This window comes from Mesorhizobium sp. dw_380 (assembly GCF_018588885.1).
Lineage (GTDB): Bacteria > Pseudomonadota > Alphaproteobacteria > Rhizobiales > Rhizobiaceae > Mesorhizobium.
Map to the genome: position 1 here is coordinate 1 of NZ_JAFFIW010000018.1, position 56190 is coordinate 56190.

The following is a 56190-nucleotide window of genomic DNA, read 5'->3' on the forward strand; positions in this document are numbered from 1 at the left end:
ACACGCTCGCTGAGTTTGATCCTTCGCCGCCCGACCGGCCATCGCTAACCAGCATAGCCGGCAAGCGTGCCTTCGACGAAACGCCTGGCAAAACATGCCGCATCTTCAATACCGAGATTCATGCCCCGGGCGCCCAGCGGAGCATGTGCATGCGCGGCATCGCCTCCCAGGAACATGCGCGTGGTCTGGTAGCGCGTCGCTTGCCGCGCGGGAATGTGGAACCGGTCAGTCCGCAAAAGGCGGACGACCCGGTAAACGCCAGGGATGCGGGCAAGCATTTTGTTCGGCTCGACGTTGACTGGACAGTGAGGGCGCCAGCGCCAAGGCCTGGCCTCCGGCTCAGTCGACCGCCCGGTCGGAGGCTGAGCGCTGCCTGTCGATCCACAGGGCAAGCAAAGTGCAAGCCGCACCCGAGAGCAGATAGGCACCGGCCGCGATGAGGCCGAAATTGCCGGCCAGGAGCAGTGCTGCGAGCGGCGCGAAGCCGGCGCCGAACATCCATGCAAGATCCGAGGTTATTGCCGAGCCGGTATAGCGATACTGCCGGGAAAAACTCGATGCGACGACGCCGGACGATTGCCCGAAGCTCAGCCCCAGCAGGATGAAGCCCAGCACCATGAACAGGATCTCGCCGACGGTGCCGCCATCCAGAAGCTGCGGGGCAAAGCCGCTGAACGTGGCGATGGCGATTGCGGAACCGCCGAGCAGCGCACGGCGTCCGATGCGATCGGCCAGCGGGCCCGATGCGACGATGGCTGCAATGCCGAACAGCGCACTCACCGCCTCGATCAACAGGAACCGCTCCGGTCCCTCATTGGTGAACAGGAACACCCAGGAAAGCGGAAACACCGTCACCATGTGGAACAAGGCGAAACTCGCCAGCGGGGCGAAGGCGCCGACGACGACGTTGCGGCCTTCGGCGCTGATCGTATCCCTTATGCGTGTCGGCTGGAGGTCCCCGCTCTCGTACAGTCTTGCGAATTCGGGCGTGACGACAATGCGCAGTCTGGCGAACAGGGCCACGACATTGATGGCGAAGGCGACGAAGAAGGGATAGCGCCAGCCCCAGGCAAAGAAATCGTCGGCCGAAAGATTGGCGACGAAGAAGGCGAAGAGGGAACTTGCCACGATCAGGCCGATCGGCGCACCCAGCTGCGGGATCATGGCATAGAAGCCGCGCCGGTTTTCAGGCGCGTTCAGCGCCAGCAGCGAGGGCAGTCCGTCCCATGTACCGCCGAGCGCCAGCCCCTGTGCGGTGCGGGCAAGCGCCAGCAGCCAGATCGCGACGGCACCGATCTCGCCATAGGCCGGGAGAAACGCGATGGCGACAGTCGACGTGCCGAGCAGGAACAGCGCGATCGTCAGTTTCGCCCCACGACCATAGGCGCGATCGATCGCCATGAACAAAACGGTGCCGAACGGCCGCGCGACGAAAGCCAGCGCGAAGATGCAAAACGAATAAAGCGTTCCGACGAGCGGATCGTGCATCGGAAAGACGAGCTTGGGAAACACGATGACGGACGCGATCGCATAAACGAAGAAGTCGAAGAATTCCGACGTCCTGCCCACGATCACGCCGACCGCGATGTCGCCCGCGCTGACCTGGCCGTGATCCGAGCCGATCAGCTTGCTGTTCGTTTGGGCAGTCGGAGTCTGAGCCATCTTGTCCGTCGCAACCAAGGGGTCCCGGGATCCAATTGTGACGATCCCATTGTGCGCTGCACACTGCGCCAAAGCCACGCCGGCTGGGCATTGGACAAATTGTCCAATATCACCGCGCCGCCGCCGGCAGTAGCCCTTGCTCGATACCGCACTGCAACATGAACGGTTGCCGCGGTCCATTGAGGGCAGCGTCTGATGAAACGGTTTGGAGCCTTGCTTCTGTTCCCCCTGGCCGGGCTGCTCAGCGGCTGCGATATGGTCGTGCTCGCGCCAGCGGGCGATGTCGCGGCCCAACAGCGCGACCTGCTGGTGGTCTCGACCCTGCTGATGCTCGTCATCATCGTGCCCGTCATGGCGCTGACGGTCTTTTTTGCCTGGCGCTACCGGCAATCCAACGCCTCGGCGACCTATACGCCGGACTGGGATCATTCGACCAAGCTGGAACTGGTGATCTGGGCAGCGCCCCTGCTCATCATCATATGCCTTGGCGCGCTGACCTGGCTCGGCACGCACCTGCTCGACCCGTATCGCCGCATCGACCGCATCGAGCCCGGCCAGCCCGTCACCCAGCTGCACAAGCCGCTGCGGGTCGAGGTCGTGGCGCTCGACTGGAAATGGCTGTTCATCTATCCCGACTACGGCATCGCCGCCGTCAACGAACTGGCGGCGCCGGTCAACCAGCCGATCGACTTCCGCATCACTTCGTCGGCGGTGATGAATTCCTTCTACATTCCAGCCCTTGCCGGGCAGATCTATGCGATGCCGGCCATGGAGACGAAGCTGCACGCCGTCATCAACCGGCCGGGCACCTACAGCGGCTTCTCGGCCAATTACAGCGGTTCCGGCTTTTCCGGGATGCGCTTCGCCTTCCACGGCCTGTCCGACCAGGCTTTCGACCAGTGGGTGGCACAGGCCAGGACCGCGTCGGCGGCGCTCAGCCGCGACAGCTATCTCGAACTTGAAAAGCCGAGCGAGAACGAACCGGTCCGCCATTATGCCTCCGTCGATCCCGACCTCTATGGCGCCATCCTCAATCTGTGCGTCGAGCGCGGCAAGATGTGCATGAACGAGATGATGTCGATCGACGCCAAGGGCGGCCTCGGTCTTGCGGGTATCCGCAACACCTTGCCGCTGCAATACGACAAGCTCGCCCGGCGCGGCGTGTTCGGGAACGATCCGTCCTATGTCGCCAGCATCTGCACGGCGGAGGAAGCGGCTGCCGCCGCGCGCGCGGCCGGCGATGCCACATCGACGGATTGGCGGGCCAAGAATCTTTCCCCGCTTCGTGGGGCGGGGCTGCTCAAGCCCGGGACCGAGAGCCGTCGCGCCGAGGCGGATACGTCGTCGCTCGGCCTGCTGCGGCGTGAATTGTGAGGGATAGCCAATGCCCGACTCGCTGACCAAGTTCATTTTCGGTCGTCTCACCTGGGAGTCGCTGCCCCTGCACGAGCCGATCGTCGTGGCCACCTTCGTCGCGGTGGCGCTCGGCGGCATCGCCCTTCTCGGCGTCATCACCTATTTCAAGCTGTGGGGCTATTTGTGGCGCGAGTGGTTCACCAGCGTCGACCACAAGAAGATCGGCATCATGTATATGGTGCTCGGCCTGGTCATGCTGCTGCGCGGCTTCTCGGACGCCGTCATGATGCGCCTGCAGCAGGCCATCGCCTTCAACGGCTCCGAGGGCTATCTCAATTCGCATCATTACGACCAGATCTTTACTGCCCATGGCGTGATCATGATTTTCTTCGTGGCGATGCCCTTCGTCACCGGTCTGATGAACTTCGTCGTCCCGCTCCAGATCGGCGCGCGCGACGTCTCCTTCCCCTTCCTCAACAATTTCAGCTTCTGGATGACGGTCGGCGGCGCCATCCTGGTCATGGCGTCGCTGTTCGTCGGCGAATTCGCCCGCACCGGCTGGCTCGCCTATCCGCCGCTCTCCGGCATCGGCTACAGTCCCGACGTCGGCGTCGACTACTATATCTGGGCGCTGCAGGTGGCGGGCGTCGGCACCACGCTGTCAGGCATCAACCTGATCTGCACGATCATCAAGATGCGCGCGCCCGGCATGACGATGATGCGCATGCCCGTCTTCACCTGGACGTCGCTCTGCACCAACGTGCTGATCGTTGCGTCATTCCCGGTGCTGACGGCGGTGCTTTCGCTGCTGGCGCTCGACCGCTATGTCGGCACCAATTTCTTTACCAACGACTTCGGCGGCAACCCGATGATGTATGTGAACCTCATCTGGATATGGGGCCACCCGGAAGTCTACATCCTCATCCTGCCGCTGTTCGGCGTCTTTTCCGAGGTCACGTCGACCTTCTCCGGCAAGCGCCTGTTCGGCTACACCTCGATGGTCTACGCAACGGTGGTCATCACCATCCTGTCCTACCTCGTCTGGCTGCATCACTTCTTCACCATGGGCTCCGGCGCCAGCGTCAATTCCTTCTTCGGCATCACCACGATGATCATCTCGATCCCGACCGGGGCGAAGATCTTCAACTGGCTGTTCACAATGTATCGCGGCCGCATCCGCTTCGAGCTGCCGATGATGTGGACGGTGGCCTTCATGCTCACCTTCGTCGTCGGCGGCATGACCGGCGTGCTGCTTGCCGTGCCACCGGCGGATTTCGTGCTGCACAACAGCCTGTTCCTGATCGCGCACTTCCACAACGTCATCATCGGCGGCGTGCTCTTCGGCCTGTTTGCCGGCATTGCCTACTGGTGGCCCAAGGCGTTCGGATTCAAGCTTGATCCGTTCTGGGGCAAGGTCTCGTTCTGGTGCTGGGTGGCCGGCTTCTGGTTCGCCTTCACGCCGCTCTACATCCTCGGCCTGATGGGCGTGACGCGGCGCATGCGCGTCTTCGACGATCCCTCGCTGCAGATCTGGTTCGTGATCGCCGCCTTCGGCGCGGTGCTGATCGCCTGCGGTATCGCCGCCTTCCTGATCCAGATCTTTGTCTCCATCCGCAGGCGAGAGGCTCTGGCGGATCCGACCGGCGATCCCTGGGATGGCCGCACGCTTGAATGGTCGACCTCCTCGCCGCCTCCCGCCTATAACTTCGCCTTCACACCCATCGTGCGCGACAACGACGCCTGGTTTGACATGAAGAAGGCCGGCTACATCAGGCCGCTCTCCGGCTTCAAGCCGATCCACATGCCGAGCAATACGGGCACCGGCGTCATCCTGGCGGCCTTCAGCGTGGCGCTCGGCTTCGGCCTGATCTGGTACATTTGGTGGCTGGCGGCGCTGAGCTTCGTCTGCCTCATCGCCACCGCGATCGGCCACACCTTCAACTATCACCGCGACTTCCACATCCCGGCTGCGGTGGTCGCGGAGACGGAGGAGGCGAGGACGACGCTCCTCGTCGCCCAGGGCTAGGGTTTGAGCATGACATCGATGGCAATCACGGCCGGCACTGAACCGGTGTTTCATCTGGAAGAAGAGCATGCGCACGCCGAAGGCGGCAGCACCATGCTCGGCTTCTGGCTCTATCTGATGAGCGACTGCCTGATCTTCGCGATGTTGTTCGCGGCCTATGGCGTGCTCGGCGGCAATTACGCGGCCGGTCCCGCGCCGAAGGACCTGTTCGACCTCGACCTTGTGGCGGTCAACACCACCATGCTGCTCTTCTCCTCGATTACCTATGGCTTTGCCATGCTGACGATGGACAAGGGCCGCGTGGCGGCGACGCAGGGTTGGCTTGCCGTGACCGGCCTGTTCGGCCTGGCGTTCCTGTCGATCGAACTCTACGAATTCGCCCACATGATCCATGAAGGCGCGACACCCCAGCGCAGCGCCTTCCTTTCGTCATTCTTCACTTTGGTCGGCACGCACGGCCTTCATGTCACCTTCGGCATCGTCTGGCTGGTGACGCTGATGGTGCAGGTCGCGAGATTTGGCCTCATCAAGGCGAACCGCCGCCGGCTGATGTGCCTCAGCATGTTCTGGCACTTCCTCGACGTCGTCTGGATCGGCGTCTTCACTTTCGTCTATCTGATGGGGATGCTGCGATGAGCGCTCATGATCATGCCGCCGACCATGGCCACGCGCATGGCGGAGCCGCGCATGGCTCGCTGAGGGGCTATCTGATCGGCTTCGTCCTGTCGGTGATCCTGACCGCCATCCCCTTCTGGCTGGTCATGACCGGCGCCATCGACGACAAGCAGGCGACGGCCATCGTCGTCATGGCCTTCGCCGTGGTGCAGATCGTCGTTCATATGGTGTTCTTCCTGCATATGAACACCGCCTCGGAGGGCGGATGGTCGATGCTGGCGCTGATCTTCACGCTGATCCTGGTCGTCATCGTGCTGACCGGCTCGCTCTGGGTGATGTACCACCTCAACGCCAACATGATGCCGGGACTTCACGACATGCGGCAGATGCCATGAGCCCCGCGCCGGGCACGGAGGGGACCATCGTCGAGGCACTGGACGGGCACGCTGGCATTGGTTCGCCCGCCGTGCCGCAAATGGACGCCGGCAGATCGCCGGCGTCGCGCCTGTTCCTGGTGCTGCTCGGGCTCCTCGGCGTGCTGGTGTTTGTCGGGCTCGGCACATGGCAGCTCGAAAGGCGGGTCTGGAAGCTCGACCTGATCGCCCGCGTCGACCAACGCATTCATGCTCCGGTTGCCGATGCGCCTGGCCCAGGGAACTGGGCCGGCATGACCGCGTCCGGTGATGAATACAGGCATGTGCGATTGGCCGGACAGTTTCTGGGGGGCGCCAACACGCTGGTGCAGGCGGTAACGGAGCTTGGCGGCGGCTATTGGGTGCTGACGCCGATGCGAACCGACCGCGGCTTTATCGTGCTGGTCAACCGCGGTTTCATCCCCCAGGAGCGCAAGGCAGAGTTCGAACGCGAAAGTGAAGGCTTGGCTTCGCCAGCCGTCATTGACGGCCTTTTGCGCATGAGCGAGCCCGGTGGCGGCTTCCTGCGCAAGAACGATGCGGCGGGCAATCGCTGGTATTCACGAGACGTTCCCGCCATCGCAACCGCGCGCGGCCTGACGAAAGATGTTGCCCCCTATTTCGTCGACGCGGAGGCATCTGGCGTGGACGGCTGGCCGCGCGGCGGACTAACTGTCGTGAATTTCCGCAACAGCCATCTCGTCTATGCTTTGACCTGGTTCACACTCGCTGCGATGCTCGCCATCGCCCTGGCCGCGCCGATGATCGGCGCCCGCCAGCGGCGAGGACCGGCAAGATGAGCGTCACGACGCCAACGCCTCGCAACGACAGGTCTTTTGCGGCAGCGTCCCTTGCGGGCAAGGGCGGCACGGTCCCCAATCCCGACGCGGCAAACAGGAAGAACCTGCTCCTGCTCATCCAGCTGCGTTGGCTGGCGGTGGCCGGCCAGGTGCTCACCATTCTGGCGACGGAATATTGGTTCGATATTCCGCTGCCCCTGCCGGAGATGGCGGGCGTGGTGGTTTTCCTCGTCGGGCTGAACATCTTCAGCCTCCTGGCCCTGCGCGGCCAGCGCCCGATCAGCAACGCGCAGCTGTTCGTCGCGCTCATTTTCGACATGGTGGCGCTGACCACACAGCTTTACCTCAGCGGCGGTGCCTCCAACCCGTTCGTGTCGCTTTATCTGCTGCAGATCACGCTTGGCGCCGCGCTGCTGACACCTTGGTCCACCTGGATCCTGGTGGTCGCGGCTTCCGCCTGCTTCGTCTTCCTCACCTTCCAGTTCCAGCCGATCGCGATCCCGCATCATGGCGGCAGCGACCTGTTGGTCCTGCATATCAGGGGCATGTTCATCTGCTTCGTGCTGGCGGCTGGCCTGATCGTGATCTTCATGACGCGCATCAACCGCAATCTGCGCGAGCGCGATGCCTATCTCGCCGATCTGCGCCAGCGCTCGGCCGAGGAGGATCACATCGTGCGCATGGGCCTGCTGGCCTCCGGAGCGGCGCATGAACTGGGCACGCCGCTTTCGACCATTTCCGTCATCCTGTCCGACTGGCGCCAGATGCGCAGCGTCACCCGCAGCCGCGAGCTGGCCGGGGACGTCGCCGAAATGCAGGCGCAGATCGAGCGCTGCAAAAGCATCGTGTCGGGCATCCTCATGTCTTCGGGGCAGGCGCGGGGCGAGGGCACGATACGCACCAGCATCCGCCATTTCCTCGACGATCTTGTCCAGGAATGGCGTGTCAGCCGTCAGCCGCTCAATCTGGATTACAGAAACGATTTCGAACCCGACGAGCAGATCGTCTCCGACACGGCGCTGAAGCAGGTCATCTTCAACGTGTTCGACAACGCCCAGGAAGCATCGCAGGATTGGGTCGGCGTCACTGCCGAGCGGCGGGATGAGAAACTGGTGATTTCGGTGCGCGACCGCGGGCCTGGTTTCGACGAGGGTATTCTGGCCGCGCTCGGCCAGCCCTATATGTCGAGCAAGGGACGGCCCGGCGGCGGCCTTGGACTTTTCCTCGTGGTGAATGTGGTCCGAAAGCTCGGAGGCGACTTTTCGGCGCATAATGTGGAGCAGGGAGCCTGTGTTACCCTGTCGCTGCCCCTCGCGGCGCTGACCCATGGAGATGATCATGAGGCCTGATCGATCCCTGTTTATCGTCGAGGACGACGCCACCTTCGCCAAAACGCTGAAGCGCTCGTTCGAAAAGCGCGATTATGACGTCATGGTCTGCCACGGCAGGGAAGACTTGGCTCGCGCTCTCGAAACAGCCGTTCCGGCTTACGCCGTCGTTGACCTCAAGCTTGGAGCCGGCGGCTCCGGGCTCGAGTGCGTCAAGCTCCTGAGCGCCCGCGATGCCTCGATGAGGATCGTCGTGCTGACCGGCTTCGCCAGCATCGCCACGGCGGTCGAGGCGATCAAGCTTGGCGCATGTCATTACCTTGCGAAACCCGCCAACACCGATGACATCGAAGCCGCCTTCGGCCGGGCCGAGGGCGATGTTTCCGTGTCGCTGACCAGCCGCCCCACCTCGATCAAGAACCTCGAATGGGAGCGTATCCACGAAACGCTCGTCGAGACCGGCTTCAACATCTCCGAAACGGCGCGCCGGCTCGGTCTGCACCGGCGCACCCTTGCCCGCAAGCTCGAAAAGCGCGTGGTGAGATAGCTGGAAGCGTTACGGCCGACCGGTTCGGCCGGTCGATCAGCCGCCTGCGAACACCCAATGCTTCCTTGTGCGACCTGGGATACTTATCTGTCTGGGGAAACCGGAACAGGCAACAGACGTGGCGCAACGATCGGGCAGTGCGGATCTTCCACTTCATGGCGGACGCGTGCCGAAATGGCTGGGCGACCGCATGACGCGTCTTGGCGCCGTCATGTGCGAGGCGATCATTCATCATTATGGCCGCAACGAGCTGCTGCGGCGCCTGGCGCATCCGTTCTGGTTCCAGTCCTTCGGCGCCGTCATGGGCATGGACTGGCACTCATCCGGTATCACGACCAGCGTCGTCGGCGCCTTGAAACGCGGTCTTACGCCGCTGTCGGGCGAACTCGGCATTCATGTCTGCGGCGGCCGCGGCGCGCATTCGCGCAAAACCCCGCATGAGCTGGCCGCCATTGGCGAGCGCATCGGCTTCGACGGAACGCGCCTGGCAACCGTCAGCCGGCTTGTCGCCAAGGTGGACAGCGCCGCCGTTCAGGACGGCTTCGACCTCTATCTGCACGGGTTCATCGTCACCGATGACGGCGACTGGGTGGTGGTGCAGCAAGGCATGAACGGCGACAGCAAGGTGGCTCGCCGCTACCATTGGCTGTCCGAAGGCCTGAAGAGTTTCGTCGATCAGCCGCATGCCGCCATCGAAGGCGCCAACCAGGGCGAGATCGTCAACCTGACCGACCGCCGCGCCGCGGCCTCGCGCCAGGGACAGCTGGACCTGCTCCAGGACCTTGGGCCGGACCGCATCCTGCGGGAGTTTGCTGGCCTGGAGTCCGGCGCCGCATCGGCTCCAGAGCAGCCGCTTCTGCCGCACCTGATCATGCCGGCTCATCACGATGTTCGCGAAAGCGATGTCGTCATGCGCCGCCTCCATGGCAACATGGCCGCGGCCGCCGAACGTGGCCCGGCGGATTTTTCCGAGCTTCTCCTGGTTCCCGGAGTGGGCGCGCGCACGGTTCGGGCGCTGGCTCTCGTCGCCGAAGTGGTGCATGGCGCGCCGTGCCGCTTTTCGGACCCCGGCCGTTTCTCGCTGGCGCATGGCGGCAAGGACAGGCACCCTTTCCCTGTCCCGCTCAAGGTCTATGACGAGACGATCGGTGTGTTGAAATCGGCCGTGCAGAAGGCCAAGCTTGGCCGCGACGAGGAAATCGGCGCGTTGAAGCGGCTTGACGATCAGTCGCGGCAGGTCGAGCGATACGTCACCGGCCCCAGCCTGAAGGAAATTGTCGCCGGAGAATTCGACCAGTCGCATCTGCTTGGCGGCCGCAGTGTCTTTGGTTGGGAACCGGCGCCGGACCAGGCGCCTGCCGAGCAGAACAAGAAGGCATGACGGGCCAGCCCCCCACGTCATGCCACGCGGCGATAGCTGTAGCGATCCCGGATGAACTCATTGAAGAAGCGGCCTTTCGAGGAAGCCTTCCTGAAGGCGGCATAAGTTGCCGGGGCAACGTCGGCATAGTCATAGCGATCGCCGCTCGGCACAAACCAGACGGACAGGGTCCTGGTCGTGGGATCGTATTGTGTGTTTCGGATCGCGGTCGACGGCATGTTGGCACCTGACTGCTCAGCCACATAAACCCGGCAGACATGGTCCGGTTCCTTGCCTCTACCCAGCGGCACTACTGTCACCGCACGGGAGCGCGGGCCATCATTGCCCTGCGGTCCAACCCTCACCATCTAGGCGGGATGTCGTCGCTCAAGTCGAAAGCCACCGGCCGCACCTTGGCATTCCAGCAAGATCTCTTTGGGGACGCCGTGGATCTGCCGGAGGGTTTCGCCTACCAACCCGGATTGATCACGCCGCAGGAAGAGACGGGGCTCGCCCGGCATCTGGAAGGACTGCCGTTCCAGCCGTTCGATATCCACGGCCATCTGGCAAACCGGCGCGTCGTCGGGTTCGGCCTGCGCTACGATTATGACCGAGGCGAAGTCGTCGAGGCGCTGCCGATCCCTGATTTCCTGCTGCCTTTGCGCGAGAAGGTCGCGGCCTTTGCGCGCCGGCCTGCCGAGGCGTTCGCGCAGGTGCTGATCAATGAATACCGGCCTGGCGCCGGCATCGGCTGGCATCGTGACAAGCCTCATTTCGAAGATGTCGCCGGCGTTTCCCTGCTGGCGCCCTGCAGCTTCCGGCTCCGGCGGAAGAACGGTGACAAATGGGACCGCCGGACCATCGTCGTCGAGCCAAGGTCAGCCTATCTGATGACGGGCCCGTCGCGCACCGAATGGGAGCACAGCATCCCCCCGCTTGCCGAACATCGCTATTCGATTACCTTGCGGACGTTGCGCTCTCAAGACATCTGAGCATCGCCTGCCGTTCAGCCGGTTGCCTTGGCCGCCGACGACGCTGAGCGGCGAGAAGCGCAGCTTGCCGATCTGCGCGATGGTCGCGGCGTCGCGCTCGCGCAGGCTGAGGTTGCTCACGGGATCGCCTCCGTCTCAGCCGGCATCGCCGTCGCCAGCCGGTCAGCCCATTCCTCTATGCCGGACCTTGTCGACAAAAGGTCCTGCCGGATCTCGACGAGGACGGCCGGGATGCCGCGATCATCGCCATGAATGGGTACGGCATAATCGGCGTCGCGGCTGATCACATAAGGCACGTTCGCCGCGACATTGAGTGCCGCGTCAGCGCGCAGGCCCAACAGGATCGCTTCGGCGAGATCCGCCGCATGCTCATGCAGCACGCCCGCATGCCACGGCCTGACGACACCCAGGAAAACCGGCGTGAAGGAGTGGATCGTCACGATCCGCGTCGGCCTGCCCTCGGTCACCCGGCGGTCGAGATGGGCTGCCACCCGGTCATGGAACGGTGAAAACATGATTTTCGCGCGTCGGTTCCGTTCCGCGGTATCGACGCCGACATTGCCGGGAATGTCAGTGTCTTCCGACAGCACCGGAATGCTGCCTGGGGTGCCCAGTGGCCGGTTGAGGTCGATCAGCAGCCGTGAATAGCCGCTGAGGAAGGCCACTGCATCGAGCCGCGCAGACAAGAGCCGGGTCACCTCCGCGGCACCGATATCCCAGGCGATATGGCGTTGCAGATGGCTGGAGTCGAGCCCGAGCTGTTGATACTCCGCCGGTATGTGGTTGGAGGCATGTTCGCACAACAGGACGATATCGGAGCGCCCATGCTCATTGAGAACCTCGACGGCGTCGGGCCACTCTCTTTCAGTCTGCGCAGTCATCAATAAAGCGTCCGGTAGAGATCGCAGATGGCAGCCGGATCGAGGCCGGCCAGACGCTCGGTCTCATGTTGCTTCAGCCCGACAAAGGTTTCGATAAAGACTGGCGCGAACCATCCCGTCACGGTGCTGTCGGCGAGAAGCGCGTCCAGCGCCGCCGGCAAGGTCTCGGGCAGCCGCACCAGACCGAGCTTTGCCCGTTCCGCCTCGCTCATCAGCGTCGGGTCGCCGGTCACCAGCGGCGGTGACGGCAGGTCCGCCTCCAGCCCGTCAAGCCCGGCGCGGATGATCGCCGCCAGCGACAGATAAGGATTGCCGGTGGCGTCGGCCGCCCGGTATTCGATGTTGTACTGCCGCGCCGGATCGCGTCCGCCGATCGTCACCGTCGGGCAGATGCGCAGCGACGCTTCGCGATCGCGGTCGGCGAGCCAGGTGTAGGACGAACTCCAGCTGTGCGGCTTCAGCCGGTAGAAGGACGAGACGCTCGATGCCGTCATGGCGGTCATCCCCGGCAGATGGCGCAGCACGCCGGCGCAGAAGGCGCCGGCCTTGGCGGAAAGGCCGCCGGGCTGTGCGGGATCGTAAGTCGCCGGCTTGCCGGCCTCATCGACGAAACTGAAATGGATATGCACGCCGTTGCCGACGGCATTAGGCGCTATCTTGGGCGCGAAGCTCGCGCGCCAGCCGGCGTTGCGCGCCACTTCGCGTGTGATCTCGCGGATGGCGACGGCGCGGTCCGCTGCCGTCAGCGCATCGGCAGGCTCATGCGTCACTTCGAACTGCTCGTCGCCGAATTCGGCGATGACCACTTCGGGTCCGACGCCCGCTTCCTCCAGTGCCGCCATCAGGTTGGGAGCGAATGGATCGGTGCGGCGCAGCGCGGCGAAGGACATCGAATGCGCCGGCGCGAAACTGCCGCCGGCAATATGGAACTCATGCTCGAAAGCGGCGATGACGGAGAGCCCGGTTGCGGCCTTCAGCTCCGTCAGCGCATCCCTGAGCATGGTCCTTGTGCAGCCAAGCCACGGGCTGCCGTCGAGTTCGACGATGTCGCCGGCCACCATGTCGAAGGCCGTCACCGATCCGGTCCGGTCGGTGCGGAAGCGCGCCTTGAGATCGGGGATCAGCCGCAGGTCGCCCGACGAGCCCCATGGGTTGGGATCGACGATCGAATTGAACGGCGTCATCGACAGATTGGCCTGCAGCCAGCCGACACCGGTCGTGGCGGTGTTCTGCAGCCTGCTTTCGACAACGAAGCGGCCCCGCGTGACGGCGGAGAGATCGGTGGTGACGACGGCAACGAGAGGCTCGACGGTCGATGTCATGCAGTTTTTCCCAAGGCGTTGAAACGGTCGACGACGGTGTCGGTGTCGGTGACCCAGCAATAACCGCCGAACGCCTTCAGCGCGGTATCATGGCGCTCCTGGGTGATCGTGGCACAGGCGTCGGACACGCAGGTGACGAGATAGCCGCGATCGGCGCCGTCGCGCACCGTCATGTCGACGCATTGATCGGTGAGCACGCCGACCACGACGAGATAGCGGATGCCGAGGTTCTTCAGGAGATAGTCGACATTGGTCGAGTTGAAGATGCCGGACGAGGTCTTCGGCAGCATGATCTCGTCGCCGACAGGGGCCAGCGATGCAACCGGCAGGCCTTCGGGAAGGCTCGGCGCGACATGGATCGGCGTCAGCTTGTGGTCGAGCGAGCGGTCGCGGCCGTCTTCGGTCAGGCTCTGGATGATGGTGTGCAGCACCTCGACGCCATTGGCCCGCGCCGCCGCCAGCAGCCGCTCCTGGTTGGGGATCGTTCGCGAGGATGTCTGCCGGTAGAAATAGTGGTCAGGGCCGCGCTCCGGGTGCGAGGGATCGGCGCCCGGCTCCAGCCAGATGCGCTGCATGTCGACAAGCAGCAGCGCCGTCTCGCCGGCACGGAAGGCTTCGTCTCGCTTGGGTAGGGCCTGCTTGGGTAAGGTTTGGGTCATACCTTGTCGTCCTGCTTTGCTGATTTGGGTCCCGGTGTCTTGCGTGGTCCAGATGTCTGGCGTGCACCGTTCCCTTGCGGGTCGCTGTCGAGCGTCACCGCATTGGCGTGCCGCACTTTCTCGATCCTCTCGATGCGAGCCCGGGCATCGTCGCCCAGCGTTGAGACGATGTGGGCGGTGAGGGCTTCCATCTGCGCGATTGCCGGCGCCAGAGTGTCATAGGGCGAGGCGACTTCGAGCGGGCTGACGATCGTGACTTCGGCGAGATCGGCTATCGGTGACAGCCATTGATCGGTGAAAAGCAGGATCCGCACATCGAGCGCCGCCGCCTGGCTTGCATAGGCCATCACGTCGAGCTGGTAGCGGCGATAGTCGAAGACGACGAGCACGTCGCGGCGGCCGAGATCGGCCAGCGTGTCGAATGCCTGAGGAGAAAGCACGCCGAGATCACGGACCCCGGAGCGGAACTGGACGAGATATCCGGCCAGCATGCCGGCGATGTGCCGGCTGAACCGGCCGCCGACCAGCACGATCTCGCCCCTGGCCTCCATCAAAAGGCGTGCGGCCCGCTCGTAAGTCTGGACCGGCGTAGCGGCGGTGGCTTTCTGCAGCGCCGCGGTGACGGAGTCGAGATAGGCAAGCACGGCGCTGTCGCTGGAGCCGCTTTGCCGCTTTGCCTCCATCATCAACAGGGGCGAATGCAGCCTGGCTTCGACCTCGGCCAGAAGTTTTGCCTGGAAATCCGGAAACCCTTCATAGCCGAGCTTGACGACCAGCCTGACCACGGTCGGATCGCTGACGCCGGCCCGCCGGGCGAGCGACGAGGCGGTACCGAGGCCGGAGGTCGGGTAGTCCGTCAAAAGCAGCCGGACGATCTTCTCTTCCGACGGCGTCAGCGCCAGATCCCCGCTCATCAGAACATCGCGTATCGCCATTGGCCTCCCCGAAATCCGTGGTCTCTTGTTTTGTGGAGTTTATTACAGAGATTTAAATCAGGGTCAATAATGAAGAGATATTGACATTGCGCGACCACTGGCCTTAGCTTGTCGGAAAGCAGCCAAGAGACTGTGGGGAACAGCCATGCGAAATGGAAACGACGTCATCGTTGTCGGTGCGGGAATTGTCGGATCGAGCACCGCCTATCATCTGGCCAAAGCCGGTGTGAGCGTCACGCTGGTCGAGCAGACCCATCCCGCCGGTGGACCGTCCGGCAAATCGTCGGCACTGCTGCATGCCTTCTACCTGATGCCGGAACTGTCGCAGCTTTCCATCCGAGGCCGCGAGATATTGGTGTCGCTGCCGGAGATCGCCGGCGAGGGCTCCTTCGTCACCGAGATCGGCATGATGTGGGTCTGCGGCAACGACAATGAGGCAAGCTGGAATGCGGCGGCCGAACGCATCCGGGGCGAGGGCGCGCGCCTCGAGACATTGTCGCCGCGGGCTTTCGCCAGTGCCGCGCCGGGCTTTGCGCTGGACAATGTCGCGCTGGCGCTGTGGGAACCCGAATATGGCTATGCCGATGCTTTCGGCGCCACCAACGCCATCGCCCGCGCCGCCCGTGCGAACGGCGCGACGATCCTGCAGAACACGCTTGTTGCAAGCCTTCGGCGGCAGGATGATCGCATCATCGGAGTGACGCTCACCGATGGCACGGTGCTGGAGGCCGATACGGTCGTGTTGGCCGCTGGCCCATGGACTCGCCGCCTGCTGGCGACGGTGGATCTCGATCTGCCGCTGCATGTCGAGCGCCATCCGATGGCCGTGCTCGATGCCGCCGGACAAGCCCGCAAGGTCATGCCTTTCGCCTGGTGTGACGACATTTCCTGCAATTACGCGCGGCCGGACAATGACGGCGTCATTCTGGCCGGCACCTGGGCCGGCGGCGGCACCGGCTTGCGTCACGAACATGCCGGCCGGCCGCGTTTCGTCGAGAATCCCGACACCTACATGGAAGGTGTCGAAGAATCTGAATCGGTCGAAATCCTGGAGACCTTTGCCTCTCGTGTGCCGGCCATGTCCGACCTCGGCATCCGGCCGGGCTATGCCGGGCTCTACGATATGAGTCCTGACGATCTGCCTGTCATCGGCGCCATGTCCGACGTGGAGGGGCTCGTCGTTTCGGCGGGGTCCTCCGGCCACGGTTTCAAGACCGGGCCAGCCGTGGGCGAGGCGATCGCGAAACTGGTCACGGAAGGCGCGCAACCGATCCTGGCACCGTTTTCGCCCAGCCGCTTCAGGGCCGCGTGATGGTGTCCGTGGCAATGAGCGAGAGCAAGCCGCACGGCTTCATGCCGGCCGCGTTTCGCAACGCCACGGCCGATGCCTTGTGCATGGTGGCGGTACTGCTCTTGGTCGCGCTTGCCGCGTTCATCTTCGGCGGTGCCGCCATGCAGCGTGTCGTTACCTATGCCTCGATCATGCTGACGGCCGTGCTTGGCCTGCAGATTTTCTCCGGCAACAGCGGCATCGTTTCTTTCGGCCAGGCGGCCTTTGTCGGCCTCGGCGCCTACGCCACCGGCATCCTCACAATGCCCACCGCTCTGCAACGAACGGCACTCCGCGATCTGCCGGAATTCCTTGCCGGGTATCAACTTTCCTTTTTCGCGGCGCTGGCCGTGGTGCTGGTCCTGGCTGTCGTCATCGGGCTGCTGACTGGTACGCCGCTGCTCAGGCTGACGGGGTCGAGTGCCTCGATTGCCACGCTCGCCATGCTGATCATCGTCTACACGCTGCTGGTCGCCGGGCGCGAGATCACCCGTGGCAGCCAGCCCTTCTACGGCGTGCCGCGCGAGGTCGGGCTGTGGACGGCGGCGGCGATCGCGTCGGTGGCGCTGGTGGCGGCGCGGCTGTTTCGCGAGACCTCCTTCGGTCTTGCCACCCGCGCCGCCGCCAATGACGAACGCGGTGCGGCCGCAGTCGGCGTCGACCAGCGCACGGCGCGGCTCGCTGCCTGGGTGGCGGGCGTGGTCGCGGCGATGGCGGCCGGCGCCATGATGGCACAGTTCCTCGGCGCCTTCTCGCCGCGCGATTTCTATTTCGACCTCGGCTTCACCATGCTCGCCATGCTGATCGTCGGCGGCATGACGTCCTCGCTCGGCGCTTTCGCCGGCGTCATCGTCACCATCGTGGTGATCGAGGTGGTGCGCCGCTTCGAAGGCGGCGGCGACATGCTGGGGCTTCATCTGCCTGTCCTGTTCGGTCTGACCCAGGGCGTGCTCGCCGTCGCCATGATCCTGGTCATCTGGCGACGGCCGACCGGCCTTTTCGGCGAGCGTGAGCTCAACCTTCTGCGCCGTCCCGGACGCCAGGCGGGCATGGCTTCGGCCGCGGTGCCGCGGCAGGTTGGTGCCGACCGGCTGGTGGCCGACCAGCTGTCGCGCCGTTATGCCGGTGTCGTCGCTGTTGATGATGTCAGCTTGAGCTTCGAGACCGACAGCATCACCGGCATCATCGGGCCCAACGGCGCTGGCAAGACGACACTTCTCAACATGCTGGCCGGCGATGTCCAGCCAAGTGCCGGGAGCGTGTCTGTCGGTGGCGTGGTGCGGCAGGCCTCGGCGTTCCGATTTGCCCGTTCGGGCATTGCTCGCACCTTCCAGAACATCCGTGTCTTTCCGCACATGACAGTATTGGAAAATGTCGTCGTCGCCGCGCGCCAGGTCGAACCTGATCTCGGCCATGCCGAGGCCGCGGCGATGCGCGAGCTCACGCGCATGGGCCTGGACAAATTCGCCGACCAGCCGGCTGCCCGGCTTGCCTATGGCCAGCGCCGGCGGCTGGAAGTGGCCCGAGCGCTGGCGCTGAAGCCGCGCTTCCTGCTGCTTGACGAACCGGCCGCCGGCATGAACGCCGTCGAGACCGCCGAACTGGTCTCCATCCTGTCGGCGGTTCGCGCCGAGCGCCGCATCGGCGTCGTCCTGATCGAACACGACATGCGGCTGGTGATGAATCTCTGCGAGCGCATCGTCGTCATGGACCATGGCCGTGTCATCGCCGACGGCACGCCCGCCGATGTCCAGAACAACCCGGCGGTGATCGCCGCCTATCTCGGCAGCCGCACGGCACGCGCCAAAACGGCAACAGCTGAAAACCGGACCGCATAGACCGCAACGACAACAGCCAACGACAAAAATCCAGAAGGAGAACCGACATGCCAAGCCTCTATCGCCTCCATCGCGCCGCTTTGTGCGCGGCGGTGTTCGGCGTCGCCGCCGTTTCGACGGCCTCCGCCGAGGAGATCATCATCGGTGCGGCGACAGCGCAGACCGGCGTCCTCGCCCCTTACGATCAGCCGGCGCTTGCCGGCTTGCGCATGGCGCTCGATGAACTCAACGCCAAGGGCGGGCTCGGCGGCAAATACACCGTCAAGCTGATGATCAAGGACACGCGCTCCGACACCGCCCAGACCGCCACCGTCGCTCAGGAACTGATCGACGCCGGCGCCAGGATCATGATCACGCCGTGTGACGCCGACCCCTCGATTTCCGCCGGCCAACTGACGCAGCCGCTCGGCATCCCGACCCTGACACTGTGCGGCTCCGCTCCCGTGCTCACCGGCGCTGTCGGCGACGTCATGTTCGGCACCTATCCGGCGGACAATGTGCAGGCGACGGCTGTGGCCGACTTCGCTGTCTCCGAGGGCAAGAAGAAGGTGTTCCTGCTGACCTCGCCGGACACCACCTACACCGCTAACCTGCCGGAATATTTCGGCAAGGTATTCGAGAAGAAGGGCGGCGCCGTTGTCGGCCGCGGCACCTTCACCATGGGGCAGCCGGATTTTTCCGCCGAGATTACCAACATCAAGGGGCTGGCCGACAAGCCGGACCTGATCATGACGGCGGCCTACGAGCCTGATTTCCCGGCCTTCATCCAGCAATTGCGCGGCGCCGGCGTCACCATCCCGGTCTATGGCGCCGATGCCATCGGCACGCCGACCATCAAGGCGCTTGGCAAGCTGGTCGACGGCGTCGTCTACACCGCGGCCGGCTATGCCGAGCCGGGCAGCAAGCTCGAGGCCTTCAACGCCGCCTTCACCAAATATGCCGGCCATGCGCCGGAATCGACCTACGAAGTGAACGGCTACGAGATCGGGCTGATCCTCGACCAGGCGGTCAAGACCGCCGGCTCCGACGATCCCAAGGCAATCCGCAATGCCATCGCCAACCTCAGGGATTTCGAAGGCATCACCGGCAAGATCACCTATGCCGGCACCAACCGCATGCCGCTGCGGCCGGTGGCGCTGATGCGCTATGAGGGCGGCGAGGGCAAGCATGTCGAGACGCTGATCCCCGACGCCGCCGACGTTCCGGCACCGTGACGTCATGCTGAGCGTCGAAGCCCTCAAGATACGCTACGGCGAAGTCGAGGCGGTGCGCCGCGTCGACCTCACCGTCGACAGCGGCGAGATCATCGCGCTGGTCGGTGCCAATGGCGCCGGCAAGAGCTCGACGCTCGGCGCCGTCGCCGGGCTGGTGCCGGCAGCATCCGGCAAGGTGGTGTTCGACGGTGCCGACATCACCGGCCTGGCGCCTGAGGCGATCGCCCGCAAGGGCGTCGCGCTGGTTCCCGAAGGCCGCCGCATCTTCGCCAGCCTGACGGTGGCCGACAATCTGCGTCTCGGCGGCGCGGTACACCAGCCCGCAGCCGAGGCGCGGGTGCGCGAGGAGGAGATGCTGGAGCTGTTCCCGGTCCTGCGCCGCTACCACCGCGTCAAGGGTGGCAACCTGTCGGGCGGCGAACAGCAAATGCTGGCGATTGCCCGCGCGCTGATGGGCAAGCCGCGCATGGTGCTGCTCGACGAGCCGTCGCTCGGCCTTGCTCCGCAACTGATCGATACCGTCTTCGACCTCATCGCCGAACTGCGCCGCAAGGGCCTGACCATTCTTCTGGTCGAGCAGAATGTGGCGCTGGCGCTCGAGATCGCCGACCGTGCCGTCGTGCTCGCCAATGGCGAGGTGGTGCTGGCCGGCACGGCAAAAGAGCTCGCTTCGTCGGATCTCGTCCGCCAAGCCTATCTGGGAGCTTGAGAAGCATGATCGCGCAGCAGATCATCAATGCGGTGAGCCTTGGCGGCGTCTATGCGCTGCTGGCGCTCGGCCTGGCGATCGTCTTTTCCATCGTCGGCCTGATCAACTTCGCCCATGGCGAGCTGATGACACTGTCGGGCTACGCACTTCTGGCCTCGCTGGTGCTCGGTTTCCCCTTTCCGATGGCGGTGCTTGTCGCCGTTTCCTGCGGCGCGCTCGCCGCTGTCGCCATGGAGCGCATCGCCTTCAGGCCCATGCGCAGCGCCAGCGTCACCAGTCTTTTGCTGACCAGTTTCGCCGTGTCCAGCCTGCTCAAGGTCGTCTTCCAGAACGGCATCTCGGCCCGGCCCCAGGCCGTCGCCATGCCCGGCTGGATGACCGGTGCCTTCTCCTTCGGCGACTTCACTATCGGCGTCGGTCCAAGCATTTCCATCGTCGTCTCGGCGCTGGCGCTGATTGCGTTGGAGGTTTTCCTGCGCCGGTCGGTGACCGGCACGGCAATGCGCGCCGCGGCCGAGGATTTCGACGTCGTGCGCCTCATGGGCATCCCGGCCAGCCGCATCATCGCCACCGCCTTCCTGCTCTCCGGACTGCTCGCCGGGCTGGCGGCAATGCTGTGGGTGGCGCAGCGCGCCTCCGTCGATCCGTTGATGGGTTTCACTCCGGTCCTGAAAGCTTTCATCGCCGCTGTCGTTGGTGGCCTTGGCAGCTTGCCAGGTGCCGTCGCCGGTGGCTTCCTGCTCGGCATTATCGAAGTGCTGCTGCAGGCGACGCTGCCGGCAGCCATCGCGCCCTATCGCGACGCCATCGTGCTGTCGGGGGTCATCGCCGTGCTGCTGCTGCGCCCGCAAGGTCTCATCCCGGCGGTGCGCGTCCAGCGAAGCTGATTTCATGCGGCGCGATGAGGGCGCACAATGCGCATCGCCAGGACTGATCGGCGCTGGCAAGGAAACAAAATGATCCCCAATCTCAACATCGTGCCGTTCGTCAGCGTCGACCATATGATGAAGCTGGTGCTGAAGACCGGTGTCGAACGCTTCCTGGTCGAGCTTGCCGGCTATATCGAGGATGACTTCCGCCGCTGGGAGCTGTTCGACAAGACGCCGCGCGTCGCCTCGCACAGCGCCGAGGGCGTCATCGAACTGATGCCGACCAGCGACGGCGAGGTCTATGGCTTCAAATATGTCAATGGCCATCCCAAGAACATGCGTGAGGGCCGCCAGACGGTAACCGCCTTCGGCATGCTGGCCGATGTCCACAATGGCTACCCGGTATTGCTGTCCGAAATGACCATCCTGACGGCGCTGCGCACGGCGGCAATGTCGGCTCTTGCCGCAAGGCACCTGGCGCCGGCTGGTTCGCGTTGCATGGCGCTGATCGGCAATGGCGCCCAGGCCGAATTCCAGGCGCTGGCCTTCAAAGCAATGCTGGGCGTCGACAAGCTCCGCCTTTACGACATCGATCGTTCAGCCACGCAAAAATGCATCCGCAATCTCGCTGGCCTCGGCTTCGACATGGTCGCCTGCAGCACCGCGCAGGAAGCGGTCGAGGACGCCGACATCATCACCACCGTCACCGCCGACAAGCAGTACGCCACCATCCTCACCGACAACATGGTTGGCTCCGGCGTCCACATCAATGCTGTCGGCGGCGACTGCCCGGGCAAAACCGAATTGCACCGCGATATCCTGCTGCGCTCCGACATCTTCGTCGAATACTCGCCGCAGACCCGCATCGAGGGCGAGATACAGCAACTTGCGCCGGATCACCAGGTGACCGAGCTGTGGCAGGTGATATCAGGTGCCGGGCAGGGCCGGCGCGATGCCGGCCAGATCACGCTGTTCGATTCCGTCGGTTTCGCCATCGAGGATTTTTCGGCGCTGCGCTATGTCAGGGATCAGCTGAAGTCGACCGGCCTCTATCAGGAACTCGACATGCTGGCCGATCCCGACGAGCCGCGCGACCTCTTCGGCATGCTCTTGAGGGCGGCCAAACAGGGTTGAGGGGCGATGGGCGCCCAGCGCCTGTCTGGTTGCGATCATCATCAGCTTTCCCGCGTGAATGGAAAAATTGTTCGTCGCGGCCGCGACGAAGGGCCGATCGTTCCTTTCCCGGCAATCCGAAGTCGATGAGACTTGCGCGCATTGATGGCGGCTTCGGCCGCGAAAAAGTGCCTGTATGTTCAATCGGCTGGGTTCTCCGGTGGAGGTTTCAAGCAACCATCCGGAAAGCACCGGGAAAGGAACCTGATATGCCCAGAATAGTGCCTGTGCTCGATCTGAGCCGTCTTGAACAAGGCGCGTCGGAGCGCCGGACATTTCTGGCGGACTTGCGTTCCGCTTCGCGCGACATCGGCTTTTTCTATCTGGCCGGACATGGCATCTCCTGGGCGGAGATCAGTGAGGTGCTCACCTCATCGCGTCACTTCTTTGCCCTGCCGGAGGCCGACAAGCTCGCAATCGAGATGGTCAAGTCCTCACAGTTCCGTGGCTATACGCGCGCCGGCGGCGAACTGACCAAGGGCAGGGAGGACTGGCGTGAACAGCTCGACATCGGCGTTGAGCGCCAGCCCATTGCGCAAGGGCCGGGAATTCCTGCCTGGACGCGGCTGCAGGGCCCGAATCAGTGGCCGGCGTCGCTGCCGGATCTCAAGCCGGCGTTGCTTGCCTGGCAGAGCAAGGTGACGGCCGTGGCGATCCGGCTGCTGAAAGCCTTCGCGCTGTCGCTCGACCAGCCCGAGGATGCCTTCGATCCGATCTACAGCGACGAGCCCAACCATCGCATGAAGATCGTGCGCTACCCCGGCCGCGATGCGACCGGTGGCGACCAGGGTGTCGGGGCTCACAAGGATGGCGGTTTCCTGACGCTGTTGCTCCAGGACGACAATAAGGGGCTCCAGGTCGACTATGACGGAAGCTGGGTGGATGTGGACCCCATTCCCGGAACACTCGTCGTCAACATCGGCGAATTGCTCGAACTGGCCTCCAACGGCTATTTGCGGGCGACGGTGCATCGCGTCGTGACGCCACCCGCCGGCGTCGAGCGCATCTCGGTACCTTTCTTCTTCAGCGCCAGGCTCGATGCGACGATCCCCTTGCTTGGCCTTTCCGAGGAGTTGGCGGCGCAGGCGCGCGGGCCGGCCAGTGATCCGGACAATCCGCTGTTTCGCGATGTCGGAAACAATGTGCTGAAAAGCCGGCTGCGCTCGCATCCCGACGTCGCGCGGCGCCATTATGCCGATCTGCTGGAGCCGGAAAGCCGGGCCAGCTGAGCTTGCTGGCCAAGCCTTTCGAGAAATTCGCCGCGGCATTCGTCTGACCGCGTGAAAAACGCCAGGCTGGGCGGCGAACTTCGGCGCATGCTGATGGACCACACGCTCGACCGTCTGAAACAGGCAAGGGCGGCGCCGTGGCACGATGATGAGACGCAAGGCTGTGGCAGCACCACCATGTTCGTCAGTTGAGCGCTCATTGAATTCGAAAATAAGGACAACACGTTACGGTTATTGGTTCGGTATGTGAACTGGTATCGCCAAGTCATAATTGCCCCTGGAGTCCGGTTCTTGCGTCAGGTCGCTCTTGCAGCGAGGGGTTGACTTCCAAAATTCCCCGTGGATATTCCACATCGTAGTATTGGGGGTTAAAAAACCAGACGAGTTGGTGGCTTTGTTCGAAGCGGAGGTGAAATACTTCTGGTTCGACCGTCTGGTGGCGCGTTGGGGGAACCAATGAAATGCCTGCTGATCAATCTGGACCGATCACCAGCCCGTCTTGCCCACATGACGGCTGAATTCTCCCGTGTCGGCATAGCGTTCGACCGGGTTGCCGCAATTGACGGGCTCAGATGTCCAGATATCGCCGGCATGTCTCCGCACCTGTCGCTATCGGAAATCGGTTGTTTCCTGAGCCATCAGGCGTGCTGGCAGATCATCGCACAAGGCGATGACGCCTGTGGTGCGATCTTTGAGGATGACGTCATTTTTACCGAGACAGCCGGCTTGTTGCTTGCCAACCAAAGCTGGGTTCCGGCCGATGCGGACATCGTCAAAATGGAAACGGTTTTCCGAAAAGCAGTGGTTGCCATGAAGCAGATCCCCGCTGGACCAGGCTATGCCTTGCATAGATTGTATGGGTTTCATTGGGGCTCGGCAGGCTACGTCATCTCGAAGCGAGCGGCGCGCGATCTGTTGGACGCTACGCGCAACAACGATATCCCGATCGATCACGTCATCTTCAATCAGGGCTCGGCCACGTGCTCGAGCAAGGTGATCTATCAACTATCGCCCGCACTGTGCACGCAGGCATCGTATCTTCGTGAAAAGGCGGCGGAATTTCCAAGCGAGATAGAGCAGACCAGACACGCTCTGCTGCAAGAACGCGGTCTGGTTAAGCAGTGCGGACGACCGCCTTTCACCAAATTCGCCATCGAGGCCAGGCGGATATGGCGACAGCTTGTCGACATCTGCCGGTTGAGAAGGGAAAAGACGATTCCGTTCGACTACCGCGGACAACGCGTTCGCCGCTCAATGGCCTAGTCTTTTGGCATTCAAGCGACGCCAGCTGCTTCAGAGCGGTGTTGAGCAGGTTGGCAAAGTACGGGCTGCATGCTCGCTTGTGATTTCGCCAACGTCCTCTCATCGTCGGCATAGCTCAGCGGCGGCACGCGCTGGAGGAAGAACGCACAGGATTTTCGCAACCCTGACCGATTTTTAGAAAATCATTCGTCGCATCCGTCCGGGAATCGGCCCAAAAAGTAAAAATCCGTTCGGTGTTTTCCTCCCATTTCGCTGAACGGTGTTCCCCTCTGAAGGTTATGACCTTCTTTTGGCCGGGCCGGTTTCGCGCCCGGCCATTTTTCTTACCGCCGCGCGTTGCAGGCGTCGCGCTGATCCGGCAAGTTCAAGACAGGCCGTTCGCCAGCCATCGACCGCAATCCGTGGAAAGAAGGAGAGGTCTCATGACATCCAATGTCGCCGTCATCGCCGGTGCGGGCTCCGGCTTGAGCGCCTCGCTGGCTCGCCTTCTCGCCAGTCAGGGCTTTCGCGTGGTGCTGGCCGCCCGCGACGTCGAAAAGCTTGACGCCTTGCAGGCGCAGACTGGCGCGCAAGCCGTGGCGACGGATGTTTCCGATGCCGCGTCGGTGGAGCGTCTGTTCGATGCCGCCGACAAAGCCGGACCGCTCTCGCTCGTGGTTTTCAATGCCAGCGGACGCGGCCGCGGACCGATAGCCGAACTCGATCCCGAGGCGGTCCGGCAGGCATTGCTGGTCGGGGCCTATGGCGGTTTCCTGGTCGGCCAGCAAGCGGCCCGCCGGCTCCTCGTCCAAGGGGCGGGCTCGATCTTCTTTACCGGAGCGACGGCAAGCGTGAAGGGGTTCGCCGGCTCTGCCGGTTTTGCGATGCCCAAATTCGGCCTGCGCGGGCTGGCCCAGTCCATGGCTCGTGAACTGGCGCCGAAGAACATCCATGTCGCTCATTTCATCATCGATGGTGCCATCGCCTCGGCCGCGTCCGGACAGGAGTCCGAGCCGCAGGATCGCCGGCTGTCTCCGGACGCGATCGCCGAGGCCTATCTCTCCATCCATCGCCAGCACCGCAGCGCCTGGACCTGGGAAATGGAGCTCAGGCCCTGGGTCGAGACCTTCTGATGGACTCATACGGGATGCGAGTTTCGCGCGGCCCGTGGGCACGGGTTGAGAGGAGTCGACATCGCGTGAGGATATCACTATATAGCGGCGGCTTCGCTGGCTCGCGGGTGAAGCGCAACGTCACAAGTCGGCTGTAGCGACAGCCATTGAGATACGAAACGGACTGAAAGCCGTAACAGCCAGAAGCAATTGCTCGGAGCGGGCCAGATCCCGCCAACGGTACAGTCCTTCAGAATCAGAAAATGTTCTTCACCCCTCGATTTCCTTCGCCTCTGTGGACCCTGAACGGCTTCGGCTTGCCGGATGGCCGCGACTCGGCTGGAATGGGAACATGCATCCTTTGCGGGATGCCGACGTTTATGATTACCAACCGGCTTTGCCGCCAGGGAACAGCAGTATGAGTGAACACGCGATCGAGTTCTTGCGGGGATGGATCGGCGAAAAGGTCCATTGCCAGTCCCAGGCCATGATCGATAAGCAGGCCGAGACGCTGGCCAGGGAATGCGCCGCCAAAGCGGCCGAGGTCGGCATACCGCTGGAGGACATCCAGGAAGAAGTCGGCGATATCAAGGAACTCATCGCGTCCCGGCTTGAGGAAGCAGCCGAGGCTGACGAGCACCAGCAGGCCTCCAGCAAAGCCGCCGAATAGATTTTTAGGGGCGACCCTGTCTGAATGCGCGGGCTGTTCGGCCCGCGTTTTCGTCTCAGCCAGACTTTTCTTTCAGCCCAAACTTTTCTCTTAGCCAAGCCTTCGGCAGCGCCGGCACGAAATTGCCGTCGCGCCCGGTCATGTCGTCATTGGCGACCAATGCATTGAGGATCGATTCTTCGACGGCTTGAATCACCGCGTCGAAAAACGGGTCGATGTCGCTGTCCGGGATGAAATCGGCATTGGCGATGCGGCCCGACGGGGCCTGCGCCGCGGCAGGATTGGCTGTCGAGAAGGCGAGAAAGATGTCGCCCGAGCTGTGATAGCCGAAGCCGCCGGTCATGGCGACGCCGAGCGGCACGCGGCGGGCCAGCCGCTTCATCTGGTGCGGCAGGAACGGCGCGTCGGTGGCGATGACAGCGATGATCGAGCCCTTTTCGGCGCGCGGGCTGCCTTCGCGGATCGCCGGCTCCACGAGTTCCGGTCCGGCGCGCAGGCCACGAAGGGCAAAATTGCACCGCTTGCCGAAATTCGACTGCACGAAGGCGCCGACCGTGTAGGAATTTCCCTGCCACCCAACGATGCGCGACGCTGTGCCCGAGCCGGCCTTGAACCCGAAGCTGATCATGCCGGTACCGCCACCGACGCTGCCTTCTTCGATTGGTCCGCCGGCGGCGGCATCTAGCGCTTCGGCAACATGCTCTGAAGTCAGGTGGTGGCCGTTGATGTCGTTGAGAAACCCGTCATAGGTCTCCGCCGCCACCGGCAGGCCCCAGCCGCAGTCGAGCGCGGCCGGCATCACTTGGTGCATCCAGCGCAGCGTGCCGTCACGCGAAACACCGCAGGAATGCGTGTTGGTGATGGTGATCGGGAAGTTGAAGGCGCCGGTTTCCTCGACGATGTGCGAGCCGGTCAATTCGCCGTTGCCGTTCTGGCTGAAAATACCGGCGAAGACCGGCGTGGCCAACTCGGCGCGCGGTCTGGGCAGGATCGCGGTGACACCGGTACGCACCGGTCCCTTGCCGACGACGAGCGCGCCATCGCCTGATATCAGCGTCGCGTAGCCGACCGCAATTCCGGGCACGTCGGTGATCGCATTGAACGGGCCGGGCGTTCCGTCGAAACCGATGCCGAAGCTTCGCGCGCGCGGCTTGCCGCCGGGCGTGGCCAAATGGTGTGGATTCTCGGTCATGGTCTCAGAACAGCGATCCCTGATTGCCGGGTTCTCTGGTCTTGGCCGTTGGCCTGGCCGCGGGCTTTGGCCGCGCGGCACCACTGGTTGCCACCGCATCCGCCGTGCCGTCGGCGAACTCCAGCGAAAGCGCCATCCCCGATGCTACATCAGCGGCCTGTTTGATGACGGTGCCATCGGCATCCTTCACCAGCGCAAAGCCGCGCGCCAAAACGGCCTTGTGCGAAAGCGTCGACAACAGCCGGTCGGCCTGGACGACGCGCCCGCGCAACCGCTCCAGCCTGAGCAGCATCGCCTGGCCGCCGCGCCGCGTCAGGGCCGTCAGAAGATCCCTCTGTACGCGTTGCCGCCGCGCTGTCGGCTCGATCGTGATGCGGCCTTGCAGCATGGCCAATTGCTGCCTGTGCCGCTGCAGCGATGCCCTCGCACATTTTGGCAATTGATCCGCCGCCCGGTTAAGCTCGGCGCGCCGGGCCCGCGCCAACGTGCGCAGCGCGCCTTGCGCCCGCAAAAGATTGCGGTCGTTTGTGCGTCGGGCCTCGGCAATCCGCTGCGACAGCATTGCCGGCGTCAATTTTACGGCGAAGAACCGCGCGCGCTTGCGTTCGGTGGACACCAGCAGGCCGCGGCCGAGCCGGCTTGTCGCCTCGTCGAGGCGCCGTCGCGGCAGCGCCAGCAATTGATCGGGCGAGGGCAGTGCGCGGGCCGCCGCGCGGGCAGCCTGCCGCTTGCGTTCGAAATTGCGCAGCACCGCCGCCTTGAGTCGCGCGCCCAAATTGGCAAGCGTGGCTTCGAGGTCGGCCTTCACCGGCACGGCGATTTCGGCCGCACCCGTCGGTGTCGGCGCCCGCACATCGGCGACAAGGTCAATCAGCGTCCAGTCCGTTTCGTGGCCGACGGCCGAGATCACCGGAATGCCCGAGGCGGCAACGGCGCGGGCCAGCGCCTCGTCGTTGAAGCCCCACAGATCCTCGAGGCTGCCGCCACCGCGCGCGACGATCAAGAGATCGGGGCGCCGGATCGGACCATCCCATGCCAGCGCGTTGAAGCCGGTGACCGCATTGGTCACTTCCGCACTCGCCGTCTCGCCCTGCACGCGCACCGGCCAGACCAGAACGTGCAGCGGAAAGCGGTCCTTGATGCGGTGGATGATGTCGCGGATGACCGACCCGGTCGGCGAGGTGACGACGCCGATGACGCAAGGCATGAAGGGCAGCCGGCGTTTGCGGTCGGCGTCGAAAAGGCCTTCCGCCTGCAGCCGGCGCTTGCGCTCTTCCAGCAGCGCCATCAGCGCCCCGGCACCCGCCGGTTCCAGATTGTCGATGACGATCTGGTAGTTGGATTTGCCGGGATAGGTGGTGAGCTTGCCGGTGGCGATCACCTCCATCCCTTCCTCGGGGCGGAATTTCAGCCGGCTCATCGTGCCTTTCCACACCACCGCGTCGAGCCGTGCGCGGTCGTCCTTCAGCGCGAAATAGGCGTGGCCGGAGGAATGTGGCCCGCGATAGCCGGAGATTTCGCCGCGCACCCGCACATTGCCGAACACGTCCTCGACCGTGCGCTTCAGCGCGCCCGAAATTTCGCTCACCGTGTATTCGGTGGCGTTGGTGCGTGATTCGGATGCTGCTTCGCTCATCGGTCGATTGGGGGCTGGTTGGCGTCCCACGTCAAGGCGCTCGTAATACGCCAGCTTAGTCGCTGCCTTATGCTTCCTACCAGCCCGGCAGGATCTGGTTCGGCCTTGTCCGCTTCATCTTGGCGAAGGCGAGTGCGGCGAAGTCGAATGTTCCCGTCTCCTCACCGAGCGGCACCGAAATGTTGTCCAGGCTTTCCGAAATATGGCGGGCAAGCGCGTCGACGATCTCAGGCCGCGATGTCTGGCCGCGCATAATGCCGATACGGCAATCGGGCAGGGCGCCGAACCCATCGGCTTCGCCCAGCACCCGCATGCCGGGCCTGAGCGCGCATTCCGGCAGCACCGAGATCGCCAGGCCCGAAAGCACGGCGGCGGTGATCACGGTTGCCGAGAAGCTGGTGAACAGGATGCGATAGTCGCGGTTCTGCTGATCCAGCACATCGACGGCGGCGCGCCGCCAGATGCAGTTGGGCCGGCCAAAGGCCATCGGCAGCGTTGCCTGCTCATGCGTCGCATGGTTGGCCGAGGTCACCCACAGCAGCGGCTCGCGCCGCACCACTTCCGACTGCCCGCGTACATCGTTGTGCGTCACCAGCGCCAGGTCGAGATTGCCGCGCTTGATATGCTCGACCAGCCCTGGCGTCGGCTCGCAGATGACGGTCAGTTCGACGCGCGGGTTGGAGCGCGTGAAGCGGGCCATGATCTCCGGCAGGAAACGGTCGGCATAATCGTCCGGCGTACCGATACGGATCGTGCCTTCGAGCCGCTGGTCGTCGAAGGCGGCAAGCGTTTCGCGGTTGAGGTAGAGCAGCCGCCGCGCATAGGAGAGCAGCTTGTCGCCTTCCTCCGTCAGCCTGTTGCTGCGCCCCTCTTTCTCGAACAGCGGCTTGCCGATCCGCTCCTCCAACCGGCGCATCTGCATCGATACTGCCGACTGGGTCCGGTGAACCTCTTCCGCCGCACGGGTGAAGCTGCCGGTATCGGCAATCGAGATGAAGGTTTGCAACTGATCGAGATCGAGCGGCGCTTTCATCGGTCCAATCCATCATTGATGTTGATGCTTAAGATTAGAAACATTCGTTGGATTAATCAATCGCGCAGTGGCAAATTGGCATTGTCCACATGAAGGCATGTGAATCGAAGCCGGAACGGCCGCTGTCGCCAGCGCCGATCGTCTTGTTTCGCCCGTTCGAGTCTGAAGGAGACCGATATGACCACGTTTGATTTCGCCACCGAGACCTCGCGCATCACCTCGCGTCCGGCCGTTGCGACGCGCGTGGCCAATACTGTCTCCAACGCTTATCGCGCCTGGAAAAACCGCCGCGCCTTCTATCGGCTTGGCGAGATGTCGGATGCCGAACTCGCTGATATCGGCCTGACACGCGCCGACCTCCACGTCGCCATCGACGTGCCGTTCGGCCGCGATCCGACGGCGATGTTGCGCGAAATCGCCAGCGATCGCGTGGAAACAATCGAGCACATCGCCCGCAAGGTGGCCTGATTGGCTGAGTTCCGGTTCCGTTGAACCTTTTTACGGTTCAGCGCGACCAAGGTTCTGCAGGCCCCCCACTCCCTGCCGGTTCCCCGCCGGCCTGCCTGCACGTTGCCCGGTCCTCCCAAGGACCGGGCTTTCTTTTTTGGCGGTCAGAAGCGGCCGTTGGCCTGGCGCCTATCGCCGGTCCATGTCCCGCTTGAACTGGTCGAAGATCGTTTCCACGCCCTTCTGATAGTCGTCGCGCTGCTGGGCGCCGGTCTCGAACATCTTGCCGAACAAATCGTCGAAAGGGTTCCTCGGCCTGCCGCTCGGATTGGCCTGCGGCTGCGGGGCCTGGCGCTGCTGCGGTGCCTGAGGTTGCGGCGCCGGCTGTCCGCCGGGCATCCCGAAGCCGCCGCCACCACCTTGCCGCAGCATCTCCTCGAAGATCTTCCCGAGCGGATTGTCGCCATAGGGGCTTTGTGTCGGCTGCGGCTGAGCCCGGCCTTGCGGCTGCGGCGTGCCGCCACCGAACATGTCCTGCAGCACCTTGCCGAGCGGATTGTCGCCATAGGGATTGGGAGCCGGCTGCGGCTGGCTTTGCGGTTGCGGTATGCCGCCGCCGAACATATCCTGCAAGACCTTGCCAAGCGGGTTATCCATCGGGTTCTGAGGCGGGGGTGCCTGACGCTGTTGCGGCGCCGGCGCCTGCATGCCTCCTTGGCGCATCATTTGCTCGATGATCTCACCCAGCGGATTGCTGCCGCCACCGCCGAAACCTCCAGCGGCCTGCATCTGACTTGTCGTCTGCTTGAAGAGCCCGCCCATGACCATGGAGGCGATCGCCGGGAGCATCTGCTGTAGGACCTGCTGGCTGACGCCGCTCGCTTGCGCCGCCTGGCTGGCCACGGCGCGCGACAGGTCCTTCGAGCCGAACAGATGCCCCAGAATGCCGTTGCCCTCATCGACGCCTTGCGGCGAGAAGGCTCGGGTCGCGTCCTCGAAATACTTCGCGTGCTGGCCACTTGCCATTGCCGTCATGAAGGCGCCCAGCCCGTATGGGTCGGCAGTGTTGCGCTGCAACCCCTGCGAAAAGGCCGGCAGCAGTGCGGCAACCGCTGCCTGCGTCTGCTGCATCGAAAGCCCGTACTGTTGGGCAAGCGCCTGCATGCCGTTGCCGTTCTGCGCCTGGGTCAGCATGTCGAACAAGGTAGGCATCGGCTTCTCCTCCGGGAAATCGTCGTCGGAGAAGCCTAGTTCGTTTCCACCGCCGATTGAAGCGCTTTTGGCAATCAATCGGCAACGCCAACCCGCAGGGTCAATAGGCGTATTCCATGAACACCGGCTCGATCGAGCCACCCCAGCGCGTGTGGTAGGCGGAAAGCATCTCCTCGGCGCTGGTCGTGCCGCGCGCCACGACCTCGTCGAGCGTGTTGAGGAACGAGGTCTCGTCATAGCCGTCGCGGTTCTTGCGGGCACGGTTCTTCAGCCCCATGCGCGAAATGACCAGCACGTCGCGTCCGATCTCGCGCAGCGTGGTGTTGCGGAAGGGTGCGGAAATGCCAAGTTCCGGCACGGCGTTGCGCATGGCCAGCACTTCCTCGTAGGTCCAGCTCGAGGTCAACGCCTCCGCCGCATCGAGTGCAGCCTCGTCGTAGAGCAGCCCGACCCAGAAGGCCGGCAGCGCGCAGATGCGCCGCCACGGGCCGCCGTCGGCGCCGCGCATTTCGAGAAAACGCTTCAGCCGCACGTCGGGGAACAGGGTCGATAGATGGTTCGCCCAGTCGCCCATCGTCGGCAGCCCGTCAGGCACTTCGTTGCGCGCGGCACCCGCCATGAACTGGCGGAAGGTGATGTGCGTCATGTCGTGATATTGGTCGTCGCGGATGACGAAATACATCGGCACGTCGAGCGCCCATTCGACGTAGTCGGCGAAACCGAAGTCGGGCGAGAAGCAGAAGTCGAGCAGGCCGGAGCGCTGGTTGTCGGTGTCGCGCCAGATGTCGCCACGCCAGCTCTGCAAGCCGTTCGGCCGGCTCTCGGTGAACGGCGAGTTGGCGAACAGCGCCGTCGACAGCGGCTGCAGCTTCAGCGACACCTGCATCTTGCGCCGCATGTCTGTCTCGCTCTCGAAGTCGAGGTTAACCTGGATAGTGCAGGTGCGGTACATCATGTCGAGGCCCTTGGTCCCTACCTTGGGCATGTAGCGCGTCATGATCTCGTAGCGCGACTTTGGCATTTTCGGCGTTTCGGCCAGCGACCATTTCGGGCTGCCGCCAAGGCCAAGGAAGCGGATGCCCATCGGCTCGGCGATCTCGCGCACTTGGGCCAGGTGGGCATTGCCCTCGCGGCAGGTCTGATGGATTGTCTCCAGCGGCGCGCCGGAAAGCTCGAACTGGCCGCCGGGCTCGAGCGAGATCGCCCCCTGTCCTGTCGGCTCGACCAGGCCAATGATGCGGCCGTCATCGATGATCGGATCCCAGCCGAGCTTTGACTGCATGCCTTCGAGGATGGCGCGGATGCCGCGCTCGCCGCCATAGGGCACAGGCGCGTTACCGTCGACATAGAAGGGGAATTTTTCGTGCTCGGTGCCGATGCGCCATTTGTCGCGCGGTTTGTTGCCCTCGGCCAGGTGGTCGACGAGTTCGTCGACGCCTTCGATCGGCCGGAAATCGGTAGTGTCGCGCGCCATGGTTCAGCCCTCAGCACATGACCCCGAAAATCGACTTTCGGAAAGGATCATGTGCCCCAATCGAATGCTACAGCGTCCCTTGCGCGTCCGAAAGGACGCGCGGCGCTGTAGAGCGGCCGGACGACCGCCGGCGCTAGATGGACGAAATGTCAGTAGCCGATCAAGCGAAAAATCCTGAGCCACAGGTCAACAGGAATTGAAGGCCACTGCGCCAGGCCATCCCTTGCGAGAAATCAAGTCCTACCAGTCTCCGACAGTCGCCTGCATCACCGCAAGTGCGGCCACCGCCGCCGTGTCGGCGCGCAGGATGCGCGGCCCGAGCGGAATGGCGGTCACGAATGGCAGGGCGCGCAGCATCTTGCGCTCGTCATCGGAGAACCCGCCTTCCGGCCCGACCAGCAGCCCCAGCTTCTTTTCCCTTACCGACTGCAAGGCCGGCAGCGGATTGTTGGTCGAGGCGTCCTCGTCGCAGAAGATCAGCCGCCGTTCCTTGTCCCAGCCGGTCAGCAGGCGCTCGAACTTTTCCGCTTCGCGCATTTCCGGCACCGCCAGTATGCCGCATTGCTCGGCGGCCTCGACGACGTTGGCGCGCAGGCGATCGATGGACGGCTTGGCCACTTGTGTATGCTGGGTGATGACCGGCTGCAGGATGCCCGCACCCATCTCGACCGCCTTCTGCACGAGATAGTCGAGCCGGCCCTGCTTCAGCGGCGCGAAACAATAGGTGAGATCGGGCAGAGGAGGCTGCGGCCGCTGCAGCGTCCGCACCCTGAGTTTGACCGCTTTCTTTGACCTCGCCGCAATGACCGCCGACCATTCGCCGTCGCGGCCGTTGAACAGCAGGATCTCGGCACCTTCGCCAAGCCGCAGGACATGCATGAGATAATGGCTCTGCTGCTGGTCGGCATCGAAGTCAACCTCCGGCCCGAGATCGTCTGGCACGAACAGGCGTTGCATCTTGTAATTGGCGCGCATCGCCGAGGAATGGGCGAGCCGGCCGTCGGCGTCAAGCCTGCGCGGACGGATGCCACACCGGTCGAAAGCCATGTTGCAGGACGGCAAGCGTCGTCTGCGGGGTCAGCAGCACAAGCGCCTTGCCTTCGAAACCGCCGAAGTCGATCGCCGGGCCATATCCGGCAAAGGACCACGGCAATGCTCTGCCGCGACGCAAGGCATAGGCGTTGCCGTCGGCCGCGATCATCGTGCCGTCGGGCAGGCCGGCAAGCTCGTCCGTCGCCACAGCGGGGCGTTTGCCACCCGAAGCCAGCCGCTCCTTGTGCAACCGCTTGTCAACCTGCGGCGCGCGCGGCTCGGCAATGCCGAAGGCTTCGCCGAAGCGGCCGACGAAATCCTTGGCCCGTTCGCGCTGGCAAAAGAAACAGGGGCGATGCCCGGCTGCCAGCGCCGTCACCTCGTCGAGGAAGAACAGCTCGGTCCAGCCAGCCTTTCCTTGCGGTCGGTTGCGGCCCATCGGCTCGCGCCGCACATTGCGGAATTGGCACACGCAGATGATCCAGGCCTGCAGCGCCCAGCGTTTCTTCAACAGCATTTTCGTCGCTGGGTCGTGGATGATGCCGCGATTGCCGGTGAACAGGCCGCGCTCGGGCACGGCGTGGATGGCGCCGAACGGATCGACCCGGTTCTGCAGTGGCATAGTTCTCTCCTGGGATACGCATCTTGGCTGCAATGCTGGCGGCATGATATCGCTCCTCGCATCCATTTGATGTCAGCAAGGTTTTTGCGATGCGGGTGCTGGTGGTCCAGAACTACGACAATGCCGGCCTCGGCCAGGTTGGTGCCGCACTTGCGGAAGCCGGAGCCGATCTTGATGTGCGCCTTCCCTACAAGGGCGACCCTCTGCCGGAGGATGCCACGGAGCACGATGCCATGGTGGTGCTAGGTGGCGGCCAGAATGCGCTGGCTGATGATGACTATCCCTATTTCCCGGCGCTGCTCGAACTGACCCGCGATTTCGCCGGCAGGGACCGCGCCGTGCTCGGCATCTGTCTCGGCAGCCAGCTCGTCGCCCGCGCCTTCGGCGGCGAGAACCGCATCGGCGGGGCCAACGAATTCGGCTGGCGCGGCGTGTCGCTGACGCCAGATGCCAAGGCCGATCCGGTGCTGGCTGAACTGCCTGAAAAATTTCCGATCTTCCAGTGGCACGACGACACGTTCGTGCTGCCGCAAAACGCCGTCCGGCTCGCCGGCAACGATGTCGCCGAGAACCAGGCGTTTCGTGTCGGCCGCGCCGTCTACGGCTTCCAGTTCCATTTCGAGGCTGACCGGCCGATGGTGAAGGACTGGAGTTCCTCCTTCGCACCGATCATCGCCGCGCGCCATCCCGACTGGGCCGGCAAGCTCGACGGCGAGATGGCCCGCAATGGCCCCGACGCCGATGCCGCCGGCCTCGCCATCGCCCGCGCCTGGGTAGCGATCATCTGAACATCCGCCCCTTCGAACCCTGCCCGCGTGACATAATTGGCACGCAGCCATGAATCCGTCTGGGAAAAGACCTTTCGTCCTTGGCTTGTGTCCGCCCGCCATCCTAGAAGGCGCGCGCTCCTGATCGGCTGTGCAACCGCGATGAACCTTTTGTGTGACCCGTGCGACACACCGCCGATACAGAACACGCCTAGAAGCGCGAAATCGTCGAAATTTTGAAACGATTTTTCCGCTTCAACGCATTGGTAACCGTCCCATGCACAGATGCAGAAAGCTCAACAAGAGATGACTTCCGTGAAAGCAGCGCTTCTGTCCTTTGCCATGCTGTCCGCCATCGTGCTTTGCGGTCTCGGCATCTATGCCGCCGATGCCGCCAACAACCACAACGCCGTCGACGGCTACGGCGTCACCGCCTCACTTCGCTAAAGCTGTAACGTCGTCGCGCCCTCGGACGCGGAACGCTCAGGCTTCCTTTATCGACATTTCCAGGATGCGTTTGTCCGCTCCGTCCACGACGAGCGCGGTAAGCATGCCTGATTGCCAGGCAAGCGTGTCGACATTGACGCGGTTGGCCATCACCTCCGCTTCGGGTACCGGGGTGTGGCCATGCACCACGATCTTTGGGAAGAGGCCGGTGTGATCGTGGAAAACGTCGCGGATCCAGATCAGGTCCTGCGGGTTCTGCTTCTCCAGGGGGATGCCCGGCCTGATGCCGGCATGACAGAAGAAGAAGTCGCCTGATGTCACCGAGAACGGCAGTGACCGCAGGAAATCGACATGGCTTCGCGGTACGGCTTCAAGCAGCGCCTGATGTCCCCGCCTCAGCGTCTCCATCTTGCCGAACCAGCTGGGGTCGGCGGTGAGGGACACACCATAGGACAGCGCCGTCTGGACGCCGCCATAGCGCATGAAAAGCCCTTCCGGGTCGGGGGTTCCCAGAAAATCGAGAAAGCCGATGTCGTGGTTGCCTGCGAGCATCAGATTGCGCGGATCGCGCTCTCGCGCCTCGATCAGAAAATCGATGACCCCCTTGGAGTCCGGCCCGCGGTCGACATAGTCGCCGAGGTGGATCACCCGCCAGTCAGGAGCCGGTTTCCACTCCAGCTCGCTCTCGATGCGCTTGTGCATGGCGGCAAGCAGGTCGAGCCGGCCGTGCACGTCCCCGATCGCGTAAAGGCGCATGCCGTCCGGGCCATGCGCGTCGAGAAAATGGATGCCGGGTTCTGCCAACGCCTCGTGGTCTCCGTGATCAGGCTGTCACCGGACCCTACCTAGCGCCGGAGCTGGTCCTTGCCCATGTCGGTGACCAGGCGCTTTCCGCATAGCGCCAGCGTGATGTCCATCTCCTTGCGGATGATTTCCAAGGCTTTGGTAACCCCTTCCTTGCCGAGCGCGCCCAGGCCGTAGAGAAATGGCCGGCCGATATAGGTGCCCTTGGCGCCGAGGCAGAGCGCCTTCAGCACATCCTGGCCGGAGCGGATGCCGCCATCCATATGCACTTCGATCTTGTCGCCGACGGCATCGGCGATCTCCTCCAGCACCATGATCGAGGATGACGCGCCATCGAGCTGGCGTCCGCCATGGTTGGAAACGATGATCGCGTCGGCGCCGGTCTTGGCCGCCATCAGCGCGTCTTCCTTGTCGAGTATGCCTTTCAGGATCAGCTTGCCGCCCCAGCGTTCCTTGATCCAGGCGACATCCTTCCACGACAGCTGCGGATCGAACTGCTCCGTCGTCCAGGACGACAGCGAAGAGACGTCGCCGACACCCTTGGCGTGGCCGACGATGTTGCGGAAGGTGCGGCGCTTGGTGCCGGCTATACCAAGGCACCAGCGCGGCTTGCTGGCCAGGTCGATGATGTTGGCCAGTGTCATCTTGGGTGGCGCAGAAAGCCCGTTGCGGACGTCCTTGTGGCGTTGGCCGAGGACCTGCAGATCGAGCGTCAGCACCAGCGCCGAGCACTTCGCCGCCTTCGCCCGGTCGATCAGGTCGAGCACGAAATCCTTGTCGCGCAGAACATAAAGCTGGAACCAGAACGGTTTCTTCGTCACCGACGCGACATCCTCGATCGAGCAGATGCTCATCGTCGACAAGGTGAAGGGCACGCCGAATTCCTCGGCCGCCTGTGCCGCCAGCATCTCGCCATCGGCATGCTGCATGCCGGTCAGGCCGGTCGGCGCCAGCGCCACTGGCATTGCCACCTTCTGGCCGATCATGGTCGATTCCAGCGAGCGGTTGCTCATGTCGACGAGCACGCGCTGGCGGAACTTGATCTTCTGGAAGTCTTCCTCGTTTGCCCGGTAGGTGCTCTCGGTCCAGGCGCCGGAATCGGCATAGTCGAAGAACATCTTGGGCACGCGCCGGCGCGCGAGATCCTTGAGGTCTGCGATGGTGAGAATGTCGCTCATGATGGTCCCCGCTTGATCGAATTGACTAGAGCATGATGCCGAAAAGTGTGAAGCGGTTTTCGGATGACATCATGCTCTATCCTTTATCCTTTGATTTAGAGCCGGATGATTTCAGGTCGATTCGACCTGAAATCATCCGGCTCTAGGAGCGTCCGCGTGCTGGTTCGGCATCGCCGGCTTCCGAGCGCTGCCTCAGCCTCAGCCGCGACACGCGTTGCCAGTCTCCGCTGCGCTCGGCCTCCGCCATCGACCGCTCGACATAGGTGATGTGGTCCATCGCCGCCTGGCGGGCGCCGGCCGGGTCGCCCACCTTCACCGCGGCGTGAATCGCCCGGTGCTGCGCAAGCAGCGCCTCGCGCGCGCCGGGCACGGAAAAGACCAGCAGCCGGTTTTGGAATACGCCTTCCGACAGCAGCCGGTAGCAGGAGCGCAGCGTGTGCAAGAGCAGGATGTTGTGCGCGCATTCGCAGATCGCGTGATGGAATTCGACGTCGATTTCGGCCTCGTCGTCGAAATCGCCGGTGCGGTCCGCCTCATCCATGCGCGCCATGATGCGGTCGAGCAGCGCAAGGTCCTCCGGCGTGGCGCGCCGCGCCGCATATTCGGCCGCTATGCCTTCGATCTCCCGGCGGTATTCCAGATAGTCGGTCACCGCCTTGCGATGCATCGAAATCAGGTCCGCCACCGGTTTGGTGAACAGCTGGCCGATAATGTCGGCGACATGCGTGCCGCCGCCGGCCTTGGTGGTCAGCAGCCCGCGCCCTTCGAGCGCCTTCAGCGCATCGCGCAGGATCGGCCGCGATACGTCGAACTGGCGTGCCAGCTCGCGCTCGCCCGGCAGCCGGTCGCCCGTGCGCAGCACGCCTTCGAGGATGAGGCTCTCGATCTGCTGCACCACCTCGTCGGCGGTGCGCGAATGCTCGATCCTGGAAAAAATATCGTTCAACAGAATGCCTGGAAGGTGAACCGGTGTCGCGCAGGATAAAGCCTGCGTCGCCAACTGGTCAAATTATTTATCCAATTGGTCGACGCGGGTCGGTTTCGCCGCCCGGCACCGTATCGGCTTCGGCTAAACTTTGCTGTTTGCGTCATCGGGCTATTGGCTCTAGACGGACGCGACAGCAAAAGGGTTCACAGAAACCCGGGGGACAAGCCGTGTCAGACGACCCGTCCAATCTCGAGTTCCAGCCGCGCGCCAAAGGCAGCGTCATGGGTTTCCCCGCGCATGAGGGCCGGCCGGGCGCCCTCGGCGAGGTCCATGCCCGGCCGCATCCGCTGATCGAAAAGCCGCGCGTCCTGGTGCAACTCGCCTTCATGACCGAGGGCGGCTCCGGCGTTGATCATGCCGTGCTTTCGGAACTGTCGCGGCGCCTCGGCATCGCCGCGCCCGACCGCCAGGCCCGCCACCACGCCATGAAATGGGGCAAGGGCTCGCTGCGCTGGGAGCGGCATACGGAATTCTCGACCTATCTGTGGGAAGGACCGCTTTCCGAAAGCGGCAGGACTCCGGAGGATTCGCCGTTCGGCAACGGCTTTTCGCCGCCAGGCACCGTCATCTCCGGCATCCGGCTCGAAATCCGCAAATGGACGCAGGTGAGTGAGCGGCTGATCGCGGCCTTCGACCCGACCAGCCTGTGCTATTCGCTGGTCGAGCGCGGCAATGCCGCAATCGTCACCGATTTTCGCCAGGATGGCGACGGCATGACCCGCATCCTGGTGCTCGATCGCGGCCTGACGACGGCGCGCACCGGGGCACTTTCACAGCGGCTGATCGACATCGAGACGTATCGGACGCTCGCCATGCTCGGGCTGCCGCTGGCCCTGACCTTGTCCGGCCGTGCCCGCCGCATCGAGGACAGACTGGCCCAGACCACGCTGGAAATGAAGGTGGCCGAGACCCGCGACAGCCAGACGCTGCTCGCAGACCTGACGGAACTGGCCGCCGAACTGGAAGCCGATGCCGCCTCGAGCCTCTACCGTTTTGGCGCCAGCCGCGCCTATGACGGCATCGTCGTCGAGCGGCTGGAAGCGCTCGACGAGGAAGCTGTGCCCGGCTACGACACCTGGGGCGGCTTCCTGCAGCGTCGCGTCGCCCCGGCCATGCGCACCTGCCGCTCGGTCGAGGAGCGGCAAGCCAATCTGTCGCGAAAACTGACCCGCGCCACCACGCTGCTGCGCACCTGGGTCGATGTCGAGGTAGAAAAGCAGAACCGCGACCTGCTGGCCTCGATGAACAACCGCGCCCGCCTGCAACTGCGCCTGCAGCAGACCGTCGAAGGCCTCTCGGTCGCTGCCGTCTCCTACTATGTCGTCGGCCTCATCGGCTATGTCGCCAAGGGCGCCTCGATCTTCGGCCATGCCTTTGCGCCGGAAGTCGTCACCGCCGCTTCGGTGCCCGTCGCAATCCTGCTGGTCTGGTGGGGCGTGCGCCGCGTGCGAAGGATGCACTCCGAGCCTGGGAAGCTGGCCGGCGAATAAGGCCAGCTCTAACCCTCCCCCTTGTGGGGAGGGTCGGCGAGCAGGTTGAGCGAAGCGAAACCTGGGAGACGGGGTGGGGGTACTCGTAAAGCGCCGCGCTGACCCCCACCCCGCTCACTTCGTTCGCGACCCTCCCCACAAGTGGGAGGGTGAATAGCGGCAGATTGCCGCTGCGGAAGCTTGTCCTGACCTTTGGGCGTAGGTCTCCACCATAGCAGCATTTGCAAGCAGCGCGCTTCACTGGTAAAAGATTTTGACCAGTAAAGCGAAATGAGGCTGCTGATGTCCGGCCTGGCCATGCCGAAACCAGACGACGCCACGATGCGGCGGCGCGACGAGATCGTCGCCGACATGCGCATCATTGTGCCGGGCGAGGGCGTGGTCGACGCGGCCAACGCCATGCGTGCCTTCGAGAGCGATGGCCTGACCGCCTACCGGCAACTGCCGCTGGTCGTCGTGCTGCCCGAAACGGTGGCGCAGGTTTCCCGCGTGCTGAAATACTGCAACGACCGCAATATCCGCGTCGTGCCGCGCGGCTCCGGCACCTCGCTGTCGGGCGGCGCGCTGCCGCTGGAGGATGCGGTGCTGCTGGTCATGAGCCGTTTCAACCGCATCCTTGCGATCGATTTTCCCAACCGCATTGTCGCCGCCCAGCCAGGCGTCACCAATCTCGGTATCACCACCGCCGTCGAGCAGGAGGGCTTTTATTACGCCCCCGATCCATCCTCCCAGATCGCCTGCTCGATCGGCGGCAACGTCGCGGAGAATTCCGGCGGGGTGCACTGCCTGAAATACGGCCTCACCGCCAACAATGTGCTCGGCATCGAAATGGTGCTGATGAATGGCGAGGTGGTACGGCTCGGCGGCAGCCATCTCGATGCGGAGGGTTATGACCTGCTTGGCGTGATGACCGGTTCCGAAGGCCTGCTCGGCGTCGTCACCGAGGTCACCGTGCGCATCCTGAAGAAACCGGAGACGGCCCGCGCGCTGCTGATCGGCTTCCCGACCAGCGAGCAGGGCGGGCAGTGCGTCGCCGACATCATCGGCGCCGGCATCATTCCCGGCGGCATGGAGATGATGGACCGGCCGGCGATCCACGCGGCGGAAGATTTCGTCCATGCCGGCTATCCCCTGGATGTCGAGGCGCTGCTGATCGTCGAACTCGACGGGCCTGTCGTCGAGGTCGATCATCTCATCACCGCCGTCGAGGCGATCGCCATCGGCAACGGCTCGACCACCTGCCGCATTTCGCAATCCGAGCAGGAGCGGCTGAGCTTCTGGGCCGGCCGCAAGGCGGCCTTCCCCGCGGTCGGCCGCATCTCGCCCGACTATTACTGCATGGACGGCACCATCCCGCGCAAGGAGCTGCCGCGCGTGCTGGCCGGCATGCGCGAGCTGTCGGAAAAATATGGGCTGGGTGTCGCCAATGTCTTTCACGCCGGCGACGGCAATCTGCACCCGCTGATCCTCTATGATGCCAACGTGCCCGGCGAACTCGACAAGGCCGAAAGTTTTGGCGCCGACATATTGCGGCTCTGCGTCAAGGTCGGCGGCGTGCTCACCGGCGAACATGGGGTGGGAGTCGAGAAGCGCGACCTGATGCCGGAAATGTTCAATCAGGTCGACCTCGACCAGCAGATGCGCGTCAAATGCGCCTTCGATCCCAATCACCTGCTCAACCCGGGAAAGGTGTTTCCGCAGCTCCGCCGCTGCGCCGAGCTTGGCCGCATGCACGTGCACCGGGGGGAAGTGGCGTTTCCGGATATTCCGAGGTTTTGAGTGGGTATGTCGGCGCGTGAACACCCCTCTCTGTCCTGCCGCAAATCTCCCCCTCAAGGGGGGAGATTTGCAGCTTCGGCGCCTCGCCCTTTCGTCACCGTCGGAGATTGGCGAAACCATATGCTATGTCCGATCTCCCCCCTTGAGGGGGAGATGTCCGGCAGGACAGAGGGGGGCGCCAAAGAACTCAGCATATCCGAACTCGCGTCTTGCGCGTTCTCTTCATGACCATCTTCACCCCCACCACCTCATCCGAAGTCCTCTCCTCGGTCGCCTGGGCAGTGGCGCAAGCGTCGCCGCTCGAGATCCTTGGCCACGGCTCAAAGCGCGGCATCGGCCGGCCGCTGCAGACGGAGCACACGCTCGACCTGTCGAAACTCGCCGGCGTCACGCTCTACGAGCCCGCCGAACTGGTGCTGTCGGCAAAGGCCGGCACGCCGCTGGCCGAGGTCGAAAGACTGCTGGCGGAGAACGGCCAGCAACTCGCCTTCGAGCCAATGGATTACGCCCCGCTTCTCAACGGCGAGCCGGGCAATGGCACCATCGGCGGCGTGCTTGCCGCGAACCTCTCCGGTCCGCGCCGGCTGAAGGCCGGTGCCGCGCGCGATCATATCCTGGGCATCAATGTGGTGTCCGGGCGGGGCGAAGCCTTCAAGTCGGGTGGCCGCGTGGTGAAGAACGTCACAGGCTATGATCTGTCGAAGCTGATGGCCAACAGCTGGGGCACGCTGGCCGTCTTCACCGACGTCATCTTCAAGGTGCTGCCTGCGGCCGAGACCGAGGTGACGCTCGCCATCCGTGGCTTGCTCGACGATGCCGCGGCAAGCGCCATGGCGCTGGCGCTCGGCTCCAGCGCGGAAGTGTCGAGCGCTGCCCATCTGCCGGAGCGCATTGCCGCGCGTGTCGCCGGCGGCGCACTCGGCAGCGATGCCGCCACGCTGCTGCGCGTCGAGGGCTTTGGCCCGTCGGTCGCCTATCGCATCGCCGCGCTGAAGACGCTGCTCGGCAAGGCCGGGCCGTTGGAGGAAATTTCCGGTGAGGCTTCACGGCTGATCTGGCAAGACGTGCGCGATATCAGGCCTTTCGCCGACGGCCGCGAGAAACCGGTCTGGCGCGTTTCGATGACGCCTACCCAGGGCCATCAGATGGTCCTGACCTTGCGCATGCAGGCCGCCGTCAGCGCGTTCTACGACTGGCAGGGGGGGCTGGTGTGGTTGCGCATGGAGGAGGGCGATCCGGAAGCCGCTCTGCTGCGCGGGCTGTTGCGCAAACATGGCGGCGGCCACGCGACGCTGGTGCGCGCCGCACCCGCCCATCGCGCCGCCTTGCCGGTCTTCGAGCCGCAGGCGCCGGCATTGGCGGCGCTCAGCCAGCGGCTGAAGCAGGAATTCGACCCGAAGAACATCCTCAATCCCGGCCGCATGGCTTAGGACTAACGCGATGCAGACGAACTTCTCGATTGCCCAGCTTGCCGATCCTGATGTCGCGGAGTCGGAAAAGATCCTGCGCAAATGCGTGCATTGCGGCTTCTGCACCGCCACCTGCCCGACCTATGTGACGCTGGGCAATGAGCTCGATTCGCCGCGCGGGCGCATCTACCTGATCAAGGACATGCTGGAGAACGGCCGGGCCGCCGACAAGGAGATCGTCACCCATATCGACCGCTGCCTGTCCTGCCTGGCCTGCATGACCACCTGCCCGTCAGGCGTCAACTACATGCATCTGGTCGACCATGCCCGCGCCCACATCGAGGAAACCTACAAGCGGCCGCTGCTCGACCGCCTGACCCGGGCCATGCTGGCCTTCGTGCTGCCTTATCCCGCGCGATTTCGCGCAGCACTCAAACTGGCGAAATTGGGCAAGCCGTTCATCGGCCTGTTCGAAAAGGTCCCGGCGCTGAAGCCGCTCGGCGCGATGCTCAGATTGGCACCCGCATCGATCCCGGCAGCATCGCCGATGGCCTCGCCGGGTGTCCATGCCGGGCAGGGGGCCAAGAAAGGTCGGGTCGCCATCCTGACCGGCTGCGCGCAATCGGTGCTTGATCCCGCCATCAACGACACGACGATCTCGCTGCTGAGGCGGCTCGGCGTCGAGGTGGTGGTGCCGCCGGGCGAGGGCTGCTGCGGCGCGCTGGTTCATCATATGGGGCGGGAAGACGCCGCCCTTGCCTCTGCCAGGCAGAATGTCGATGCCTGGACGCGCGCCATCGAGCAGGGCGGGCTCGATGCCATCATCATCACCGCGTCGGGTTGCGGCACGACGATCAAGGACTATGGCTTCATGCTGCGGCTCGATCCGGCCTATGCCGACAAGGCCGCGCGCGTATCGGCGCTGGCCAGGGATATCACCGAATATCTGGCCGCCTTTGACCTGCCTGAACCCGTGCGCAGTCCGGGTACGGTGGTTGCTTATCACTCGGCCTGTTCCATGCAGCACGGCCAGAAGATCACGCGTCAGCCGAAAGAACTGCTGGCAAAGGCCGGCTTCATCGTGCGCGAGCCGCGCGAGGGCCATCTGTGCTGCGGTTCCGCCGGCACTTACAACATCCTGCAGTCCGAGATTTCGGCCAGGCTGCGCGACCGCAAGGTGAAAAACATCGAGGCGACAGGTGCCTCGATCGTCGCCACCGGCAATATCGGCTGCATCACGCAGATTGCGTCCGCGTCGAAGATGCCGGTCGTGCACACGATCAAACTGCTCGATTGGGCCTATGGCGGGCCGAAGCCGGATGGGATCCCCGAGGAAAGGCTGTTCGCGGCTGAGTAACGTTGCGCCCCGTTCTTACTCCGCAGCCAGCCTGTCCGGCGTGCCGTAAGTCGCCTCGTAATGCGCGCGCTGCCGGCTGAGCGCCACCATCGTGTTGCGCAGCAGGATCGCCACGGTGATCGGGCCGACGCCGCCAGGCACCGGCGTGATCCAGGACGCAACCTCGCGTACGCTTTCGGTGTCGACGTCGCCGACGATGCGGCTCGTCCCATCAGGTCCGATTTCCGAATTGATGCCGATGTCGATGACGGCAGCCCCAGGTTTGACCATGTCGGCCTTGATCAGCCGCGGCTTGCCCACGGCGACGAACAGCGCATCGGCGCGGCGCGCATGCGCTGCGACCGACCGCGTCATGTGATGGCAGACCGTCACCGTCGCGCCTTCGCTCATCAGGAGGAAGGCGATCGGCTTGCCGACGATTTCCGAATGGCCGACGATGACGACTTCCAGCCCCTTGAGATCGAGGCCGGTTTCCTTGAGCAGCTCGACCGAGGCAGCCGCCGTGCAGGGCGCGAGATCGAGCTGGTTGTAGACGATGTTGCCGATCGAGGCCGGATGCATGCCTTCGACGTCCTTGAGCGGATGCACGGCCGCCTGCAGCGTCTTGATCGGGATATGCGCCGGCACCGGCCGCTGGATGATGATGCCGGTGACGCGCGGATCGGCGTTCAGGCCGTGGATCGCCGCTTCCAGTTCGCCCGAGGTGATGGTGGCGGGAAAACGCCGCTCCTCGAAATCGATGCCGGCGAGCTGGGCCTTGGCACGCTGGTTGCGCACATAGACATCCACCGCATCTGTATCGCCGACGGTGATCGAGATCAGCTTGGGTGGAAAACCCTCGGCTTTGGCTATCGCCGCATCCTCGCGCACGGCGGCGATGATGCGCTGGGCAACCGGGCCGCCCTTGAGATAGCGGTTGTCGTCGGACAGGGACATGGGGACTCTTCTCTTTCGTTGGCGCCGACATAGCAAAAGAACATCGAAAATGGCAGCACGAAAGCGAACCGCCATGCCTTTTGCGCGACGCAACGACGCGTCGCGGGCACTGGACGCCGATCAAAAAGAAAGGGCAGCGCGGTTTCCCGTGCTGCCCTTCTCGACTGGCCGCATCCCCATACGGCCCGTCCCCCGTATTCCTTCCGACCTCAGGAAACGATGTATTTCCGGATCAGGTGATTCGCGAAAACGATCATATCACCTCGACCGTGGTTCCGACATTGACCCGTTCGTAAAGGTCGACCACGTCCTCGTTGCGCATGCGGATGCAGCCCGACGACACCGCGCCGCCGATCGTCCAGGGCTGGTTGGTGCCGTGGATGCGGTATTCCGTCGTGCCGAGATAGAGCGCACGGGCACCGAGCGGGTTCTCGATGCCGCCGGCTAGATAGGTCGGCAGGTAACGGCCCTTGGCGGCCTCGCGCTTGATCATCTGCGCCGGCGGGCGCCAGTCCGGCCATTCGCGTTTGTTGGTGATCTTGTGCGTGCCCGACCATTCGAAGCCCGGCTTGCCGGTGCCAACGCCATAGCGCCGCGCCTTGCCGTTCTTTTCGACCAGAAAGAGGAAATTCTGCGTCGTATCGATGACGATCGTGCCCGGCTTTTGCGGACCGTCATAGGCGACTTCTTGCGGCAGGTAGACCGGGTTGATCTGCGGGCGCATGACCATGCGCTTGGCCGGTGCCTGCACGGCGGCCGTCTGCACCCGGTCGGGCTGCGTCGGTTGCGCGACCTGGCGGTTCTGCCGCACGATGCCGGGTGCGCGGCCAAGCTGCAGCACCCAGGGGGCGGAAAGATCGGGGCTCACCATCACCGGCGGCCTGTCGGCGTAGCGGTCGCCGGCGGTTGAGGGCGTGACACCAGAGGCGAACACAGCCATGGCGCCGAGCACGGAAAACAAAACTCTCTTCATCGGAACGCACCTTGATCGTCTGATACAACCGGGTGGAAACGAGCCCCGGTTCAGCGATCATTGGCGCGTAAGCAGCAACCGAAACATGAATCGGAATGCGTAAAATGCGGAAGTGTCGGTAAACCTTTTGGTGTGGTTACCGCAGGGTTCAGGAATCTGGTAAAGCCACGGTAAAAGCGGCGCAAAAGCGCATTAACGGATGGATTTTTCGCAATGAGCAAAGAAAACACCGGCCTGCTCGCCGGTCCCGACGGGGTCGCGCGCTGCTTCTGGCACGGCAATCTGCCCGACTATTTGCATTATCATGACAATGAATGGGGCCGGCCGGTGGCCGACGATCGCAGGCTGTTCGAAAAGATCTGCCTTGAAGGCTTCCAATCGGGCCTGTCGTGGCTGACCATCCTGCGCAAGCGCGAGAATTTTCGCGAGGCCTTCGCCGGCTTCGACTTCGACAAGGTCGCCGCCTTCACCGACAAGGATGTCGAACGCCTGCTCGGCAATGCCGGCATCATCCGCCATCGCGGCAAGATCGTCTCGACCATCAACAACGCCAAGCGCGCCCGCGAAATGGTCGATGAATTCGGTTCGCTGGCCGCCTGGTTCTGGAAGTTCGAACCCGGCAAGGACGAGCGGCCACGGATCGTCGACCTCGCCCATCTGCGCGCCAACCCGACGACCGCGGTCTCGGTCCGGATTTCGAAGGAACTGAAGAAGCGCGGCTGGAGTTTTGTCGGCCCGACCACGGTCTATGCCTTCATGCAGGCCATGGGCCTGGTCAACGACCATCTCGAGGGCTGCGTTTGTCGCAAGGAGGTCGAGAAGGAGCGGAAGGCTTTCAAGCGGCCGAAGTAGAGCTCCTTTTATCTTCCCCTCGTGGAGAAGATGGCCACGAAGCGGCCGGATGAGGAGTGTTCCAAGGTCGCTCACGCCGTCTGCAAGGCACTCACCGTCGCTGACCCTTGCCGCACCAAGCTGCTTCGGTTAGGACACGCCCACTCGAAATAAGTCGTCATTTACTTAGCAAAAAGACCCATCTCATGGCCGACAAATCGGAAAAGACGAAAGCGCGGCTGCCGCGCGGTTTTGCCGACCGCAGCGCCGAGGATATCCGCGCCGTCGAAAAGATGATGGCGACGATCCGCTCGGTCTATGAACTCTATGGTTTCGAACCGGCCGACCAGCCGCTGATCGAATACACCGACGCGCTCGGCAAATTCCTGCCCGACCAGGACCGGCCGAACGAAGGCGTTTTCTCGTTCCAGGACGATGACGACCAATGGCTGTCGCTGCGCTATGACCTGACCGCGCCGACGGCGCGCTTCGTCGCCGAGAACTACGAGCGCCTGCCGAAACCCTATCGCAGCTACCGCTCCGGCTGGGTGTTCCGCAACGAGAAGCCAGGCCCAGGCCGCTTCCGCCAGTTCATGCAGTTCGATGCCGACACGATCGGCACACCGAACGGCGTGGCCGGAGCGGCCGCGGATGCGGAGATGGCAATGATGATGGCTGACGTCATGGAGGCGCTCGGCATCAAGCGCGGCGACTACATCGTGCGTGTTAACAACCGCAAACTGTTCGACGGTGTACTTGAGGCGATTGGCCTCGGCGGCGACCATAATGCCGGGCGCCGGCTGACAGTGCTGCGCGCGATAGACAAGCTGGACAAGGTTGGGGCGGACGGAGTTCGTGCTCTGCTGGGATTGGGTCGGCTAGACGAGAGCGGTGACTTTACGAAGGGCGCTGGGTTAAGTGACGAACAGATTAGCTGCTTGGAGCCGATCTTAAAGTTCGAGCGTAACAAGGATGAAATATCGATTGCAATCGCCTCCGACGATCAGAAGAAACCTAGGTTTGAGACGATCCGACGAGATGACTTAGGTATCTCAGGTTCGGCTAGCGCTGACGCGTTGCAGCGTATCGAGAAATTCGGCTGGGAGAACGCTAGCGCGCTAGGCTATTTGGACTCACTTTTCGTCCAGATTGAAAATCAGTTTCCGGAACATGCGCATATCTTTGCGACGGGTGGAGTTGGTTACGAAGCCTATGACGAACTTTCAAAAATAGCCGCCTTAGCACAAGCGGCTGGCTACGGCAGTGATAGTGTAAAGGTCGCGATTAACAAAGTTACGATTGACCTATCCGTCGTCCGCGGCCTCGAATACTACACCGGTCCGGTCTTCGAGGCCGAGCTTCTCGCCGAAATCCCCAATGAGGACGGCCAGATCGTGCGCTTCGGCTCGGTCGGTGGCGGCGGTCGCTATGACGGCCTGGTCTCGCGCTTTCGCGGCGAACCGGTGCCGGCGACCGGTTTCTCGATCGGCGTTAGCAGGCTGATGACGGCGCTGAAGAACCTCGGCAAGCTGGACAGCGCCGATGTGATCGCGCCGGTCGTCGTGCTGGTCATGGACAAGGACACGGAAAGCCTCGGCCGCTACCAGAAGATGGTGGCGCAGCTGCGTGCCGCCGGCATCCGTTCGGAAATGTATCTCGGCGGCGCCGGCATGAAGGCGCAGCTCAAATATGCCGACCGGCGCGGCTGCCCCGTCGCAATCATTCAGGGCGGCGACGAGCGCGCCAAGGGCGAGCTGCAGATCAAGGACCTGATCGAAGGCGCGCGCATGTCGGCGGAGATCACCGACAACGCCGAATGGCGCGCCGCCCGCCCGGCTCAGGTAACGGTGGCGGAAGGTGAATTGGTCGCCGAGGTGAAGAAGATCTTGGCGGCGCAGGCCGCTGACCGTGTGAAGGGTGGCGCCTCGCGCCCATCCGATCCATGACCTCCCCCTACCCCGCAATATCGGCCGACATCATCAGCCTCTTTGCCACGCGCGACACGCACGCTGTCGAGGTCGCCGTGCTGCAGCCGGCCGATCCCTTTCTCGACATGGCCGGCGAGGATTTGCGGCGCCGCATTTTCCTCACCGAGAGCGAGACCGGGCAGACGCTGTGCCTGCGGCCGGAATTCACCATTCCGGTCTGTCTCGACCACATAAGTTCGCAGGCCGGCACGCCGCGCCGCTATTCCTATCTGGGCGAGGTGTTTCGGCAGCGCCGCGAAGGCGGCAACGAGTTCTTCCAGGCCGGCATCGAGGATCTCGGCGACCGCGACACCGCTGAGGCCGACGCCCGCTCGGTGGCCGATGCGCACGCCCTGCTGTCGCTGGTGCTGCCGGGCCGGTCCCTGGCAATCACGCTGGGTGACCAGGCGATTTTCGAGGCGGTGCTCGCCGCCCTTGGCCTGCCACGCGGCTGGCGCATGCGGCTGGCCCGCGCCTTCGGCTCGGCGCCGATGCTTGAGGCCGCACTCGCCGACCTCGCCAATCCGCCGCGCAACAGCCAACTCTCCGGCCCCGTCGCCGCCCTTGTCCTCGACGGTGATCTCGAAGGTCTTTCCGCTTACATCGCCGGCGGCATGGAGGAGGCCGGCCTGTCTGCATCGGCCGGTCGGTCGCCGTCGGACATTGCGCGGCGACTGATCGAGAAAGCCGAATTGCGCAGCGTGCGGCTGTCGAACGAGGCCTTTGCTGCGCTGAAGACTTTCCTGGCGATCGACGTGCCGCTCGATGGCGCGGCGCAGGCGCTGGAAAGCTTTGCCGCCGGTGCAGGGCTTTCCTTGGGCGCCGCGCTGGAAAAATTCGCGGCCCGTGCCCGGGCGATCGAGGCGCATGGCCTGCCGGCGGGAAGAATCCGCTACGATGCCGCCTTCGGGCGCCCCCTCGACTACTATACCGGTGTGGTCTTTGAAATCGCCGCGCAGGACGGCGAACGTCCCCTGGCCGGCGGCGGCCGTTACGACCGGTTGCTGACACTGCTTGGCGCAAAGACTGCGATACCCGGCGTCGGCTTTTCGGTTTGGCTCGACCGCATCGAGGCGTTGCGGGAGACGGCACCATGATCACACTGGCGATCCCGTCGAAAGGCCGGCTGAAGGAGCAGGCGTTGGAAGTGCTGGCCAGAGCCGGCCTCACCCTCACCCTGCCTGGCGACCAGCGCAAATATCACGCCCGCGTCGAGGGCCTGGAAAATGTCGAAATCGCCTTCCTGTCGGCTTCCGAGATTGCTGGCGAGATCGGCCAGGGCGCGGTCGATCTCGGCATCACCGGCGAGGATCTGGTGCGGGAAAATCTGGCCGACTGGGAGGCGCGTGCGGAAATCGTCGCCCGCCTCGGCTTCGGCCATGCCGATGTCGTGGTGGCGGTGCCAGAGATCTGGCTCGACGTCGACAGCATGGCCGATCTCGACGACGTCGCCGCCGATTTCCGCCAGCGCCATGGCCGCCGGCTCAGGATCGCCACCAAATACTGGCGGCTGACCCAGCAATTCTTCTCGCAGAAGCACGGTATCCAGGTCTATCGCATCGTCGAGAGCTTAGGTGCCACCGAAGGCGCGCCGGCGGCTGGGCTTGCCGATGTCATCGTCGACATCACCACGACAGGCTCGACGTTGCGCGCCAATCATCTCAAGGTGCTGGGCGATGGCGTCGTCTTGAAGTCGCAGGCCTGCCTAGTCGCATCGAAGAAGCCTCGTGCCGCGCTGGATGAAGCCCTCTTGCGCGACATAGCCGCGAAGATGAGCGCCCTCCCTCTCGCTTGAGGGGAGGGTCGCCTCACGCCGAGCACTGCCGCAAGGACCCCACCCGTCCATCCGCCTTCGGCGGCTGTCCACCCTCCCCTCAAGAGGGAGGGACTCCAGTACCATCGGCGGGATTTCCACCGTCCCGGCAGGCTGATAGGCTTGGGTCGTGCTGGGAGGAAACAGCCATGCCGGTCAATCTCGACGAGCTGAAGAACGCCACCAATCTGCGCGGGCGCGGCGCGCGCGCCGGCGGCGTCTTTATCGCACCCGTCGACGGCAGGGCGCATGTCTCGGGCGAGCGCAAGGTGCCGCTGCTGGACAAGACTATCCCGGCGCTGTTCTCCGACACCGTCAGCAAATATGGCACGCTCGATGCCGCCGTCTTTGTCGGCCAGGACAAGCGCTTCACCTGGAGCGAACTGTCGGACACGGTGGATGCGCTGGCCGCCGGCTTCCTGGCGCTGGGCCTGGAAAAAGGCGACCGTGTCGGCATCTGGTCGCCCAACCGCTGGGAATGGCTGGTGACGCAGTTCGCCACCGCCCGCGTCGGTCTGATCCTGGTCAACATCAACCCGGCCTACAGGCTGACCGAACTGGACTATGCCCTGAACAGGGTCGGCTGCAAGGCTCTGGTGACGGCGGCCAGCTTCAAGACCTCGGACTATCTCGGCATGATCGAGACACTGGCGCCGGAGATAGCGAAGGCCACGCCCGGCAAGCTCAAGGCGCAAAAACTGCCGGCGCTGAAGATCGTCATCCGCATGGGCGAGGACAACTCGCCTGGCATGTTCAATTTCGGCGACGTGCTGGCCATGGCCGGCCGCGACGAGCACGACAGCCTGGACCGCATCTCCGAGGGGCTGAAACCGAACGATGCCATCAACATCCAGTTCACCTCGGGCACGACCGGAGCACCCAAGGGCGCGACGCTGACGCACAACAACATTGTCAACAACGGCAATTTCGTTACCTCGGCGATCAGGCTCACCGTCGACGACCGGCTCTGCATCCCGGTGCCGCTCTATCACTGCTTCGGCATGTCGATGGGCACGATGGGCTGTGTGTCGAAGGGGGCGACCATGGTGTTCCCAGGCGAAGGGTTCGACCCCGGTGCGACGCTGAAAGCCGTGGCGCAGGAGCGCTGCACCGGGCTCTACGGCGTGCCGACCATGTTTGTCGGCATGCTCGACCATGCGGATTTCGCGACCTTCGATCTCTCCAGCCTGCGCACCGGCATCATGGCCGGCTCGCCATGCCCGATCGAGGTGATGAAGAAGGTGGTGTCGCTGATGCATATGTCCGAGGTGACCATCGCCTACGGCATGACCGAGACCAGCCCGGTATCGTTCCAGAGCGGCGTCGACGATCCCCTGGAAAAGCGCGTCTCCACGGTCGGGCGCGTCCACCCTCATGTGGAGGTCAAAGCGGTCGATGCCGATGGCGCCACCGTCGCCGTCGGCGCGCCGGGCGAACTCTGCACACGCGGCTATTCGGTGATGAAGGGCTATTGGGACGACGAGGAAAAGACCCGTGAGGCGATCGATAGCGACGGCTGGATGCACACCGGCGACCTCGCGACAATAGACGCGGAGGGCTATTGCAACATCGTCGGCCGGGTCAAGGACATGGTCATCCGTGGCGGCGAGAACGTCTATCCCAGAGAGGTCGAGGAATTCCTCTACCGCCATCCCAAGGTCCGGGAAGTGCAGGTGTTCGGCATTCCCGATGCCAAATATGGCGAAGAGCTTTGCGCCTGGATCGTGCTCAAGCCCGGCCAGATCGCCACAGAACAGGAGATCAAAAACTTCTGCGCCGGCCAGATCGCCCACTACAAAATCCCGCGCCACATCCGCTTCCGCACCGAATTGCCGATGACGGTGACCGGCAAGCCGCAAAAATTTCTGATGCGTCAGGCTATGGTCGAGGAATTGGGACTGGTGACGCAGAAGACGGCGTGAGCAGAGGAAGCGCCAAGGGGACCAACATCTTCGTTACCTCAGACCGCGGATTTGAGGTGGTCGATGAAGGCGCGCAGCTTCGGCAGGATCTGGCGCTTGCCGGGATGATAGAGGAAGACGCCCGGCGTCGTGGCGGCGATGCTGTCCAGCACGGGCTTGAGTTTTCCTTGCTCTATCGGACCCTCGGCGACGGGCCGAGGGATCTGCGCCAGCCCAATCCCTCGTATCGCGGCGCCGAGCAGCGTCGGATAATCGTGCGCGATCAGCGGGCCTGAAATCATCGCCTCGATTGCCTCGTTGCCGTCGACGAACGTCCAGGGCGCGATGGCACCGTTCGAGCGGCGCAGGCGCAAGCAGGCGTGGTGACGCAAGTCGTCGACGCGCTCGGGGTAGCCGTGGCGCTCGAGATAGTCAGGGCTGCCGACGACCACGAACGAAAACGACGGAGTGAGCCGCACCGCGACCATGTCGGTGGCGACGAACTGGCCGAGGCGGATGCCGGCATCGAACCCCCCGGCGGCCAGATCGACCATCTCGTCACTCGCAGCGATCTCCAGTTCGACTTCGGGATAGGCCTGGCAGAACGACGCGATCACCGGCTCCAGGATCAACGGCACGACAGCGCGGGGCACTGACAGGCGCAGCAGACCAGTCGGCCGTTGGCCGACATCGCGCGCCGCCTCGCCGGCGGCGACGATCTCCTCGAAGGCAGGGCCGGCGCGGTCGAGGAACCGCTGACCGGCCTCGGTCAAACCGACGCTCCGTGTCGTGCGGACAAACAGCGCCGCACCGATGCGCGCTTCCAGCGCACGCACCGCCTGGCTCACGGCGGACGGCGTCACGCCAAGATCGGCGGCGGCGCGGCGGAAGTTGCGGTGCCTGGCGACAGCCAGGAACACCTCGACGCCCTCCAGGGCACCGTGCCGAACTGTGTAGTTCTGCTTCATAGGTTGTTGTGATTATACCGGATAGTCGAATTATGGAAGCGGGTCTAAGTAGGGGATGAACCCTGGAGACATCCTGCAATGACCGATGGACTTGATGGCGTGCGCGACCACTATCGCGCGACCGGCCTGACTGAGCGGCTGAAGACGGTGCTGGCTGCCCTCGGCCCGGAGGATCAGCTTCTCACGCCACAGCAATTAGGCGTTCTCGACCAATTCCACACCCGTGGCCTTGCCGCGACCGCGGAGCTTGCCCAATTGGCGGGCATCGCCGCGGGCATGTCAGTTCTGGACGTCGGCTCGGGCATTGGCGGGCCGGCGCGCTTTCTGGCCGCGACCTATGGCTGTCGGGTTACTGGCGTCGATCTCAGCGACCCTTTCGTGGATGCCGCGCGCTACCTGACCAAGCGCACGGGGCAGAGCGGGCAATTGTCGTTCCAGACCGCCAGCGCATTGGAGCTTCCGTTCGATGATGGCCGTTTCGACATCGTGTTGCTACAGCATGTGGCGATGAACATCTCCGACCGGGCGCGACTCTACAGCGAGATCCGGCGTGTTTTGAAATCAGGCGGCAGATTTGCCACCTTTGACGTCGTGTTGGGCGAGGGCGAGCCGCATTATCCGCTCCCCTGGGCGCGAACGACAGCGACGAGCTTCCTCCTGACAGCCGACGCGACGCGCGAGGCGATCGAACCGGCCGGCTTCCGTGTGCTGGCATGGCAAGACGACACCGAGGTGGCCAAGGCCTGGTTCCGGCAGTTGCGTGCGTCGGGTCCGCCGCCTTCGCCAAATCTCGGCGTGGTGATGGGACCAGACTTCGCTGAGCTTACCGCCAACCTGGGACGAAATCTCGCGGAAGGCCGGCTCGGCATCCTGACCGCCGTCTTCGAGGCCGCGTAGATCAACGGCTCACAGGAGAACCAGAATGTCGACGGAAGCCATTTTCCAGACCCATCTTGTTCTAGGCTATGTCGCGTGGCTGCTTTGCTTCGGCGCGTACATCTGGCCCCGGCTCAAGTCGATGGACGGGGTCGCGGCGCAACGTGCGATCGCCACGCTGCACAGCTTCCGCTTCTTCGGGCTCGTCTTCATCCTTCCGGGCATCGTCAGCCCCGATCTGCCCGCCAGCTTCGCCACCTTTGCCGCCTATGGCGACTTCGCAACCGGCATGCTGGCCATGCTGGCGCTGCTCACCGTGAAGGTACGCCAGCTGTTCTGGGCGTTCGTCGTCGCCTTCAACGTCGTCGGCATGGTCGACCTCATCGTCGACTATTACCACGCCATCCAGGCCGATCTCCCTGCCCACGCAGGACTGCTGGGCGCCACCTACGCGATCTCGGTCATCTACGTGCCGCTGCTGATGATCACGCACATCGTCGCGTTCTATTTTCTGCTACGTCCCAAGCAGAACGAGACGCGCGCCAGTGCGACGGCTTCCTAGGGTCGGGTCGACAGCAGTGTTCGGGCTGGACGCTCCGCGGCTTGCCATCAAGCACGCTTCTCACGCCGCCAGCATCGCCGCTCCCAGGTTGCGGATAATCTTGGCCAATTCCACGCATTCATCGTGCCTAGCATTGTTGCGCCGCCAGGCGAGGCAGATCATGCGTTGCGGCATCGGCTCCTGGAACGGCACGATCTTGAGGTCGGGGATGGTG

54 protein-coding genes (1 of these 54 only partly in view) are annotated in these 56190 nt (G+C 63.9%); 33 read left to right on the top strand and 21 right to left on the bottom strand.

The annotated features are described in order from the left end of the window. Positions 1 to 44: 44 nt before the first annotated feature. Both JT360_RS33985 and JT360_RS18280 read right to left on the bottom strand, forming a co-directional pair. Positions 45 to 278: an FAD-dependent monooxygenase gene (locus JT360_RS33985; protein ID WP_502845474.1), complete on the bottom strand. Its 234-nt coding sequence runs from the start codon at positions 276 to 278 to the stop codon at positions 45 to 47. Positions 279 to 339: 61 nt separating this feature from the next. After that, positions 340 to 1662 carry an MFS transporter gene (locus tag JT360_RS18280; protein WP_214473128.1) on the bottom strand — a complete coding sequence of 441 codons (1323 nt, stop codon included), beginning with the start codon at positions 1660 to 1662 and terminating at the stop codon, positions 340 to 342. Positions 1663 to 1857: 195 nt separating this feature from the next. Here JT360_RS18280 and cyoA point away from each other — a divergent pair, with 195 nt between their 5' ends. From cyoA to JT360_RS18320, 8 genes are all read left to right on the top strand, one after another. Beyond that, positions 1858 to 3036 (top strand): ubiquinol oxidase subunit II, encoded by a 1179-nt coding sequence (gene cyoA / locus JT360_RS18285; protein WP_214473129.1) that lies wholly within the window; start codon positions 1858 to 1860, stop codon positions 3034 to 3036. A gap of 10 nt (positions 3037 to 3046) precedes the next feature. Continuing rightward, on the top strand, positions 3047 to 5044 hold the full coding sequence (gene cyoB, locus JT360_RS18290) for a cytochrome o ubiquinol oxidase subunit I (RefSeq protein ID WP_214473130.1): 1998 nt from the start codon (positions 3047 to 3049) through the stop codon (positions 5042 to 5044). Between the two features lie 18 nt (positions 5045 to 5062). Continuing rightward, positions 5063 to 5680 (top strand): cytochrome o ubiquinol oxidase subunit III, encoded by a 618-nt coding sequence (gene cyoC / locus JT360_RS18295; protein ID WP_214473229.1) that lies wholly within the window; start codon positions 5063 to 5065, stop codon positions 5678 to 5680. Next, positions 5677 to 6054: a cytochrome o ubiquinol oxidase subunit IV gene (gene cyoD, locus JT360_RS18300; RefSeq protein ID WP_214473131.1), complete on the top strand. Its 378-nt coding sequence runs from the start codon at positions 5677 to 5679 to the stop codon at positions 6052 to 6054. The genes cyoC and cyoD overlap by 4 nt, the downstream gene beginning before the upstream one ends. Then, positions 6051 to 6872: an SURF1 family protein gene (locus JT360_RS18305; protein ID WP_214473132.1), complete on the top strand. Its 822-nt coding sequence runs from the start codon at positions 6051 to 6053 to the stop codon at positions 6870 to 6872. The genes cyoD and JT360_RS18305 overlap by 4 nt, the downstream gene beginning before the upstream one ends. Further along, positions 6869 to 8221 (top strand): ATP-binding protein, encoded by a 1353-nt coding sequence (locus JT360_RS18310; protein WP_214473133.1) that lies wholly within the window; start codon positions 6869 to 6871, stop codon positions 8219 to 8221. The genes JT360_RS18305 and JT360_RS18310 overlap by 4 nt, the downstream gene beginning before the upstream one ends. Beyond that, entirely contained in the window at positions 8211 to 8747 is a 537-nt protein-coding gene (locus tag JT360_RS18315) for a response regulator transcription factor (RefSeq protein ID WP_214473134.1), read from the top strand. Before JT360_RS18310 ends, JT360_RS18315 begins: the two co-directional genes overlap by 11 nt. A 118-nt stretch (positions 8748 to 8865) precedes the next feature. Continuing rightward, complete coding sequence (locus JT360_RS18320; RefSeq protein ID WP_214473135.1) at positions 8866 to 10128, top strand: DUF763 domain-containing protein; 1263 nt, start codon at positions 8866 to 8868, stop codon at positions 10126 to 10128. Between the two features lie 17 nt (positions 10129 to 10145). On the opposite strand, the gene JT360_RS18325 is transcribed toward JT360_RS18320, so the two are convergent. After that, positions 10146 to 10418, bottom strand: coding sequence for a KTSC domain-containing protein (locus tag JT360_RS18325; RefSeq protein ID WP_352127762.1), 273 nt, complete (start codon positions 10416 to 10418; stop codon positions 10146 to 10148). A gap of 66 nt (positions 10419 to 10484) precedes the next feature. Here JT360_RS18325 and JT360_RS18330 point away from each other — a divergent pair, with 66 nt between their 5' ends. After that, a complete protein-coding gene (locus JT360_RS18330) occupies positions 10485 to 11099 on the top strand; it encodes an alpha-ketoglutarate-dependent dioxygenase AlkB (protein ID WP_214473136.1) in 615 nt (204 codons plus the stop codon). Positions 11100 to 11215: 116 nt separating this feature from the next. Here the strand turns inward: JT360_RS18330 and JT360_RS18335 are convergent, their stop codons facing one another. From JT360_RS18335 to JT360_RS18350, 4 genes are read right to left on the bottom strand one after another with little or no spacing between them, the layout of a single operon-like run. Beyond that, positions 11216 to 11980 carry an N-formylglutamate amidohydrolase gene (locus tag JT360_RS18335; RefSeq protein ID WP_214473137.1) on the bottom strand — a complete coding sequence of 255 codons (765 nt, stop codon included), beginning with the start codon at positions 11978 to 11980 and terminating at the stop codon, positions 11216 to 11218. Then, entirely contained in the window at positions 11980 to 13302 is a 1323-nt protein-coding gene (locus JT360_RS18340; RefSeq protein WP_214473138.1) for a type I glutamate--ammonia ligase, read from the bottom strand. The genes JT360_RS18335 and JT360_RS18340 overlap by 1 nt, the downstream gene beginning before the upstream one ends. Continuing rightward, complete coding sequence (locus tag JT360_RS18345; RefSeq protein ID WP_214473139.1) at positions 13299 to 13961, bottom strand: cysteine hydrolase family protein; 663 nt, start codon at positions 13959 to 13961, stop codon at positions 13299 to 13301. Before JT360_RS18345 ends, JT360_RS18340 begins: the two co-directional genes overlap by 4 nt. Continuing rightward, entirely contained in the window at positions 13958 to 14896 is a 939-nt protein-coding gene (locus tag JT360_RS18350; RefSeq protein WP_214473140.1) for a MurR/RpiR family transcriptional regulator, read from the bottom strand. The genes JT360_RS18345 and JT360_RS18350 overlap by 4 nt, the downstream gene beginning before the upstream one ends. 145 nt (positions 14897 to 15041) lie before the next feature. Between JT360_RS18350 and JT360_RS18355 the strand changes: the two genes are divergently transcribed. From JT360_RS18355 to JT360_RS18400, 10 genes are all read left to right on the top strand, one after another. Continuing rightward, positions 15042 to 16208, top strand: coding sequence for an NAD(P)/FAD-dependent oxidoreductase (locus JT360_RS18355; RefSeq protein WP_214473141.1), 1167 nt, complete (start codon positions 15042 to 15044; stop codon positions 16206 to 16208). A 14-nt stretch (positions 16209 to 16222) separates the two neighbouring features. After that, entirely contained in the window at positions 16223 to 18064 is a 1842-nt protein-coding gene (locus tag JT360_RS18360) for a branched-chain amino acid ABC transporter ATP-binding protein/permease (protein ID WP_250888893.1), read from the top strand. 47 nt (positions 18065 to 18111) lie between these two features. Further along, on the top strand, positions 18112 to 19278 hold the full coding sequence (locus tag JT360_RS18365; RefSeq protein ID WP_214473143.1) for an ABC transporter substrate-binding protein: 1167 nt from the start codon (positions 18112 to 18114) through the stop codon (positions 19276 to 19278). 4 nt (positions 19279 to 19282) lie between these two features. Further along, positions 19283 to 19987, top strand: a complete 705-nt coding sequence (locus tag JT360_RS18370) for an ABC transporter ATP-binding protein (protein WP_214473144.1) — start codon at positions 19283 to 19285, stop codon at positions 19985 to 19987. Between the two features lie 5 nt (positions 19988 to 19992). Further along, positions 19993 to 20874, top strand: a complete 882-nt coding sequence (locus JT360_RS18375) for a branched-chain amino acid ABC transporter permease (protein ID WP_214473145.1) — start codon at positions 19993 to 19995, stop codon at positions 20872 to 20874. Between the two features lie 69 nt (positions 20875 to 20943). Further along, positions 20944 to 21990 carry an ornithine cyclodeaminase gene (ocd, locus tag JT360_RS18380; protein WP_214473146.1) on the top strand — a complete coding sequence of 349 codons (1047 nt, stop codon included), beginning with the start codon at positions 20944 to 20946 and terminating at the stop codon, positions 21988 to 21990. Positions 21991 to 22238: 248 nt separating this feature from the next. Next, a complete protein-coding gene (locus tag JT360_RS18385) occupies positions 22239 to 23258 on the top strand; it encodes an isopenicillin N synthase family dioxygenase (protein WP_214473147.1) in 1020 nt (339 codons plus the stop codon). 456 nt (positions 23259 to 23714) lie between these two features. Beyond that, the gene (locus tag JT360_RS18390) at positions 23715 to 24521 is read left to right on the top strand and encodes a glycosyltransferase family 25 protein (protein ID WP_214473148.1); all 807 of its coding nucleotides are present in this window, start codon (positions 23715 to 23717) and stop codon (positions 24519 to 24521) included. A 422-nt stretch (positions 24522 to 24943) separates the two neighbouring features. Beyond that, on the top strand, positions 24944 to 25633 hold the full coding sequence (locus JT360_RS18395) for an SDR family NAD(P)-dependent oxidoreductase (protein ID WP_214473149.1): 690 nt from the start codon (positions 24944 to 24946) through the stop codon (positions 25631 to 25633). Between the two features lie 397 nt (positions 25634 to 26030). After that, positions 26031 to 26282, top strand: a complete 252-nt coding sequence (locus JT360_RS18400; protein ID WP_214473150.1) for a DUF768 domain-containing protein — start codon at positions 26031 to 26033, stop codon at positions 26280 to 26282. A 55-nt stretch (positions 26283 to 26337) separates the two neighbouring features. Here JT360_RS18400 and JT360_RS18405 read toward each other — a convergent pair whose 3' ends face one another. From JT360_RS18405 to JT360_RS18415, 3 genes are all read right to left on the bottom strand, one after another. Further along, positions 26338 to 27474 carry a DmpA family aminopeptidase gene (locus JT360_RS18405; RefSeq protein ID WP_214473151.1) on the bottom strand — a complete coding sequence of 379 codons (1137 nt, stop codon included), beginning with the start codon at positions 27472 to 27474 and terminating at the stop codon, positions 26338 to 26340. 4 nt (positions 27475 to 27478) lie between these two features. Beyond that, complete coding sequence (gene xseA / locus JT360_RS18410; RefSeq protein WP_214473152.1) at positions 27479 to 29110, bottom strand: exodeoxyribonuclease VII large subunit; 1632 nt, start codon at positions 29108 to 29110, stop codon at positions 27479 to 27481. Between the two features lie 76 nt (positions 29111 to 29186). Then, positions 29187 to 30143 carry a LysR substrate-binding domain-containing protein gene (locus tag JT360_RS18415; RefSeq protein ID WP_214473153.1) on the bottom strand — a complete coding sequence of 319 codons (957 nt, stop codon included), beginning with the start codon at positions 30141 to 30143 and terminating at the stop codon, positions 29187 to 29189. A 177-nt stretch (positions 30144 to 30320) separates the two neighbouring features. Here JT360_RS18415 and JT360_RS18420 point away from each other — a divergent pair, with 177 nt between their 5' ends. After that, complete coding sequence (locus JT360_RS18420) at positions 30321 to 30611, top strand: DUF1127 domain-containing protein (RefSeq protein WP_214473154.1); 291 nt, start codon at positions 30321 to 30323, stop codon at positions 30609 to 30611. Between the two features lie 168 nt (positions 30612 to 30779). On the opposite strand, the gene JT360_RS18425 is transcribed toward JT360_RS18420, so the two are convergent. The 4 genes from JT360_RS18425 to JT360_RS18440 all read right to left on the bottom strand — a co-directional run bounded on the left by JT360_RS18425 (position 30780) and on the right by JT360_RS18440 (position 34930). Continuing rightward, the gene (locus tag JT360_RS18425; protein WP_214473155.1) at positions 30780 to 31802 is read right to left on the bottom strand and encodes a DUF937 domain-containing protein; all 1023 of its coding nucleotides are present in this window, start codon (positions 31800 to 31802) and stop codon (positions 30780 to 30782) included. Between the two features lie 100 nt (positions 31803 to 31902). After that, positions 31903 to 33276 (bottom strand): glutamate--cysteine ligase, encoded by a 1374-nt coding sequence (locus JT360_RS18430; RefSeq protein ID WP_214473156.1) that lies wholly within the window; start codon positions 33274 to 33276, stop codon positions 31903 to 31905. A 240-nt stretch (positions 33277 to 33516) separates the two neighbouring features. Further along, the gene (locus JT360_RS18435) at positions 33517 to 34251 is read right to left on the bottom strand and encodes a 16S rRNA (uracil(1498)-N(3))-methyltransferase (protein ID WP_214473231.1); all 735 of its coding nucleotides are present in this window, start codon (positions 34249 to 34251) and stop codon (positions 33517 to 33519) included. Between the two features lie 31 nt (positions 34252 to 34282). Beyond that, positions 34283 to 34930, bottom strand: a complete 648-nt coding sequence (locus JT360_RS18440; RefSeq protein ID WP_214473157.1) for a hypothetical protein — start codon at positions 34928 to 34930, stop codon at positions 34283 to 34285. 89 nt (positions 34931 to 35019) lie between these two features. Here JT360_RS18440 and JT360_RS18445 point away from each other — a divergent pair, with 89 nt between their 5' ends. Continuing rightward, entirely contained in the window at positions 35020 to 35718 is a 699-nt protein-coding gene (locus tag JT360_RS18445; RefSeq protein WP_214473158.1) for a type 1 glutamine amidotransferase, read from the top strand. A 294-nt stretch (positions 35719 to 36012) separates the two neighbouring features. Beyond that, positions 36013 to 36144 (top strand): hypothetical protein, encoded by a 132-nt coding sequence (locus JT360_RS33990; protein WP_013893872.1) that lies wholly within the window; start codon positions 36013 to 36015, stop codon positions 36142 to 36144. Between the two features lie 36 nt (positions 36145 to 36180). Here JT360_RS33990 and JT360_RS18450 read toward each other — a convergent pair whose 3' ends face one another. The 3 genes from JT360_RS18450 to JT360_RS18460 form a co-directional block, all read right to left on the bottom strand. Then, positions 36181 to 36948 carry a metallophosphoesterase family protein gene (locus tag JT360_RS18450; RefSeq protein ID WP_214473159.1) on the bottom strand — a complete coding sequence of 256 codons (768 nt, stop codon included), beginning with the start codon at positions 36946 to 36948 and terminating at the stop codon, positions 36181 to 36183. Between the two features lie 41 nt (positions 36949 to 36989). Continuing rightward, positions 36990 to 38126: an alpha-hydroxy acid oxidase gene (locus tag JT360_RS18455; protein ID WP_214473160.1), complete on the bottom strand. Its 1137-nt coding sequence runs from the start codon at positions 38124 to 38126 to the stop codon at positions 36990 to 36992. A 142-nt stretch (positions 38127 to 38268) separates the two neighbouring features. Continuing rightward, positions 38269 to 39072, bottom strand: coding sequence for a FadR/GntR family transcriptional regulator (locus JT360_RS18460; RefSeq protein WP_214473161.1), 804 nt, complete (start codon positions 39070 to 39072; stop codon positions 38269 to 38271). A gap of 209 nt (positions 39073 to 39281) precedes the next feature. On the opposite strand from JT360_RS18460, the gene JT360_RS18465 reads away from it, so the two are divergent. From JT360_RS18465 to glcF, 4 genes are all read left to right on the top strand, one after another. Next, positions 39282 to 40604: a DUF3422 family protein gene (locus tag JT360_RS18465; protein ID WP_214473162.1), complete on the top strand. Its 1323-nt coding sequence runs from the start codon at positions 39282 to 39284 to the stop codon at positions 40602 to 40604. 282 nt (positions 40605 to 40886) lie between these two features. Beyond that, positions 40887 to 42383: an FAD-linked oxidase C-terminal domain-containing protein gene (locus JT360_RS18470; protein WP_214473163.1), complete on the top strand. Its 1497-nt coding sequence runs from the start codon at positions 40887 to 40889 to the stop codon at positions 42381 to 42383. A 224-nt stretch (positions 42384 to 42607) separates the two neighbouring features. Continuing rightward, complete coding sequence (locus JT360_RS18475) at positions 42608 to 43813, top strand: FAD-binding protein (protein ID WP_214473164.1); 1206 nt, start codon at positions 42608 to 42610, stop codon at positions 43811 to 43813. Between the two features lie 10 nt (positions 43814 to 43823). Then, entirely contained in the window at positions 43824 to 45149 is a 1326-nt protein-coding gene (gene glcF, locus JT360_RS18480; RefSeq protein WP_214473165.1) for a glycolate oxidase subunit GlcF, read from the top strand. A gap of 15 nt (positions 45150 to 45164) precedes the next feature. Here the strand turns inward: glcF and JT360_RS18485 are convergent, their stop codons facing one another. Both JT360_RS18485 and JT360_RS18490 read right to left on the bottom strand, forming a co-directional pair. Next, positions 45165 to 46085: a bifunctional 5,10-methylenetetrahydrofolate dehydrogenase/5,10-methenyltetrahydrofolate cyclohydrolase gene (locus JT360_RS18485; RefSeq protein WP_214473166.1), complete on the bottom strand. Its 921-nt coding sequence runs from the start codon at positions 46083 to 46085 to the stop codon at positions 45165 to 45167. A 253-nt stretch (positions 46086 to 46338) separates the two neighbouring features. Continuing rightward, positions 46339 to 47058, bottom strand: a complete 720-nt coding sequence (locus tag JT360_RS18490) for a L,D-transpeptidase (protein WP_214473167.1) — start codon at positions 47056 to 47058, stop codon at positions 46339 to 46341. 213 nt (positions 47059 to 47271) lie between these two features. On the opposite strand from JT360_RS18490, the gene JT360_RS18495 reads away from it, so the two are divergent. The 5 genes from JT360_RS18495 (at position 47272) to JT360_RS18515 (ending at position 53591) form a co-directional block, all read left to right on the top strand. Then, entirely contained in the window at positions 47272 to 47910 is a 639-nt protein-coding gene (locus JT360_RS18495) for a DNA-3-methyladenine glycosylase I (protein ID WP_214473168.1), read from the top strand. A gap of 185 nt (positions 47911 to 48095) precedes the next feature. After that, positions 48096 to 49835, top strand: coding sequence for a histidine--tRNA ligase (locus JT360_RS18500; RefSeq protein ID WP_214473169.1), 1740 nt, complete (start codon positions 48096 to 48098; stop codon positions 49833 to 49835). Next, a complete protein-coding gene (locus tag JT360_RS18505; RefSeq protein WP_214473170.1) occupies positions 49832 to 50953 on the top strand; it encodes an ATP phosphoribosyltransferase regulatory subunit in 1122 nt (373 codons plus the stop codon). The genes JT360_RS18500 and JT360_RS18505 overlap by 4 nt, the downstream gene beginning before the upstream one ends. Next, positions 50950 to 51651 (top strand): ATP phosphoribosyltransferase, encoded by a 702-nt coding sequence (gene hisG / locus JT360_RS18510; RefSeq protein WP_214473171.1) that lies wholly within the window; start codon positions 50950 to 50952, stop codon positions 51649 to 51651. The genes JT360_RS18505 and hisG overlap by 4 nt, the downstream gene beginning before the upstream one ends. 167 nt (positions 51652 to 51818) lie before the next feature. Further along, the gene (locus JT360_RS18515; protein WP_214473172.1) at positions 51819 to 53591 is read left to right on the top strand and encodes an AMP-binding protein; all 1773 of its coding nucleotides are present in this window, start codon (positions 51819 to 51821) and stop codon (positions 53589 to 53591) included. A 38-nt stretch (positions 53592 to 53629) separates the two neighbouring features. Here the strand turns inward: JT360_RS18515 and JT360_RS18520 are convergent, their stop codons facing one another. Next, positions 53630 to 54538, bottom strand: coding sequence for a LysR family transcriptional regulator (locus JT360_RS18520; protein WP_214473173.1), 909 nt, complete (start codon positions 54536 to 54538; stop codon positions 53630 to 53632). 99 nt (positions 54539 to 54637) lie between these two features. On the opposite strand from JT360_RS18520, the gene JT360_RS18525 reads away from it, so the two are divergent. Beyond that, positions 54638 to 55435: a class I SAM-dependent methyltransferase gene (locus JT360_RS18525; RefSeq protein ID WP_352127778.1), complete on the top strand. Its 798-nt coding sequence runs from the start codon at positions 54638 to 54640 to the stop codon at positions 55433 to 55435. A gap of 25 nt (positions 55436 to 55460) precedes the next feature. Beyond that, positions 55461 to 55976, top strand: a complete 516-nt coding sequence (locus JT360_RS18530) for a DUF8737 domain-containing protein (protein ID WP_214473175.1) — start codon at positions 55461 to 55463, stop codon at positions 55974 to 55976. A gap of 60 nt (positions 55977 to 56036) precedes the next feature. Here the strand turns inward: JT360_RS18530 and JT360_RS18535 are convergent, their stop codons facing one another. Continuing rightward, positions 56037 to 56190, bottom strand: partial view of a hydrogen peroxide-inducible genes activator gene (locus JT360_RS18535; protein WP_214473176.1) — the 3' portion only. Its footprint extends 755 nt past the window's final position; 154 of the gene's 909 nt are visible here — the last part of the coding sequence; the start codon falls outside the window, past its right edge — the gene reads right to left on this strand; it ends in the stop codon at positions 56037 to 56039.

Bases quoted from the DNA above. Each gene is read 5' to 3' on its own strand.
- JT360_RS33985 (WP_502845474.1), bottom strand. From the start codon at position 278: ATGCTTGCCCGCATCCCTGGCGTTTACCGGGTCGTCCGCCTTTTGCGG.
- JT360_RS18280 (WP_214473128.1), bottom strand. From the start codon at position 1,662: ATGGCTCAGACTCCGACTGCCCAAACGAACAGCAAGCTGATCGGCTCG.
- cyoA (WP_214473129.1), top strand. From the start codon at position 1,858: ATGAAACGGTTTGGAGCCTTGCTTCTGTTCCCCCTGGCCGGGCTGCTC.
- cyoB (WP_214473130.1), top strand. From the start codon at position 3,047: ATGCCCGACTCGCTGACCAAGTTCATTTTCGGTCGTCTCACCTGGGAG.
- cyoC (WP_214473229.1), top strand. From the start codon at position 5,063: ATGGCAATCACGGCCGGCACTGAACCGGTGTTTCATCTGGAAGAAGAG.
- cyoD (WP_214473131.1), top strand. From the start codon at position 5,677: ATGAGCGCTCATGATCATGCCGCCGACCATGGCCACGCGCATGGCGGA.
- JT360_RS18305 (WP_214473132.1), top strand. From the start codon at position 6,051: ATGAGCCCCGCGCCGGGCACGGAGGGGACCATCGTCGAGGCACTGGAC.
- JT360_RS18310 (WP_214473133.1), top strand. From the start codon at position 6,869: ATGAGCGTCACGACGCCAACGCCTCGCAACGACAGGTCTTTTGCGGCA.
- JT360_RS18315 (WP_214473134.1), top strand. From the start codon at position 8,211: ATGAGGCCTGATCGATCCCTGTTTATCGTCGAGGACGACGCCACCTTC.
- JT360_RS18330 (WP_214473136.1), top strand. From the start codon at position 10,485: ATGTCGTCGCTCAAGTCGAAAGCCACCGGCCGCACCTTGGCATTCCAG.
- JT360_RS18335 (WP_214473137.1), bottom strand. From the start codon at position 11,980: ATGACTGCGCAGACTGAAAGAGAGTGGCCCGACGCCGTCGAGGTTCTC.
- JT360_RS18340 (WP_214473138.1), bottom strand. From the start codon at position 13,302: ATGACATCGACCGTCGAGCCTCTCGTTGCCGTCGTCACCACCGATCTC.
- JT360_RS18345 (WP_214473139.1), bottom strand. From the start codon at position 13,961: ATGACCCAAACCTTACCCAAGCAGGCCCTACCCAAGCGAGACGAAGCC.
- JT360_RS18350 (WP_214473140.1), bottom strand. From the start codon at position 14,896: ATGGCGATACGCGATGTTCTGATGAGCGGGGATCTGGCGCTGACGCCG.
- JT360_RS18355 (WP_214473141.1), top strand. From the start codon at position 15,042: ATGCGAAATGGAAACGACGTCATCGTTGTCGGTGCGGGAATTGTCGGA.
- JT360_RS18360 (WP_250888893.1), top strand. From the start codon at position 16,223: ATGAGCGAGAGCAAGCCGCACGGCTTCATGCCGGCCGCGTTTCGCAAC.
- JT360_RS18365 (WP_214473143.1), top strand. From the start codon at position 18,112: ATGCCAAGCCTCTATCGCCTCCATCGCGCCGCTTTGTGCGCGGCGGTG.
- JT360_RS18370 (WP_214473144.1), top strand. From the start codon at position 19,283: ATGCTGAGCGTCGAAGCCCTCAAGATACGCTACGGCGAAGTCGAGGCG.
- JT360_RS18375 (WP_214473145.1), top strand. From the start codon at position 19,993: ATGATCGCGCAGCAGATCATCAATGCGGTGAGCCTTGGCGGCGTCTAT.
- ocd (WP_214473146.1), top strand. From the start codon at position 20,944: ATGATCCCCAATCTCAACATCGTGCCGTTCGTCAGCGTCGACCATATG.
- JT360_RS18385 (WP_214473147.1), top strand. From the start codon at position 22,239: ATGCCCAGAATAGTGCCTGTGCTCGATCTGAGCCGTCTTGAACAAGGC.
- JT360_RS18390 (WP_214473148.1), top strand. From the start codon at position 23,715: ATGAAATGCCTGCTGATCAATCTGGACCGATCACCAGCCCGTCTTGCC.
- JT360_RS18395 (WP_214473149.1), top strand. From the start codon at position 24,944: ATGACATCCAATGTCGCCGTCATCGCCGGTGCGGGCTCCGGCTTGAGC.
- JT360_RS18400 (WP_214473150.1), top strand. From the start codon at position 26,031: ATGAGTGAACACGCGATCGAGTTCTTGCGGGGATGGATCGGCGAAAAG.
- JT360_RS18405 (WP_214473151.1), bottom strand. From the start codon at position 27,474: ATGACCGAGAATCCACACCATTTGGCCACGCCCGGCGGCAAGCCGCGC.
- xseA (WP_214473152.1), bottom strand. From the start codon at position 29,110: ATGAGCGAAGCAGCATCCGAATCACGCACCAACGCCACCGAATACACG.
- JT360_RS18415 (WP_214473153.1), bottom strand. From the start codon at position 30,143: ATGAAAGCGCCGCTCGATCTCGATCAGTTGCAAACCTTCATCTCGATT.
- JT360_RS18420 (WP_214473154.1), top strand. From the start codon at position 30,321: ATGACCACGTTTGATTTCGCCACCGAGACCTCGCGCATCACCTCGCGT.
- JT360_RS18425 (WP_214473155.1), bottom strand. From the start codon at position 31,802: ATGCCTACCTTGTTCGACATGCTGACCCAGGCGCAGAACGGCAACGGC.
- JT360_RS18430 (WP_214473156.1), bottom strand. From the start codon at position 33,276: ATGGCGCGCGACACTACCGATTTCCGGCCGATCGAAGGCGTCGACGAA.
- JT360_RS18435 (WP_214473231.1), bottom strand. From the start codon at position 34,251: ATGCGCGCCAATTACAAGATGCAACGCCTGTTCGTGCCAGACGATCTC.
- JT360_RS18440 (WP_214473157.1), bottom strand. From the start codon at position 34,930: ATGCCACTGCAGAACCGGGTCGATCCGTTCGGCGCCATCCACGCCGTG.
- JT360_RS18445 (WP_214473158.1), top strand. From the start codon at position 35,020: ATGCGGGTGCTGGTGGTCCAGAACTACGACAATGCCGGCCTCGGCCAG.
- JT360_RS18455 (WP_214473160.1), bottom strand. From the start codon at position 38,126: ATGAGCGACATTCTCACCATCGCAGACCTCAAGGATCTCGCGCGCCGG.
- JT360_RS18470 (WP_214473163.1), top strand. From the start codon at position 40,887: ATGTCCGGCCTGGCCATGCCGAAACCAGACGACGCCACGATGCGGCGG.
- JT360_RS18475 (WP_214473164.1), top strand. From the start codon at position 42,608: ATGACCATCTTCACCCCCACCACCTCATCCGAAGTCCTCTCCTCGGTC.
- glcF (WP_214473165.1), top strand. From the start codon at position 43,824: ATGCAGACGAACTTCTCGATTGCCCAGCTTGCCGATCCTGATGTCGCG.
- JT360_RS18485 (WP_214473166.1), bottom strand. From the start codon at position 46,085: ATGTCCCTGTCCGACGACAACCGCTATCTCAAGGGCGGCCCGGTTGCC.
- JT360_RS18490 (WP_214473167.1), bottom strand. From the start codon at position 47,058: ATGAAGAGAGTTTTGTTTTCCGTGCTCGGCGCCATGGCTGTGTTCGCC.
- JT360_RS18495 (WP_214473168.1), top strand. From the start codon at position 47,272: ATGAGCAAAGAAAACACCGGCCTGCTCGCCGGTCCCGACGGGGTCGCG.
- JT360_RS18500 (WP_214473169.1), top strand. From the start codon at position 48,096: ATGGCCGACAAATCGGAAAAGACGAAAGCGCGGCTGCCGCGCGGTTTT.
- JT360_RS18505 (WP_214473170.1), top strand. From the start codon at position 49,832: ATGACCTCCCCCTACCCCGCAATATCGGCCGACATCATCAGCCTCTTT.
- hisG (WP_214473171.1), top strand. From the start codon at position 50,950: ATGATCACACTGGCGATCCCGTCGAAAGGCCGGCTGAAGGAGCAGGCG.
- JT360_RS18515 (WP_214473172.1), top strand. From the start codon at position 51,819: ATGCCGGTCAATCTCGACGAGCTGAAGAACGCCACCAATCTGCGCGGG.
- JT360_RS18520 (WP_214473173.1), bottom strand. From the start codon at position 54,538: ATGAAGCAGAACTACACAGTTCGGCACGGTGCCCTGGAGGGCGTCGAG.
- JT360_RS18530 (WP_214473175.1), top strand. From the start codon at position 55,461: ATGTCGACGGAAGCCATTTTCCAGACCCATCTTGTTCTAGGCTATGTC.